General features: G+C 71.4%; 48 protein-coding genes (2 of these 48 cut by a window edge). 24 read left to right on the forward strand and 24 right to left on the reverse strand.

The annotated features are described in order from the left end of the window. On the forward strand, positions 1–280 hold the 3' portion of the coding sequence (locus tag F4554_RS02430; protein ID WP_179785861.1) for a YybH family protein. 176 nt of this gene lie to the left of the window's left edge; 280 of the gene's 456 nt are visible here — the last part of the coding sequence; its start codon lies off the left edge, out of view; the stop codon is at positions 278–280. On the opposite strand, the gene F4554_RS02435 is transcribed toward F4554_RS02430, so the two are convergent. Continuing rightward, entirely contained in the window at positions 269–736 is a 468-nt protein-coding gene (locus tag F4554_RS02435; protein WP_179785862.1) for a HEAT repeat domain-containing protein, read from the reverse strand. The genes F4554_RS02430 and F4554_RS02435 overlap by 12 nt on opposite strands. A gap of 131 nt (positions 737–867) precedes the next feature. On the opposite strand from F4554_RS02435, the gene F4554_RS02440 reads away from it, so the two are divergent. The 4 genes from F4554_RS02440 to F4554_RS02450 all read left to right on the forward strand — a co-directional run bounded on the left by F4554_RS02440 (position 868) and on the right by F4554_RS02450 (position 4696). Then, positions 868–1242 carry an alkaline phosphatase family protein gene (locus tag F4554_RS02440; protein WP_202889106.1) on the forward strand — a complete coding sequence of 125 codons (375 nt, stop codon included), beginning with the start codon at positions 868–870 and terminating at the stop codon, positions 1240–1242. Further along, complete coding sequence (locus tag F4554_RS33425; RefSeq protein WP_337795838.1) at positions 1166–1405, forward strand: phospholipase domain-containing protein; 240 nt, start codon at positions 1166–1168, stop codon at positions 1403–1405. The genes F4554_RS02440 and F4554_RS33425 overlap by 77 nt, the downstream gene beginning before the upstream one ends. Before the next feature lie 70 nt (positions 1406–1475). After that, positions 1476–4103: a hypothetical protein gene (locus F4554_RS02445; protein ID WP_179785863.1), complete on the forward strand. Its 2628-nt coding sequence runs from the start codon at positions 1476–1478 to the stop codon at positions 4101–4103. Continuing rightward, on the forward strand, positions 4100–4696 hold the full coding sequence (locus tag F4554_RS02450) for an NUDIX domain-containing protein (RefSeq protein ID WP_337795839.1): 597 nt from the start codon (positions 4100–4102) through the stop codon (positions 4694–4696). Before F4554_RS02445 ends, F4554_RS02450 begins: the two co-directional genes overlap by 4 nt. A gap of 17 nt (positions 4697–4713) precedes the next feature. Here F4554_RS02450 and F4554_RS02455 read toward each other — a convergent pair whose 3' ends face one another. Then, the gene (locus F4554_RS02455) at positions 4714–5955 is read right to left on the reverse strand and encodes a cytochrome P450 (protein WP_179785864.1); all 1242 of its coding nucleotides are present in this window, start codon (positions 5953–5955) and stop codon (positions 4714–4716) included. A 302-nt stretch (positions 5956–6257) separates the two neighbouring features. Between F4554_RS02455 and F4554_RS02460 the strand changes: the two genes are divergently transcribed. From F4554_RS02460 to F4554_RS02475, 4 genes are all read left to right on the forward strand, one after another. Next, positions 6258–7061 carry a phytanoyl-CoA dioxygenase family protein gene (locus F4554_RS02460; protein ID WP_179785865.1) on the forward strand — a complete coding sequence of 268 codons (804 nt, stop codon included), beginning with the start codon at positions 6258–6260 and terminating at the stop codon, positions 7059–7061. 156 nt (positions 7062–7217) lie between these two features. After that, complete coding sequence (locus tag F4554_RS02465) at positions 7218–8225, forward strand: Gfo/Idh/MocA family protein (RefSeq protein WP_337795840.1); 1008 nt, start codon at positions 7218–7220, stop codon at positions 8223–8225. 164 nt (positions 8226–8389) lie between these two features. Further along, a complete protein-coding gene (locus F4554_RS02470) occupies positions 8390–8647 on the forward strand; it encodes an acyl-CoA-binding protein (protein ID WP_179785866.1) in 258 nt (85 codons plus the stop codon). A gap of 18 nt (positions 8648–8665) precedes the next feature. Continuing rightward, a complete protein-coding gene (locus F4554_RS02475; protein ID WP_179785867.1) occupies positions 8666–9439 on the forward strand; it encodes an SDR family NAD(P)-dependent oxidoreductase in 774 nt (257 codons plus the stop codon). Here the strand turns inward: F4554_RS02475 and F4554_RS02480 are convergent. The 3 genes from F4554_RS02480 to F4554_RS02490 form a co-directional block, all read right to left on the reverse strand. Beyond that, on the reverse strand, positions 9436–9951 hold the full coding sequence (locus tag F4554_RS02480; RefSeq protein ID WP_179785868.1) for an NUDIX domain-containing protein: 516 nt from the start codon (positions 9949–9951) through the stop codon (positions 9436–9438). The genes F4554_RS02475 and F4554_RS02480 overlap by 4 nt on opposite strands. A 42-nt stretch (positions 9952–9993) precedes the next feature. Next, positions 9994–10836: a hypothetical protein gene (locus F4554_RS02485; RefSeq protein ID WP_179785869.1), complete on the reverse strand. Its 843-nt coding sequence runs from the start codon at positions 10834–10836 to the stop codon at positions 9994–9996. A 62-nt stretch (positions 10837–10898) separates the two neighbouring features. Further along, positions 10899–12284 carry an MFS transporter gene (locus F4554_RS02490; RefSeq protein ID WP_179785870.1) on the reverse strand — a complete coding sequence of 462 codons (1386 nt, stop codon included), beginning with the start codon at positions 12282–12284 and terminating at the stop codon, positions 10899–10901. Between the two features lie 118 nt (positions 12285–12402). Here F4554_RS02490 and F4554_RS02495 point away from each other — a divergent pair, with 118 nt between their 5' ends. Both F4554_RS02495 and F4554_RS02500 read left to right on the forward strand, forming a co-directional pair. Beyond that, positions 12403–13008 (forward strand): TetR family transcriptional regulator, encoded by a 606-nt coding sequence (locus F4554_RS02495; RefSeq protein WP_202889108.1) that lies wholly within the window; start codon positions 12403–12405, stop codon positions 13006–13008. Further along, positions 13001–13375, forward strand: coding sequence for a TraR/DksA family transcriptional regulator (locus F4554_RS02500; protein ID WP_179785872.1), 375 nt, complete (start codon positions 13001–13003; stop codon positions 13373–13375). Before F4554_RS02495 ends, F4554_RS02500 begins: the two co-directional genes overlap by 8 nt. Positions 13376–13588: 213 nt before the next feature. On the opposite strand, the gene F4554_RS02505 is transcribed toward F4554_RS02500, so the two are convergent. Together F4554_RS02505 and F4554_RS02510 are read right to left on the reverse strand one after the other, a co-directional pair. Continuing rightward, on the reverse strand, positions 13589–15151 hold the full coding sequence (locus F4554_RS02505; protein ID WP_179785873.1) for an aldehyde dehydrogenase family protein: 1563 nt from the start codon (positions 15149–15151) through the stop codon (positions 13589–13591). 207 nt (positions 15152–15358) lie between these two features. Then, on the reverse strand, positions 15359–16078 hold the full coding sequence (locus tag F4554_RS02510; RefSeq protein WP_202889109.1) for a DUF4352 domain-containing protein: 720 nt from the start codon (positions 16076–16078) through the stop codon (positions 15359–15361). A 460-nt stretch (positions 16079–16538) separates the two neighbouring features. On the opposite strand from F4554_RS02510, the gene F4554_RS02515 reads away from it, so the two are divergent. Together F4554_RS02515 and F4554_RS02520 are read left to right on the forward strand one after the other, a co-directional pair. Then, positions 16539–17240: a formylglycine-generating enzyme family protein gene (locus F4554_RS02515; protein ID WP_337795841.1), complete on the forward strand. Its 702-nt coding sequence runs from the start codon at positions 16539–16541 to the stop codon at positions 17238–17240. 150 nt (positions 17241–17390) lie between these two features. Continuing rightward, entirely contained in the window at positions 17391–19232 is a 1842-nt protein-coding gene (locus F4554_RS02520; RefSeq protein ID WP_179785874.1) for an HNH endonuclease signature motif containing protein, read from the forward strand. Positions 19233–19268: 36 nt separating this feature from the next. Here F4554_RS02520 and F4554_RS02525 read toward each other — a convergent pair whose 3' ends face one another. Together F4554_RS02525 and F4554_RS02530 are read right to left on the reverse strand one after the other, a co-directional pair. Next, on the reverse strand, positions 19269–21221 hold the full coding sequence (locus F4554_RS02525) for a DUF8034 domain-containing protein (RefSeq protein WP_179785875.1): 1953 nt from the start codon (positions 21219–21221) through the stop codon (positions 19269–19271). An 86-nt stretch (positions 21222–21307) separates the two neighbouring features. Further along, the gene (locus tag F4554_RS02530) at positions 21308–22570 is read right to left on the reverse strand and encodes an NAD(P)/FAD-dependent oxidoreductase (RefSeq protein ID WP_337795842.1); all 1263 of its coding nucleotides are present in this window, start codon (positions 22568–22570) and stop codon (positions 21308–21310) included. Between the two features lie 463 nt (positions 22571–23033). Here F4554_RS02530 and F4554_RS02535 point away from each other — a divergent pair, with 463 nt between their 5' ends. Further along, positions 23034–24428, forward strand: coding sequence for a hypothetical protein (locus F4554_RS02535; RefSeq protein WP_179785876.1), 1395 nt, complete (start codon positions 23034–23036; stop codon positions 24426–24428). A gap of 26 nt (positions 24429–24454) precedes the next feature. Here F4554_RS02535 and F4554_RS02540 read toward each other — a convergent pair whose 3' ends face one another. Beyond that, a complete protein-coding gene (locus F4554_RS02540; protein ID WP_202889110.1) occupies positions 24455–27274 on the reverse strand; it encodes a bifunctional acetate--CoA ligase family protein/GNAT family N-acetyltransferase in 2820 nt (939 codons plus the stop codon). A gap of 120 nt (positions 27275–27394) precedes the next feature. Here F4554_RS02540 and F4554_RS02545 point away from each other — a divergent pair, with 120 nt between their 5' ends. From F4554_RS02545 to fdhF, 3 genes are read left to right on the forward strand one after another with little or no spacing between them, the layout of a single operon-like run. Further along, a complete protein-coding gene (locus F4554_RS02545) occupies positions 27395–29989 on the forward strand; it encodes an HAD-IC family P-type ATPase (protein ID WP_202889111.1) in 2595 nt (864 codons plus the stop codon). A gap of 7 nt (positions 29990–29996) precedes the next feature. Continuing rightward, entirely contained in the window at positions 29997–31760 is a 1764-nt protein-coding gene (locus F4554_RS02550) for an NAD(P)H-dependent oxidoreductase subunit E (protein ID WP_202889112.1), read from the forward strand. Further along, positions 31757–34537, forward strand: a complete 2781-nt coding sequence (gene fdhF / locus F4554_RS02555) for a formate dehydrogenase subunit alpha (RefSeq protein WP_179785877.1) — start codon at positions 31757–31759, stop codon at positions 34535–34537. The genes F4554_RS02550 and fdhF overlap by 4 nt, the downstream gene beginning before the upstream one ends. Positions 34538–34562: 25 nt before the next feature. On the opposite strand, the gene F4554_RS02560 is transcribed toward fdhF, so the two are convergent. The 3 genes from F4554_RS02560 to F4554_RS02570 form a co-directional block, all read right to left on the reverse strand. Next, positions 34563–35447, reverse strand: a complete 885-nt coding sequence (locus tag F4554_RS02560; RefSeq protein ID WP_179785878.1) for an oxidoreductase — start codon at positions 35445–35447, stop codon at positions 34563–34565. After that, on the reverse strand, positions 35444–36115 hold the full coding sequence (locus F4554_RS02565) for a TetR/AcrR family transcriptional regulator (protein ID WP_179785879.1): 672 nt from the start codon (positions 36113–36115) through the stop codon (positions 35444–35446). Before F4554_RS02565 ends, F4554_RS02560 begins: the two co-directional genes overlap by 4 nt. Before the next feature lie 78 nt (positions 36116–36193). Then, on the reverse strand, positions 36194–37933 hold the full coding sequence (locus tag F4554_RS02570; protein WP_179785880.1) for an ATP-binding cassette domain-containing protein: 1740 nt from the start codon (positions 37931–37933) through the stop codon (positions 36194–36196). 242 nt (positions 37934–38175) lie between these two features. Here F4554_RS02570 and F4554_RS02575 point away from each other — a divergent pair, with 242 nt between their 5' ends. Both F4554_RS02575 and F4554_RS02580 read left to right on the forward strand, forming a co-directional pair. Beyond that, positions 38176–38967 (forward strand): LLM class F420-dependent oxidoreductase, encoded by a 792-nt coding sequence (locus tag F4554_RS02575; protein WP_202889113.1) that lies wholly within the window; start codon positions 38176–38178, stop codon positions 38965–38967. Positions 38968–39171: 204 nt separating this feature from the next. Beyond that, positions 39172–42399: a discoidin domain-containing protein gene (locus tag F4554_RS02580; protein ID WP_179785882.1), complete on the forward strand. Its 3228-nt coding sequence runs from the start codon at positions 39172–39174 to the stop codon at positions 42397–42399. Positions 42400–42414: 15 nt separating this feature from the next. Here the strand turns inward: F4554_RS02580 and F4554_RS02585 are convergent, their stop codons facing one another. After that, positions 42415–43422 carry a phosphotransferase enzyme family protein gene (locus tag F4554_RS02585; RefSeq protein WP_179785883.1) on the reverse strand — a complete coding sequence of 336 codons (1008 nt, stop codon included), beginning with the start codon at positions 43420–43422 and terminating at the stop codon, positions 42415–42417. A 64-nt stretch (positions 43423–43486) separates the two neighbouring features. Next, complete coding sequence (soxR, locus tag F4554_RS02590; protein WP_425546749.1) at positions 43487–43933, reverse strand: redox-sensitive transcriptional activator SoxR; 447 nt, start codon at positions 43931–43933, stop codon at positions 43487–43489. Between the two features lie 122 nt (positions 43934–44055). On the opposite strand from soxR, the gene F4554_RS02595 reads away from it, so the two are divergent. Next, positions 44056–44613 (forward strand): NAD(P)H-dependent oxidoreductase, encoded by a 558-nt coding sequence (locus F4554_RS02595; protein ID WP_179785885.1) that lies wholly within the window; start codon positions 44056–44058, stop codon positions 44611–44613. Positions 44614–44656: 43 nt separating this feature from the next. Here the strand turns inward: F4554_RS02595 and F4554_RS02600 are convergent, their stop codons facing one another. Continuing rightward, positions 44657–45865, reverse strand: a complete 1209-nt coding sequence (locus F4554_RS02600; RefSeq protein WP_179785886.1) for a GAF domain-containing protein — start codon at positions 45863–45865, stop codon at positions 44657–44659. Continuing rightward, positions 45862–46665 (reverse strand): response regulator, encoded by an 804-nt coding sequence (locus F4554_RS02605; RefSeq protein ID WP_179785887.1) that lies wholly within the window; start codon positions 46663–46665, stop codon positions 45862–45864. The genes F4554_RS02600 and F4554_RS02605 overlap by 4 nt, the downstream gene beginning before the upstream one ends. A 312-nt stretch (positions 46666–46977) precedes the next feature. Between F4554_RS02605 and F4554_RS02610 the strand changes: the two genes are divergently transcribed. Then, positions 46978–47946, forward strand: coding sequence for a phosphoribulokinase (locus F4554_RS02610; RefSeq protein ID WP_179785888.1), 969 nt, complete (start codon positions 46978–46980; stop codon positions 47944–47946). 54 nt (positions 47947–48000) lie between these two features. Here F4554_RS02610 and cbbX read toward each other — a convergent pair whose 3' ends face one another. Genes cbbX through F4554_RS02625 form a run of 3 tightly spaced genes read right to left on the reverse strand, consistent with a single transcriptional unit; the run spans position 48001 to position 50982 of the window. Then, positions 48001–49017 (reverse strand): CbbX protein, encoded by a 1017-nt coding sequence (gene cbbX, locus F4554_RS02615; protein WP_337795843.1) that lies wholly within the window; start codon positions 49015–49017, stop codon positions 48001–48003. Positions 49018–49053: 36 nt separating this feature from the next. Further along, positions 49054–49506: a ribulose bisphosphate carboxylase small subunit gene (locus F4554_RS02620; RefSeq protein ID WP_179785889.1), complete on the reverse strand. Its 453-nt coding sequence runs from the start codon at positions 49504–49506 to the stop codon at positions 49054–49056. 30 nt (positions 49507–49536) lie between these two features. Beyond that, on the reverse strand, positions 49537–50982 hold the full coding sequence (locus F4554_RS02625; protein WP_179785890.1) for a form I ribulose bisphosphate carboxylase large subunit: 1446 nt from the start codon (positions 50980–50982) through the stop codon (positions 49537–49539). Positions 50983–51191: 209 nt separating this feature from the next. Between F4554_RS02625 and F4554_RS02630 the strand changes: the two genes are divergently transcribed. From F4554_RS02630 to F4554_RS02640, 3 genes are all read left to right on the forward strand, one after another. Next, positions 51192–51905, forward strand: coding sequence for a thiamine pyrophosphate-dependent enzyme (locus tag F4554_RS02630; RefSeq protein ID WP_179785891.1), 714 nt, complete (start codon positions 51192–51194; stop codon positions 51903–51905). 10 nt (positions 51906–51915) lie between these two features. After that, complete coding sequence (locus tag F4554_RS02635) at positions 51916–52851, forward strand: transketolase family protein (RefSeq protein WP_202889114.1); 936 nt, start codon at positions 51916–51918, stop codon at positions 52849–52851. Positions 52852–53076: 225 nt separating this feature from the next. Further along, positions 53077–54654 (forward strand): S8 family peptidase, encoded by a 1578-nt coding sequence (locus F4554_RS02640; RefSeq protein WP_179785892.1) that lies wholly within the window; start codon positions 53077–53079, stop codon positions 54652–54654. Between the two features lie 240 nt (positions 54655–54894). On the opposite strand, the gene F4554_RS02645 is transcribed toward F4554_RS02640, so the two are convergent. From F4554_RS02645 to F4554_RS02660, 4 genes are all read right to left on the reverse strand, one after another. Beyond that, entirely contained in the window at positions 54895–55125 is a 231-nt protein-coding gene (locus tag F4554_RS02645) for an HIT domain-containing protein (RefSeq protein WP_202889115.1), read from the reverse strand. Positions 55126–55344: 219 nt separating this feature from the next. Further along, complete coding sequence (locus F4554_RS02650) at positions 55345–56904, reverse strand: sensor domain-containing diguanylate cyclase (protein ID WP_179785893.1); 1560 nt, start codon at positions 56902–56904, stop codon at positions 55345–55347. 209 nt (positions 56905–57113) lie between these two features. Then, positions 57114–57446 (reverse strand): hypothetical protein, encoded by a 333-nt coding sequence (locus F4554_RS02655; RefSeq protein ID WP_179785894.1) that lies wholly within the window; start codon positions 57444–57446, stop codon positions 57114–57116. 55 nt (positions 57447–57501) lie between these two features. After that, a protein-coding gene (locus F4554_RS02660; RefSeq protein ID WP_179785895.1) for a phytanoyl-CoA dioxygenase family protein crosses the window boundary here: on the reverse strand, positions 57502–57671 show its end. Its footprint extends 667 nt past the window's final position; 170 of the gene's 837 nt are visible here — the last part of the coding sequence; the start codon falls outside the window, past its right edge; its stop codon occupies positions 57502–57504.

Raw genomic sequence — 57671 nt, forward strand, 5'->3', positions numbered from 1 at the left:
GGCGGCTCGCAAGCAGGAGTGGCTCGCGGCGTACCGCACCGGCATCGGCCACCAGATCCGCGACCTGGAGATCTCCGCGGACGCCGACGTCGCCTTCTGCCACTTCCTGGTCCGAATCAGCGGCACCATGGTCGACGGCACCGAAGTCGGCATGTGGGTGCGCGCGACCACCTGTCTTCGCAGGCGCGACGACGGCTGGAAGATCGTCCACGAACACGCCTCGGTGCCCTTCGACGCCGAAACCGGCGAGTCGGTGGTGACCGGCGACCTACCGGGGTGAGAGCGCGGACGAGTACACCGAGGAGAAGTGGAGCGCCTTCTCGGCCTTGGAGCGGAGTATCGGGTCGGTCTCGTCCCGGAGCACCCGGCGGAACGCCCGGAGGATGCGTGGCTCCATCGGGTTCTTCCACATCATCAGTCCGGCGGCGGCTCGCCGGACCCGCAGGCTCCGGTCGCCGCGGAGCTTCCCCAGGACGACGCCCACGACGTCGATCGGGAAGCAGGCGGAGTCGTCCGGCTTGCAGGCCTCGCAGGCGAGGGTGTGCAGAGCCGCCTGGCGGACCTTCTTGTTCCGGTCCTCGACCGCGGCCAGCATGCGGTTGGCGATGGTGGTGTCGAGCTCGTGGTGGTCGAGTAGCCGGCAGGCCCAGTAGCGCACCGCCGGGTCGGGGTCGCTGACCGCCTCGAGGAGGGCGGCGCGATCCAGCTGGGCGAGCCGATCCCGGGGACTGTCCATGGCTTCCTCCGGAGGAGAGGGTCCGGGGCGAAAGAAAGGCCGCCCCGCCGAACTTCACACCAGGACCGAGGTCCTGAGTCGCTCCATCCGACGGGGTCGGCGCGGTCGACGCTACGACCGGGCCGGCCGGCATGGCAACGCATTTGTTCACACCGCGGCAGGGACTCGTCACCAACCGGCCACCGCTGGATCGGTCGCCGTTGGCGACAGGTGCACCGACCGCGCCGATGCGGCCCGGCGGACTGAAGGCCGTCGAGCACGTCGTCGTACTCATGCAGGAGAACCGGTCGTTCGACCACTACTTCGGTACGATGCGCGGAGTCCGCGGGTACGGCGACCGCACGCCGCTGGTGCTGCCGAGCGGGCGGCCGGTGTCGCATCAGCCGCGACCCGGCGGCGGGGAGGTGCTGCCGTTCTCGGTACGGGAGGGTGCCGAACGCGCGCACCGCGACCCGTCCGACATCCAGTACCTCGACCCTTCGGCTGCGGGCGCTGGACCACGGTGACACCGACCAGACGCTCAGGCTGGCCGCCAGGGACCGGCGGGTGGTCGACTGGCCGACCGACGACGGGTGGTACGACATCGAGGTGCAGGCGGTGGAGGACCCGACGTTCCGCCGCCGGCTCGTCGGCCGGATCGAGGACGGACGGGCGGGGCGAACCGCCTGACCGACGGGGCCTGACCTATGCAGGACGAGCCGGTTCACCGAGAGTGCACGCGTGACTAGGGTCGAGTTCCATGCGCGACGACGACGGCGCGGCCGGCAGGTTCCACACCGACGGCCCCACGCGCCGCCGGGTGCTCGCGGGTGTCACCGGGCTGGGACTGACCACGCTCGTCGGGGCCGCGCAGGACCCGGCGGTGGCCGCGACCGCGACCGCGAAGGTCGCATCCGGCGCCACTGCGAAACCGCCGCCACCCACGACCGAACTGCTCGCCGTGTCCGGGCCGGGGCAGCCGCGCTGGCTGTCGGTGCCGATGAGCCGGATCGTCGTCAATCCGTACGACTTCAACCAGACCAGCAGTGAGGTGGAGCAGAACAGCGGGCCGGAACTCCCGTTGTCGGTCGGCTACTACGCCCACAACCAGGCGATCCGGGTGCCGTCGCTGCTGAGCCTGTACGTTCGGCCCGCCGGGGAGCCGGACCCGAAGCCACCCGCGGTGGTCTTCGCCGACGACTTCGACGACCTCTCACCGCAGTGGAGTGCGGAGCCGGGTGTCGTGGCCACCACTGCCAACTCGCGGTTGACGATGACGCTTCCGGACTCCGCGCCCAATCCGTGGGGCGCGTTGTCGAGGACGCTGACCGTGGACGTCGACGCGTACCCGGTCGTGACCGTGGACGTCACCAGCGTCGCCGGAGCGTGGGCGCTGAAGGTGAACGAGGGTGACGCGCCGGTCGACACGGTGGTCCAGGGAGACACGACGGCGACCGGGACGTTCTCCTACGACCTTCGCAAGGTCACCGGGTGGTCGGGCACCAGGACGTTCAGCCTGCGGCTGTTCGTCGTACAGAAGAACGCACCGCTGGTCGTGGACCGGATCGCGGTGCAGGCGGAGCCGACCTCGTGGCTCGAACCCGCGAAGGACTTCACCACCACGTGGCGGCCGCAGGCACTGGAGTTCTCCGCGCACTACGCCTCCGGTGGCGGCGTGCGCGGGCGGGACCAGTTCCACGACGCGGCGAGCCTCACCCGGGTGCTGGCCGTGAGTGATGTCGCCGGCGGCGGCAGGAAGCTGACGCTGGCCGGGCGCTTCTCCGGGGAGATCGCGCTCGACGGGCGGGGAGTGCTGACGGTGCGCGGTGACGCGTTCGGCTACTCGCTCACGCTCGGACGCGAAACGCGGGTGCGCTACTACGCCGACGAGACCGACCTGCGCGCCGGCGGACCCGAACTCGACGCGCCGCCGCCGAGTGGGTACTGGGGCGTGGAGGTTCCGGCCCGGGACCTCACCGTCGGCATCGGTTTCGCCTACGCCGGTGAGGGTTCGGCACGCTCGGCGCAACGCGCACTTGACGCGGCCCGGCCGGACGCGGCGGACAGGGACCAGGCCCGCTGGACGGCGTACTGGAACGCCGAGCTCGAACGGGTCCCGCGCCCACGCGACTTCACCCTGCCCGGCGTACCGGCCGATGGCGTCGGGCCGGACGACGTGACCGCGACCTACTACCGAGCCTGGCACTTCCTCGCCGCGAACACCCTGCCCGAGGCGCCCGAGGTCGGCTACCACCACCCGCAGGTCGCCACCGGCAAACCGTCGATGTGGAACTACGGTGCCGAAGGAGCTCGCCCGTCGGCCAGCTGGGACAGCCTGCTCGGTATCCAGTACCTCGGCTACCTGCGGCCCGACGTCGCCTGGTCGTCGTTCGAGGGCCTGATGTCGCTGGTGGACGGCGACGGCAAGCTCGGCGGGGAGAGCCTGCCCAGCCGCAAGGCGCAGACGGCGTGGATGCTGTACTCGGTGACCGGGGACCGTGCTCGTCTGGCGGGGATCTACGCCGACCTGCGGCGGTATCTGCTGTGGGCACAGGAGAATCCGCGGTGGATCTTCGGTGACCACGACATCCCCGACGAGCGCGACGCGGAGTTCGTCGTCTCGCTGATCGTCGACTTCGGGTACGCCGAGCGGATCGCGGCGGTCGTCGGCGAGACCGGTGACGTCGCCTTCTGGCGTACCCGCAAGGAGCAGTTGACACGGGACTACGGGAGCTGGTTCTTCCCGGCGGACGGTCCCTCGCCCACGCTGCAGTACCACTACGTCGAGGGCAGCCACGCCGACAGCCCTGGCAACACGCTGTGGGTGTGCACCGGTCTGCATCTGCCGCAGTTGTCCGCCCGGCAGAGGGACCTGCTGGTCGCGCGGTTCCGCGCCTCGTTCTCGCCGGAGGCGACGTTGGCGGGCTTCGGCTTCCCCGACGTGAAGGCGCCCGACGTCACCTACACGACGTACGGCCTGCTGGAGAACGGCCTGACCGCCGAGGCGGACGCGTTCGTGCAGGCGAACATCCGCGACATCGTGCGAGCCGGTTCGTTCGCCGAGGTGTACGACGACCCGCCGGGCGGCCCGGTGGGCACCGGTGTCCGGCCGTCGATGTTCGGCGCGGTGAACCTGGTCGACTTCGTGTGGCTGCGCAACGGCTGCCGTGCCGACGACGGGGCGCCGGTGTTCGTTCGCCTGTCGGGCGAGGCGGACGGTGGGGTGTCCGGGCTGACCTACCAGGGGCGGAGGTTCGACGTGGAGGTCGACGGTGCCGCCGGGTTCATCCTGCTGTCCGGTGCAGCGATAGCCGGTTCGTCCCGGTGCCGGCGGCTGTCGGCGCCGGTCGGCGTCTCCGTTCCCCTTCCGGAGGACTGCGCCCGGTGAGTGAGATCGGCCGGCGGCCGGGGTTCGGCATCCGCCATCCGGAGCTGCTCGCTCTCCTCGAACGGCACTCCCCGGCGGCCACGGTGGACGAGGTGTGGGCCGACGGAACGCTTCCGTTGCGGGTGTCCGCCTACCTCGGGGTTGCTCCCGTTCCGGAGCTGGTGAGCTCGATCCGGTGTGTGGTGCGGGTGGACGGCCGGTTCGTGGTGTGCCGGATTCCCGGCGAGCTCCACGTACTTCCCGGTGGCCGGCCCGAGCCCGGTGAGACGCCGCCGCGGACCGCGGTCCGTGAGGTGTACGAGGAGACCGGCTGGCACCTGGACCCGGAGTCCCTTGTCCCGCTGGGCTTTCTGCATCTGCGACGGCTCGTGGACGCTCCGCCTGGCCATCCCTATCCGCATCCGGACTTCCTGCAGCTGGTCTACTCCGGTGTCGCGAGGACCCGGGCGGTGGACGCGGACGAGGACTGGGCCGACCTCGACGGGTGGGAGCTCGGGACCTTCCTCGCCGACGCCGAGGAGGTCGTCAAGCTGGGCTTGCCGCCGATCTCTCTCGCGTTCGTCGACGCCGCCCTGCAGGTCGAGCGAACCTGACCTTTCGAGCGCGGAAGTCACCGCCGGTCGAGCAGGAGCGGAAGCGCCCGTACGCCGGTGAGGTTCGGCGAGGGCAGGAACGTCGGCGGCTCGTCCGGGTCGGTCCGCAGGTGCGGGAACCGGTCCAGCAGGATGTTCAGCGCCACCCGGCCCTCCAGTCGGGCCAGCGGAGCCCCGATGCAGAAGTGGATGCCGCGCCCGAACGCCAGGTGCGGGTTGGGGTCGCGGCCGGGGTCGAAGACGTTCGGGTCGGTGAACTGCCGTGGGTCCCGGTTGGCCGCGGCCAGCACCACCATGATCATCTGCCCGGCCGGGATCCGGGCCCCACCCACCTCGACGTCGGTGTTCGTCACCCTCGCGAGGGCGGCGAACGGGCTGAGGAACCGCAGCGACTCCTCGATGGTCGCCGGGACCAGGGTCCGGTCGGCGCGTACTCGCCCGGCGACGTCCGGGTGGGCGTCCAGGCACAGCACCGTGTTGCCGAGCAGCATCGTGGTGGTGATGTGCCCGGCGATCAGCAGCACGTTGGCGAAGTTGACCACGGCCGCGTCGCTGAGCCGCTCGCCGTCCACCTCGGCCTCCACGAGCTTGGTGAGCAGGTCCTCACGTGGGCACCGGCGGCGCTCGGCGGCGTGCTCGCCGAGGTAGTCGGTGAGGTGGTGCAACTGCTCGAACGCCCGATCCATGGCGCGCTGCTGCTGCTCACTCGGCTCGACGAGGGAGAACTGCTCGGAGCTGCTGAACGCGCCGTCCACCCACTGCTTGAACAGGTGCCGGTCGCTGCTGGGAACGCCGAGGAGTTCGGCGATCACGATGACCGGGAGCGGATAGGCGAGGTCGGCGACCAGCTCCATCCGGTCGGCCTCCGCCCGGTCGGCTGTCCGGTCGGCCTCCGCCCGGTCGGCTGTCCGGTCTGCCTCCGCCCGGTCGAGGAGATCGTTGGTGAGATCGGCGATGCGGGGTTCGAGATCGGCCACGACCTTCGGCGTGAACGCCCGGCTGACCAGCTTGCGGAGCTTGTGGTGCTCCGGCGGGTCCATCGTCGGCAGGTTCCCCTCGACGAAATCCTTGCGGGGTACGAACCGGCTGGCGTCGGATGAGAACGTCCGCGGGTCGGCGAGGATACGTACCGCTTCCGGATACCCGTACACCTTCCAGTACCCGAGCCTGTCGGCGTACTCCACCAGCGCCGGCGGCGCCTGCCCCCGTAGCCAGAACTGGTCCGGATGGGTCGCCCAGGTCTGCGTGACTGTGGTCATCGTTCCCCCGGATGTGCTGCTCCCCGCTGGCCGTCACTCGCCCGTCGTCCGGACGGCCTCCCACCAGCGTCCGCCATCGACCCGCGGTGGTCAACGGCCGCCAGTCCCCGCCGGCCGGACCCAGCCCGAACCCCGCGGGAACCTGTCCGAATCCCAGTCCGAACCCTGAACGACGCTTGACAATCCCGGCGTCCCCGCGACACGTTGCGCATAAGGCGTAACCAGAACAGATACGGCGGCGTGCGGTGTGCGGGGCAGCACGCGGGTCGCGCCGGCGCGGACAGGGTCAGGAGATCCTCAGCATGCTGACGCAGGAGCAGGTGGCGCGCTTTCGCGCCGACGGGTTCGTGAAGGGTTCGCGGGCGCTCGACGACGCCGAGGTCGACGAGCTGCGTGCGGAGATGGAACGCGTCATCGACCAGCGCGACCGCACCGACGTGCCGAAGCCGGTCCAGCTCGCCAACCTCGGGACCGACGAGCGGCCCATCTGGCAGATCGTGAACATCTGGCAGGCCAGCCCGGCGTTCGACCGGCTGATCCACAACCCGAAGATCACCGAGGAGCTGGCCCAGCTCAGCGGAGCGGGGGAGCTGCGCGTCTGGCACGACCAGATCCAGTACAAGCCGGCCGAGCAGGGCGGGCTGCTGCACTGGCACCAGGACGCCCCGCTGTGGCCGGTCCTGACGCCGGACACGCAGGTCACGGCCTGGGTCGCGCTGGACGATGTGGACGAGTCCAACGGCTGCATGAGCATGGTGCGTGGCTCCCATCTGTGGGGTGACCAGATGGACTTCCTCCGGCGCACCGAGGACGACCCGGCTCTGCCCGAGACGTACGAAGGGAACCCGGTCGAGGTGGTCCTGCGCCCGGTCGCCAAGGGCGAGGTGCACTTCCACCACTCGCTGACCTGGCACGGTTCCCACGGCAACACCAGCAACCGCCCCCGTCGGGCGATCGCGATGCACGTGATGGGCGACGACACCCGCTACGTCGCCGGCGGCGAGCACGTCATGAAGAAGTTCGTCACCGTCGGCGACGGCGAGCTGATGACCGACGACGCGTTCCCGGTCGTATGGTCACGCGCGACGCGGTCGGCATCGCGGTAGGACGGCCGGCACGCCGGCAAATCTGCCCCTCCGTAGCCGCCTCCTGACGGGGCGCCGAGCCCTTGTCCGTTCCCGGATAAGGGTTCCGCCCCGTCCGGGGCGGTGTGGAAGGGTCGTCTGCGGAAACGACATTCCGTACCGCTGGGAGGCATGGACGTGAGCAGGCTGAAGGTCGCTGTGGTCGGCTGTGGAGGTGCGGCGACCGGGCACGCGCTGGCGCTGGCCAACCTGGCCGACTTCGAGATCGTGGCGCTGGTCGACCCGAGTGAGCGAAACCTCGCGAGCTTCCGCACCCGGGTGCCCGCCGTCGCCGACGTGCCGGCGTACGACGACGTGGAGGCGATGTACGACGCGGGGGTCGAGGTGGAGGCGCTCACCGTGGTGACCCCGCACACCCTGCACCACCCGATCGTGCTCGGGGCGATCAAGCGCAACCTGCACGTGCTGTGCGAGAAGCCGCTCACCTGCGACCCGGCGCACGCGCGGGAGATCGAGTCCGCCGCGGCGACCGCCGGGGTGACGGTGATGGTGCGCTACCAGCGGCGGTTCGACCCGGCGTACCGCTACATGCGTGAGGTCATCGCCTCCGGTGGGCTCGGCGAGCTGCGGTCGATCATGGTTTCCGTCGGCCAGCGCTGGCTGACGAACACCAAGGGAACCTGGCGGCAGGACCCGGCCCTGTCCGGCGGCGGCATGCTGATGGACAGCGGCTCCCACCTGGCCGACATGCTGTTGTGGCTGGTCGGCAAGCCGGTGGAGACCGTCTCGGCGCTCGTCGACAACGCCGGGTCGCCGGTGGACATCAACACCGCCGCGACGGTGTCGTTCGCCGGTGGCGTGCAGGGGCAGTTGCACGTGGTGGGCGACCTGGCCACCACCTGGATGGAGAACGTCGCCGTCTCCGGCACGAACGGCCTGCTGCGGTACGAGGCAGACCCGCAGCACCCGTGGCGTACCGGCCGGGTGGTGCACTACCGCGACGGTGAGCTCGTGCAGCCGGTGAACCTCCCGGAGCCCCCTGAGATCCACGAGGCCCTGCTGGCCACGATCCGCGGCGAGGCCGTCAACGAGGCACCGCCCGCCGCCGGGATCGCGGTGGCCGAGCTGAGCGAGGCGATCTACCGTTCAGCCGGCCAGGGCGGCGCCCGGGTCTCGGTCCGCTGACACCTGCCTGATCCGCGCACCGCGCGCGACGACGACCAGCCCACCCGGCCAGAACCTGGAGCCAGAACTCTGGCCGGAACACGCCGGTTGTCGTTGCGCGCGGCTGTGTCGGGGCATAGACCGGTGGAGCGGGGCGACCACCGTCCCGTATGGGGAGGTGCGGGATGAGCGACCTGGAAACAGACTTCACCGGTGCCGTGAAGGCGGTGTCCGCGCTCGGCGCGGACCCGGGCAACGACGTCAAGTTGCGGCTGTACGCGTTGTACAAGCAGGCGACGATCGGGAACGTGGACGGCAAGCGGCCCGGCTTCACCAACCCGGTCGGGCGGGCCAAGCACGACGCGTGGGCCTCGGTGAGCGGGATGAGCTCGGGCGAGGCCAAGCGGGCGTACGTCGACCTCGCCGCGGAGCTGACCCCCTGAGCCGACGAGGAGTACGCGATGACTGGCGCCGGGCGGGTCGCCCTGGTCACCGGGGGCGCTAGCGGTATCGGGCTGGCGACGGCCCGGCGGCTGGCCGGCGGCGGTGACCGCGTCGTCATCGTCGACCGCCGCGCGGAGGCCGGGGAACAGGCCCGGGACGCGTTGCGCGCGGAGGGTCTGGACGTCACCTTCGCAGCCGCCGACGTCACCGTCGAGGAGGACGTCGTAAGCGCGGTGCGCGCGGCCGAGGAGCAGGTCGGCCCGGTCGACGTCCTGGTCAACAACGCCGGGATCTTCGAGCCGGTGCGGTTCGTCGAGGCGCCGACGCCGGTCTGGCACCGTACATTCGACGTGCTGGTGAAGGGCGCCTACTTCTTCTCCCGGGAGGTCGCTGCCCGGATGGTCGCCCGCGGCACCGGCGGCGTCATCGTGAACGTCTCCTCGATCAACGGCAACCGGGGACTGGCGGAGTCCAGCCACTACAACGCCGGCAAGGGCGCGGTCGACCAGCTCACCCGGTGCCTCGCGCTCGAACTCGCCGACCACGGCATCCGGGTGAACGCGGTCGCGCCGGGCTTCGTGGACACCCCGATGTCGGTCGTGGACGGGGAGAACGAACTGGAGAGCGAGGAGTTCCAGTCTTTCTACGTCCGCGGCGGGCGCATCCCGATGCGCCGTGCCGGTACGGCCGCCGAGGTGGCCGAGGTGGTGGCGTTCCTCGCCTCGCCGGCCGCGGCGTACGTGTGCGGCGCGATCGTCCCGGTCGACGGCGGCCTCGCCGTGACCTTCTAGCGGACGGTAGGTCCCGAACCCTTGGCGGACGGCAGTGTCGGACCGGTGAAGCCGAAGCTGACCACGGGGTCGATGCCGCCGGTGCGGATGCGGTCCAGCACGAACAACTCGTGGGGAACGACCGGATCGGGCAGGTCGTCCAGCGGGAACCACCGCAGGTCGGCGGCCTTGTCCGGCTCGACCAGGTGCGGCTCGCCGGTCCAGGTGCGGCACTGGAGGAAGAAGTCGACCCGCTCGTCGATCGGGTCACCGGTGCGGCCGGTGCGATGCATGGCGGTGAGCGGGGTGAGGTCGGCCGGGTCGATCTTCACCGCCAGCTCCTCCTGGGCCTCCCGGCACGCCGCCTCGAACACCGACTCGCCGGCCTCGACGTGCCCGGCCGCGGCCATCGCCCAGTGATCGTCCATGTAACCGGTGCCCTGGCGTAGCTGAAGGAGCACCTGCTCGGCACCGTCCACGGTGCGGCGGAACATCACGTACGCGGCGGGAACCACCTGGAACCGATCGGTCACCTCGACACCGTACCGGCGGGCACCCCCACGCCCGGGGATCGGTCAGCCGCCCGGCCGCAACCAGGCCGTCCACCGCATGAGTGGCACGAAGCCCATCCTGTCGTAGATCGGCCGCCCGTCGTCGCTGGCGATCAGGACGGCCGGGTGGTCGGGTTCCTCGAGGGTGGCCGCCCACGTCACCGCCGCGCCGGCTCCCCGGCCCCGCGCGGCCGGTAGCGTCGCGACGTACTCCACGAGCGTCACGCCGGCATGGCGGTGGGACGCGGCCACGGCCGCGGGTGCGCCGTCGACGAACGCGACCCACATTCGGGTGGTTTCGGTCAGGATCCCGGGCGCGAGCAGGTCGCCCGGTGCGAGCGGCTCCAGGTCCGGCATCGGATAGCCCTCGACCAGGACGCGTTCGGCGACCGCGAGACCGGCGGCGTCGCGCACCTGCCGCACCTCCACCGAGGGCGAGGCGGACGTGCTGGACGAGGTGGACGTGATGGACGCGGCCGGAGTCCGCGGCCCGGGGAAGCGGACCATCAGCGGCGGGTAGCCGAGCAGCGCCAGGCCGTACTCGCGTAGATCGGGAGTGGGCCACGGGCTCACGAGGAAGTACGGCACGGAAGGCGGCAGCATCGCCCCGACCTCCGCGAGCACCTCCGCCGGCTCGGTGAGGGGTTGGCGGAGGATCACCGGGTTGGTGAGCGCGCCGCGGTCGCCGATCCGGCCGGCCGCCCACCGAGGCTCGGACCTCCAGGGTTTCCCGGCTGTGCGGGCGACCTCCACCGACCAGGAGGCGTGGACGAGCACGGCCTGGCGCAGCAGGGTGTCGTCCGCGGGGAGATCGGGTTCCCACCCGGTCGTGAGGTGTTCGTCGGCCGGCGGGACGATCGAGGCCATGCGTTCACGATGACACAAGCGGGACGAGGTTGGGCGCGGATCCGGCGGTACGTCCGGCGACCTCACCGGGCGGGCCGCCCGAACGCCCCGAGCAGCACCGCCGAGGCCAGCAGCCCGGCGGCGTACACGCGCAGCACGATCTCGATAGCGCCGCCCGGAGAGTGGCCCGCCTCGTGCAGGAGTTCCAGCGCCGTGGCCGCGACCGCGAGTGCGAGACCGGCGATCACGATGATCGCGGTCTGGCTGACGCCTGCGGCCTGGCCGGCTCGTTCGCGCCGGACGACTCGCTGGGTCCCGATGGAGGCGAACGACCAGCCGAGCCCGAAGCCGAGCCCGCAGCAGAAGAAGACCACGACGTAGGCGAACCAGGCGTGGGTGAACGACAACACCAGCACGGCGATCCCGCCGGCGGCGTTCGCGATCGTCATCACCACCCGCGCCGAGCGGCGCTCGCCCAGCCAGCCGGCCAGTGGTCCCGCGAAGCCCGACGCCGCCGAGAGCGCGAGGAACACCAGGCCGGCGGTGAACGGCGACAGGCCGCGGACGTTCTGCAGGTACAGCGTGGCCAGGAAGACCGTGCCGGCGTAGGCGATGTTGGCCATCGTCCCGGCGGCGGTGACGAGGACGAACGCGGCGTTGCGGAAGAGTTCGACGTCCATCAGCGGCTGGCGTACGCGGCTCTCCACCAGCGGGAGCGCCGCGACGAAGCCGAGCCCCACGACTGCGGCCATCAGGACGAGTGCGGACGTCCAGCCCGCCGTCGGCGCCCGGTCGACGGCGTACGTCACCAGCGCCAGGCCGCCGCTGAGCAGCACCGCACCGGTCACGTCGACCTCGCGCGACACCGTCTCGTCCCTCGACTCCGGTGTGCTGAGCAGCACCACGACCGCCGCGACGATCACGAACGGAACCAAGGTCCAGAAGATCCACCGCCACCCCGGGCCTGCGGTGAGCAGGCCGCCGACGAACGGACCGGCGGCGGTGCCGACGGCTGCCAGCCCGTACGTGCGACCGATCGCCTGGCCCCGGCGTTCGGGTGGAAACGTGCTGGTGAGGACGGCCACGGTCATCGGGAAGATGAGCGCCGCGCCGGCACCCTGCAGGATCCGGAACGCGATCAGCATGCCGGCCGACGACGCGACCGCACACAGCACGGCGGCCAGGCCGAAGATGCCGAGGCCGGTCACCAGGACCAGCCGGCGGCCGAGGATGTCACCGAGACGGCCGCCGAGGACCAGCAGTGACCCGAGGGCGAGCATGTAGCCGCTCAGCACCCACTGCAGGTCGGTGGGCGTGGACCGGAGGTCGTGTGCCATCCGGGGTACGGCGAGGGCGAGCGCGAAGAAGTCCAGCTGTACGCAGAACATCGCCAGCGACGCCGCGATCAGGACCCCGCGAAGCCGTGGGGCGTCGGCGCGCATGTGCGGCGTCGAGCCGGACCCGGTCATGCCTCGGTCCTACCCGGATCGTCGGCCGGTGGAGCGCCGTCGGCCGGGAGGGTACGTGTTAGCGTCCTGGGCGACCGACCAGTCACGGAGGCGACGTGCGAAACCCGGGAGCGCGCAGGTGACCGGCGGCCGCGGTAAGGCACCGTCCGGGCGAGGCCAGGCCACCCGGGCCAGACTGCTGGACGCCGCCGCCCAGCTCGTCGGCGAGGTCGGCTGGGGCGCGGTCTCCACCCGCCTGGTGGCCGAACGGGCCGGCGTCAACCCGGCGCTCGTGCACTACCACTTCTCCTCGGTGGCCGAGCTGTTGCGCGAGGCGGTGATGCGCACGGCCCGCGAAGCCGTCTTCCAACTCGTGGACGTCCTGAGCCAGGCGACCGACGTCCGCGCCGGAGTGGACACACTCTTCGGCTTCCTGCGCCCCTACACCGGCACCGACCCGGCGTCGTTGCTGATGGTGGAGGGCTTCCTCGCCGCCACGCGGGAGGAGACCCTGCGCGCGGAGTTCGCCGCCCTGATCGAGGAGATCCGGCAGCGGCTCGCGGACTGGCTGGCGGCGTGCGGGCACCCCGAGCCGGTCGCGTCCGCCGGTGTGTTCGCGGCAATGATCGACGGACTGCTGTTGCACCGCGCGGTGCAGCCAGGCATGGATTTCGAGGCGTACCAGCGAACCGTGACGAGGATGCTGTCGGCGGGCGTACCCGAAGAGCGCGGCCGGGATGAGTGACGCCGGGTTGCCGGCGAACGACCTGGCCGAGCTGCGCGCCCTGGTGGAGGCGGACCGGGAACGCACTGCCGAGCGGCTCGCGTTCCTCACCCGCGACCTGACCGGCATCCTCGATTCGGCCGCACTGGTGGCCACCGACGACGAGCACGACCCGGAGGGTTCGTCCACCGCGTTCGAACGCGCACACGTGCAGGCACTCCTCGACCAGGCACGCGAACACCTGCGTCAACTCGAGCTTGCGCTGGACCGGATGGCCGCCGGAACGTACGGCAGGTGCGAAAGCTGCGGACGACCCATCCCGGTCGAACGCCTGCGGATCCGCCCGGCCACCACGACCTGCGTCACCTGCGCCGCGCGCTCTCGCTGAGCCGCCGGCCGGTCAGCTCTGCCCGGGACGGACGAGCCCGCTCTCGTAGGCGATCACCACGAGCTGGGAACGGTCGCGGGCGTTCAGCTTCGTCAGCAAACCGGCTGACGTAGGTACGCGCGGTGTCCGGGCTCAGATGCAGGACGGTCCCGATCTCCGCGTTCGACCGCCCGGCGCCGACCGCCTACCCACACGACGGGCGCTGCGGGTGCGTCATCGTGTTCCGTCCCGGCTGCGGCTGCGGCCGTTGTCGCTGTTGCGGTCGTGGTCGGTGAACCAGCCCGTCACCTGGGGGTCGATGTTGTGGTAGATGTGCTTGGCTTCCTGGTACTCCGCCAGCCCGCTCGGGCCGAGCTCGCGCCCGATCCCCGACTGGCCGAAACCTCCCCACTCCGCCTGCGGCAGGTAGGGGTGGAAGTCGTTGATCCAGACGGTGCCGTGCCGCAGCCGGTTCGCGACCCGTTGCGCGCGGCCGGCGTCCTGGGTCCACACCGCCGCGGCCAGGCCGTAGCTTGTGTCGTTGCCGATCCGGACCGCCTCGTCCTCGGTGGTGAAGGTCTCCACGGTGACCACCGGCCCGAAACCCTCGTCGCGTACGACGGACATGCCCGACCGCACACCGGTGAGGACCGTCGGCGCGAAGTAGAAGCCGTTCGCCAGGTCACCCTCGCCCCAGGTGCCACCACACCGTAGGACCGCGCCCTCGGCGACGCCGCGGCGGACGTACTCGGTCACCTTGTCCCGGTGTGCGGCGGAGATCAGCGGGCCGGTCTCGGCGTTCTCGTCGAACGGCCCGCCCATCCGGATCATCCGCGCGCGGCGGACCAGTTCGTCGACGAACCGGTCGTGCAGCGACTCCTCCACGACCAGCCGGGCACCTGCCGAGCACACCTGGCCGGAGTGCAGGAACGCGGCGTTCAGCGCGTTGTCCAGCGCGGCGTCGAAGTCGGCGTCGGCGAAGACGACGTTGGGGTTCTTGCCGCCGAGTTCGAGCGCGACCTTCTTGACCGTCGCGGCGGCGGAGGCGGCGATCCGGCGCCCGGTCTCCAGCCCGCCGGTGAACGACACCAGGTCGACGTCCGCGTGCTCCGACAGCGGAGCGCCCGCCACCGGACCCGCACCGAGGACGAGGTTTGCCACCCCGGCCGGCAGGCCCACCTCGGTGAGTACGTCCATCAACAGGATCGCCGTGCTGGGGGTGAGCTCGCTCGGTTTGAGGACGAACGTGTTGCCGGCAGCCAGTGCGGGCGCGACCTTCCACGCCGCCTGCAGCAGTGGGTAGTTCCAGGGCGAGATGAGCCCGCACACGCCGACGGGTTCGTAGCTGATCCGGCTCACCACGCCCGGGTCGCCGGCATCGACGAGCCGGCCCGCATCCAGCCCGGCGAGCTTGCCGAAGTACGTGAAACAGGCGGCGATGTCGGCCAGGTCGAGCCGGCTCTCGACGATCCGCTTACCGGTGTCGAGGGACTCCGCCCGGGCGAACTCCTCGGTCCGGGTGCGAAGTCGCTCGGCCACCCGCAGCAGCAGGTCGCCGCGTTCGGCGGCTGGGGTGCGCGGCCACGGGCCGGTGTCGAACGCCTTGCGGGCGGCGGCAATCGCGCGTTCCACGTCGACCGTCCCGGCCTCACTGACGTGCTTCACGTACGAGCCGTCAGCCGGGCAGCGGATCTCCCTGGTGCCGCCGTCGGCGGCGGGCACCCAGGCGCCGTCGACGTACAGCGTTGCCGGTGGTGAGGACAGCGGCGCGGTCGTGGTCTCGTCGAGCTCGCTCATCGAATTCCCGTCTCGGCGGTCCACGCGCCTCGGCTCGGCGCGTCTGGGCGAGCAGGCTACCGGGCCGACCGGTGGCAGCACGAACGTCCGTGACCGAACCGGGATGGGCGTCCGCCGGCTGGGCGAGACTGATGGCGCAGGCGCTGGGCCTTGCCTGAAGGTGCCGGGGCCGCGCGTGTGGCGGCCCCGGCACCGATCCGTCAAGTGCTACTTGACGGCAACCTTGACACCGCCGGAGAACATCGAGTCGTGCAGCTCCAGGCTCGCCGGAGTGGCGTCCGTGGGAATGTCGAAGACCACGATGCCGGACAGCTTGTTGCCCGGGTTGATCTCCTCCAGCAGCGACTGCGAGTCGTCGAGGTACACGGCCGCCTCGCTGTCCGCGCTGGCCTTGCGGCCCTGGGTGTCGAAGAGGTACTGGTCGTCACCCAGGAAGGTGCCGGCCTCCTTGCCATGGTTCTCCACCGTCAGGTAGACGTAGACGAACTTGCCCTGTGGCTTGGTGTTGAGGTACTCGTTGCCGATCCTCGCCGGCCCCTTCGTCACCTTGGTCACGGTGAAGGTGAAGTCGCCGTCACGAACCGCGTCGCCGATACCCGCGGTGTCGTCCACCTTCTTGGCGGGTGCGGCCTTCTCCGACTTCGCCTTCTCGGTGTCGGCCTTCTCGGTGTCGGCCTTCTCGGTGTCGGCCTTCTCGGTGTCGGCCTTCTCGGTGTCGGCCTTCTCGGTGTCGGCCTTCTCGGTGTCGGCCTTCTTGGTGTCCGCCGCTGCGGGCTTGTCCGCGGACTCGTCCACGGTGGTGTCGGTCTGGTCGGTCGCCGCCGCGTCGTCGCCACCGCCGGAGAGCGCGGCGCCCACGCCGATGATGAGGACAAGTCCGAAGACCGCGCCCAGGATCGCAAGGCAGCCGATGCCCAACTTCTTCACAAGAACCCCCCGGTTCCTCGTATAGACGTCGACCCCGTCGACGTCTGCGGAGGTGTGGTCACACGTGCCCACACCGTTGCCCGGTGTCGGCGTACGCGGAGAAGTTCACGGACGGTCCGCCGGCTCAGGACGTGTTGAGGACACACCTCGGTACGACGTCTGCGCGGTCGGACACTCGTACGAACACAGGTTTCGGCGCGCGTGAACGACGCGACGCCAACCTGACCGCGTGAGTGTGTCGAGAACTTCTTGTCGTCGAGCTGATGTGCCCGCACGACCAGCAGGCGCGAGTGCGCCTGGACCTTCCCCCTTGGTTTATGCCCGGCCCCCGCCGGACAGCGCGGTAAAGATAGCTGGTGTGTCCCCAAATGTCCAAATCGATGTGCGTACTCTCATCGCCGGCCCCTATCGTGTGCTCGCGAAGCCGCCCGAGCAGCCGAGAAGCCGAGAGGAACTCCCCGTGCGCCTGTCCTCCGACGACCTGGCCGAACCGGTGATGGTCGAGGTGCCCGGAGGCTGTGCCGACCTACGGGACGACCGGATCGGCGCTCGGTGGCAGGTCGAACTCGAGCCCTTCTGGCTGGGACAGGTGCCGGTCACGGTGGACCTTCACCGCGCCACGATCGGGCTCGAGCCCGACCCTTCGGTGAGAGGTGCCTCGCCGGTGAGCGGTGCCTCGCCGGTGACGAACGTCAGCTGGCTCGACGCGGTGGACGTGTGCAACCGGCTCTCGGCGCGGCACGGACTCGGTCCGGCGTACTCCCGCGACGAACGCACCGGTGGCGTGACCTGGGACCGCACTGCGGACGGCTACCGGCTGCCGACCGAGGCCGAATGGCAGTACGCCTGCAAGGCAGGCACCACCGGATACCGCTACGGCGAGCTGGACGACATCGCCTGGTACGCGGACAACTCCGGAGGCCGGGCGCACGACGTCGGCGGCAAGGCGCCCAACCCGTGGGGGCTGCTCGACATGCTGGGCAACGTGTGGGAGTGGTGCTGGGACCTCTACGACGAGGAGGTCTACGGCTCCTACCGCATCTTCCGCGGCGGCGGGTGGGCCGAGGAGGCGCGTGGCTGCGGCGCCACCGTACGCCGCCGCAGCCATCCCTCGTTCGCGATCGACGACCTCGGCTTCCGGCTCGCCCGCACCCTGCCCTGACGCGGGCGTACGGCCGGGAACGGGAGGGTTCGGTGGTACGCAAGCCTGCTGGGGATTGTCATGCGGCAAGTTCAAGTTGACGTCGATTCTTCTTGTAGGTAAGGAGTTTCCTGCGAGCTTGTGGTGATCTTGTTCGGTAGAATCGAACGCATGAGCGACGACGGTGAATGCTTCGACGAGGACCTGGGTGAGGAGCCCGGGCCTCGTCGGGTGCTGCCTGCCGGGTTCGCTGATCTGCCGGGCGGGCCGGAGTTGGCTGTTGCGGTCGCTTCGGTCGACGTCCGTGAGTGCAACGGGTGGGAGCTGGAGGAGCTGATCAAGGGCCAGCGGCGGCTGGGCTGCTGGGTGGAGGCCACCTGCCTGAGCGCGGTGAACGAGCTGACCTACGCCACCGATGGCATGCCCGAGGATCCTGCCGAACGGAGTGTCACACCGGACCCGATGACCCCGGAAGTCCTCGAACCGCTGCTGGGGTGGACCGGCTACCGCGCACACCAGTACGTGTCTTTGGCCGCCACCCTGCCCCGCCTGCCCCGTGTGCGCGAGGCGCTCGCGACCGGAAAGTTGGAGCTCAACGAGGTCCGCACCATCGTCGACCGCATCACCGACGCCAAACCCGACCTGTGGGAGGCCATCGAGGACGCCATCTTCCCCAAGGTGCTCGACCTGCGCGGCGGGTTGTTGCGGGCGAAGGTCGAGGCAGAGGTCCTCAAAGCCGACCCCGCCGCCGCCGTCAAACGCCACCGGGCCGCGCGGACCGAGCGGAACGTGGCGATGTGGCCCGCCGTCGACGGCGTCGCCGACCTCGCCATCCGCGGCCTGTCAGCAGACCAGGCCGCCGAGGCGTACGGCTACATCGACGCCATCGCCCGCGCGGTCAAGTCCACCGGCGACCCCCGCACCCTCAGCCAACTCCGCGCTGACGTCGCCGCCGCCCTACTCACCGGCACCGCCCACATCACCGACTGCTCCACCCCACGGCAAGCCGACCAGACACCCGGCGAGACCGAGCAGGACGAGACCGAGCAGGACGAGACCGAGCAGGGCAACGCGGAGAACGATGTCCCGCAAGAGCGGGCCGACACCGAGTCAGCGCAGGGGCAATGTGCCATTCACCGCTTCCCTGACCACGACCTGCACTACGACTGGTGCAAGTGCCGTGACTGCTCCCCGGTTTCTGTGGCCAGGTGCACGGTGTGCGGCGCCGCCGCGAATGGCACCCCGGTCCACGACGCCGCAGCCCACGACGCCGCCGAGCGCACCACTGCCGCAGAGGACGCAGCCACCGGTCATCCCGCGGCGGGGCACATCCCGCAGCAGAACCGGCGACCCGACGAGTCGACCGACCCACCGCCAGGCGGGGCGGCAACACCATCAGAAGCCACGCCGCCCTGGTCTTCCTCGCAGCCGAGCTGGGGCGGGATACGAACGCGGGCGAAGATCCAGCTGAACATCCCGCTCACCACCCTGATAGGACTGTCCGCCCGGCCCGGCGAGCTCGGCGGGTTCGGACCCGTCATCACCGAAGTCGCCGCGAGGCTGGTCGCGAACAACCTCACCAACCCCGAAGCCCGATTCAGCGTCGGAGTCACTCACCCGGTCACCGGACGGCTATTACACCTGCATCCGATACCTGCGAGGTTCCTGCGCGGACTGCAGGCCGAGCTGGTGCATGCCCGCGACCAGCGCTGTGTGTGGACCACCTGCCGGCGGCCCGCAGCAACGTGTCACCTGGACCACAACACCGAACACGCCGACGGCGGTGCCACGTCGGTGGACAACATCGCACCGCTGTGCCCGCGGCACCACAAGGCCAAAACCGAACGAGACTGGAAACTCCAGCGGACCGGCCCCGGCGAGCACACCCTCACCGACCCCTACGGCCGGCAATACCGCAGCGGGGCCCCATCCCTCACCGACCCCGTACCACCCGAGCCGGCATCCGCCACCTCGAACACGAGGACGGCCGACGACGACCTACCGCCGTTCTGAGGCCCAACGCCTGGGTGCTCGGGTACGGATCGAAAGCTACTCGCCGAACTCCGAGAGATCGCGGGAGCGGATCAGCGCGGGTTGGTCGGCGCGGCTGACCCAGGGTGTGTCGTACGACGGGTCGTTGGCGAAGCGGCGCATGGAAAGCCGCAGCCGGATCTGCCCGCCGGGAGCGAGGCGCACCCGTAGCCAACGGCTGTCAACCGCGACTTGCCGACGACCGGCGTCGTCGCCGAGTACGGTGGCGTGCTCGATGTGGTGCTCGCCGAATCCGCCTGCCTGGACGACGACTTCGCGTTCCTCGTCGGCGCCGCAGTTGACCAGGTGCACCGTGGCCGAGGAGCCGTCGACGTGCTCCACCAGCGCGGCCACGTCCGGTGGCAGGCCGGGACGCCGGGCGGTGCGGTCGAAGTAGCGAACGGTCGCGAACTGCAGCCCGCCGTGGTAGACGTGCAGCGGCGCACCTAGCATCGTCTGCACGAGCCCCTCGGCGAAGACCGGGCTCATGTCCTGCCAGTGGTGGACGTCCCACTGCGCCGGGTCCCCGTCGTCGGAACGGATCCGCTCCAGGCGTTGGTGAAGCTGACGCTGGTTGGTGGCCAGGATCTGCGCCGGGTAGTCCGGGTTGGCACCGTGCACGTACGCGAACCAGTGCTCACTGTTGGCGGCACCGTTGGCCTTGGCGATCCGGTCCGTCGGCGTCCCCCAGTCCGCCGATCCCGGCAACCGGAGCACCCGGTCCAGGTCCTCCTCCGCGTGGCTCAGGCTCCAGCAGGTGACCGGTACGCGCGCGTCCGGCCGTCGGTAGTCCGTCCAGCCGGAGTTGACATGCCGGTGCGGTACCACCCAGCCGCCGGATGCACTGCCGTCGTCATGCCCAAGGTCCCACAATGCGTCCAGCTGCGAACGGATCAGGTCCAGGTGCGTGAGCTTCCCGTCGAGCAGAGCGCCGTTGGTGCAGGCGATCGCCACCGCCTCGAGGATCTGGTGGGCACCGTGCGGCCAGCGCCAGCCGTAGTAGCCGCCCCACCACGCGCCGTCCATGTACTGCCCTATCACGTCGTCGGGCCCCACGTTGTCCGGAAGCAAGCCACCGTTGCGCTCGGCGCGATCCCGCCAGGCAGCGCGATAGTCGAGCACCCAGTCCCGGTAGCGAACGTCGCCGGTGAACAGATAGACGTGCGTCAGCAGGCTGGTCGCGGTGAGGTTCAGCGGTACGTCGCCACGGGTCATCCGCGCGTTCATCCGGTCCAGGATGTGTGCGTACGTCGCGTCGTCGGTCCACGCGCACGTGGGCCCGGTGACACCCGGCAGGTCCTCGAACGGCGGCGGGTAGTTGTCCAGCACCTCGCGGTGGGTGCTCCAGTCCTCGGCGGTGACCGTGAACCGCGGGCCGCGCGAGCCGGTCAGCGGTGAGCGGATCAGCCGCCTGGCCGGGTCGTAGTTGGCCGCCTCGGGGTCCTCGCCGGTGTAGAAACCGGCGAACCGCACGGCCCGCTGTCGTTCCTTCGCACTCGTCGGGTCGGCGAGCGCCAGCAGGTACAGGAGGTTGTTGGCCTCGCCGTGGTGCATCCAGTCGTAGTAGGCGTCGAACTCGCGGTGGATCTGGCCGTACTCCGTCCACTGCCAGGTGACCGCATCCCACTGGCGGCGGGCGAGGGTGAGGAGTTCGGTACGCCCGCCGAGCAGGTACAGCATCGGCAGCCCCTGGAACCCCTCGTACGGGTCGTCCGAACCGTCCATCCCGGGCCAGGACTCCCGCCACGGCAGGGTGCCGTCGGGGCGTGCGTAACGGTCGACGAACTCCAGCGCCGCCTGCTCCGAAGCCGCCAGCAGCTCACGCTGCAACCGGGCCCACTCCGGTGGCGTCGACACCTCGGTCGACTCCACGACCGGGATGACGTCGGCCGGTTCGCCGGTCTGCACGGTCGGCACCTTCTGGTCACTCAGGACGCTCTGGTCACTCGGCACGCTCTGGTCACTCGGCACGTTCGGCACTGTAGGCACCGCGCGAACGCACCGGGGAAGGTGGCGCCGAGGTCGGCCTGAACCGGTCGGATGTCCCCGCCAGTACTTCAGCCGGCTTCGCCGAGGTGGCGCAGGACCGCACGAGCGGCGCGGGTGCCACTGGCCATCGCGCCCTGGGTGGACGGGGTGTCGCGGTGGTCGCCGGCCACGAACAGCCCCTCGCCCAGGTCGACCGGCTTGCGAAGATCGCCGAGCGGCGGCGGGGCGGCCGGCAGCGCCTCGCGGACCTCGGTGGTGTCGACGTGTTCCCAGGAGTCGGTGGGTACGCCGTACAGCGCGGACAGCCGCGTCCGGATCTCCGACTCGTCCGGCGGGGCGCCCCTGTCGCGACCGGTCGGTCCGAGGACGGAGGTGGAGATCAGTGCCCGGCCGTCGGTGGAGTAGGACGCGGCCGCCGCGGTGAGCACGACGGTGTTGACGATGGTCCGGTCGTCGGCCCCGTCGAGGAGCAGAGTGGGCTCGGTCAGCGGCGGTTCGGGCGCGGCGTGGTAGTAGGTGGTGAGCCCGCGAAGCGGCGGAATCCTCAATCCTGGCAGGAGTCTGCCGGCGGTGGCCGGGTCGGTGGCGACCACCACGGCGCGCGCACGCACCTCCTGCCCGTCGTACCGGACGAGTCCGGGCGTCACCCCCTCGACCTCGACACCGGTGCGGAGAACTCCGTCGGGTAGCCGGGCCGCCAGCTGGGCTGGGATCGCTCCCATACCGGCGGCAGGAACGATGACGGTGCCGCGGACGAAGCTGCGCCACACCAGGTCGACGAACCTGCTCGAGGTGGTGAGCTGGTCCTCGGCGAGTACGCCGGACAGGAACGGGCGCAGGAACCTGTCCACCGCGGGACCGGCGAGCCGGCGCCGGCGCAGTGACTCCGCAGCCGTGGTCTCCTCGGCCTGCAGCAGTCGGCGTACGGGCGTGAATCCCACGTCGGCGGAGTAGGCGGCCAGCGCGAGTTTCGCCTGCCACGGCAGCAGACTCGAGCCGATCGTGGCGGGCAGGTCTGCCGGGTGGCGGCGCGGGTCGCCCAGCCGGTGCAGTTTTCCGGCGTACCGCACCAGCGCTCCGGCGGTGAACGGACGCGGGTCGAGCGCCGGCAGGTCGAGCCGTCGCCGCACCTGCGGATAGGACGTGTTGAGCACCTGGAAGCCGCGGTCGAGCGTGAACCCGGACCGGTGGTCGGAGGCGACGCGGCCACCCGGGCGCGCCTCGCGCTCGAGCACCGTGACCGTACGGCCGGCCGCGACCAGATCGAGGGCGGCCACCAGACCGGCCATGCCGGCGCCGACCACCACCACGTCGTACTCGGACTCGACCACTTGACGCCTCCCCGCCCACCGGCTGTCCGGTGCCGCGTACTTCCCGTCGACTCCGTCGATCCCGTCGATCCCATCGATCCCGTCGATCCCATCGACCCTAGGACATCGACCGGTCACTCGCGTCGCACACGCACGGCCGGCCGTTGCCGGATTTTCCTCCCGTACGAAGCAATGGATCGGCCCGAGCCCGCGTCCGAGGAGCAGAACGTGTCCACACGGGGAGACACGCTTTCACACGGGGAGAAGAGAATGAACCGGAAGCGAACGCCGGTGGCGTTGCTGGCCGCGGCTGCACTGAGCGCGGGGGTGGCCGCCGCGACGAGCAGACCGGCAGCGTCGGTCGACCAGGTGCGAAACTTCGACGTCAGCGCCCGGGTGCTCGACCGGAACGGCCTCCCGGCGAAGGACGCCTCCGTCTCGGTCTACGGCCTGGACACTGATTTCGAGGACGACCAGGCGCTCGGTGCAGGGGCAGACCCTGCACCTGCCCGCCGTACGGTACGCGGTGACCGCGGACATCACCACCCCCGCAAAGGGCGGAGGCGAGCCCGACGAAGCCGTGTTGGCCCAGCCACTGCTGACGGTGGGCAGGGACACCAGGCTGGTGTTGGACGCCCGGGCCGCCCGCCCGGTGTCGGTGCGGGTTCCGGATTCCTCGGCCCGGATCGAGAACGTCAACGTGGCTGTGAGCGTCGGCGACCGCGGCGCCATCAGCGAGTTCCAGAGCCTCGCTCACCTCCACACCGCGCAGATCGGCCCGTCCGCGCCGGCGAACCTTTTCACCGCTGAGATCGAGGGCGTGTGGGCCCGGCCGGACGCCGACGGTGACTTCCGGTCCAGCCCATACGCCTACATGCTGTCGTGGTTCTCCGAGGGTGGCTTCTTCAACGGCCTGTCCAAGGCGCCGGCGCGCGGTGACCTGGCGCGGGTGCGGTCCACGCAGCAGACCCTGGACAGGTTCGGGTATGTGTACAAGGGCTATCTGGCGCACAGCCTCCACGGTGTGGAGGGTGTGCGACTGGAGCACGTCACCCGCGAAGGGGCCACGCTCACGGAGTACTACTCCACCGGCGTCGGCTGGGAAACGCTGTTCGGTGACATCTGGGGGGACGCGGGTGCGCTGGTGTCCCGGACCACTCCGCAGGTGCGCCACTTCCAGCCAGGTGGTGACTACCGTGACCGTTGGGGTGCCGCGGTCCTCGGGCCGGCGTTCCTTCGGCCGCAGCCGGGACAGGCACCGGGCGTTGCCCGCACGGCAGCCGGCATCGACGTCGACGTGCCGATGTACGTCGACGGCGACGGTCACCCGGGCGAGGCCGGCGCCATCACCGGCTCGACCACGCTGTATCGCAACGGCGCCAAGGTCGGCACGTCGGACGCGCGGGGCTCCGCCACCTTCAGCGTGCCCGCGCAGGACGCGACCTACCGGTTGGACACGACCGTGACGCACCCGCCGGCGTTCCTGGAGTTCTCCCCTCGCATCGACACCAGTTGGACATTCCGGTCGGCGGCCGTTTCGGATGGAACGCCCCGCGCGCTGCCGGTCTCCGCGATCCGGTTCCACCCGCGAGTGGACGCACGAAACCACCTGCTGCCGGGTGGCTCCGCGATGCACGTGACGGTGGAACGCCAGCCGGGTGCGGAACGCCCGGGCCGGCAGAAGCTGAGCGTCTCGGCGTCCTTCGACGACGGCCACACCTGGCGCCAGGTCGCCGTCGCACCGACCGCGCACGAGGGTGACTGGCTCGCCCGGGTCCCGCGGCCGTCGAAGCCGGGGTACGTCTCGCTGCGGGCGGTCGCCGCCGACGGACACGCCGGCTCTGTACGCCAGACGATCATCCGGGCGTACGCCGGCTGAACCGAAGAGCGCAGGCTGCGCGCCGGTCAGGTGGGCAGCCTGCGCAGGAAGGGGTCGCCGGGCTCGGCCGGTGCGAGCCGAACCCGCGCGTCCACCACCACGCACGAGCTGGTGGTCGCGACGACCGGGTTCAGGTCGAGTTCGGCGACCTCGGGCACGAGTTCGGCGAGCCGGCCCACGCGCAACAGCACGTTGACAATGCCGTCGGTGTCCAGCCGGGGGTCGGCGCGTTCCCCGAACAACGCCGGCCCCGCTCGCAGCGCGGTCAGCATCTCGCGGGCGTCGAGGTCGGTGAGCGGCGCCAACCGGTGCGTACGGTCGCCGATGAGGTCGGTGTCCACCCCGCCCAGCCCGAACGCCACCAGCGGGCCGAACATCGGGTCGCCGCTGACCCCCACCAGGAGTTCGCGCCCGGGCGCGGCCATCGGCTGAACGACGACGCCGGTCAGTGCCGACCCGAAACGCCTGTGCAGTACGCCGAAACCGTCGCGTACGCCCGCCTCGTCGGACAGGTTCAGCAGGACCCCGCCGGCCCGGCTCTTGTGCAGGACGTCCGCCGCGGCGGCCTTGAGCGCCACCGGCCGGCCCACCTCGTGGAACGCCATCACCGCCTCGTCGGCGTTCCGGGCGACCCGGACGCCGGCGACCGGCAGGCCCACGTGCCCGAGCAGCATGACCACGCCCTCCGGGTCCAGCCAGCCGCCGTCCGGATGCGCGGTGAGGAACTCCGCCACGAGGGCGCGGGCCGCGTCGACGTCGATGTTCGGAAGGTCCGGCACGGTCCCGGCCGGGCGGTTGCGCCAGCTGCCGTACCGGACCGCCTTGCCCAGCGCGACGGCGGCATTCGCGGGGTCGCTGAACACCGGCACCGGCCGCCCCGCGGTGGGGTCGGTGGGATGCAGCGCGTCGACCAGCGCCGTCTGCCCGACCCGGACCGCGACCACCGGAAGGCCCAGCTCCCAGGGCACCTCGTCCGCCAGCCTGGGCAGCGGATCGGTCACCGCGGTCGGCGCCGTCAGCACCAGCACCGAGTCCACGCCCGGATCGTCGAGCACGGCCCGTACGCACCGATGGAAGATCTCGTCGGGGACGTCCGCGGTGGTGTCGACCGGGTTGCGCAGGCTCGCGGTCGGCGGCAGCAGCGAGCGGAGTTCGGCGCGGGTGACCTCGTTGAGTTCGGGGAGGGTGAGGCCCTGGCGCGCGCAGGCGTCGGCGGCGAGTACGCCGATCCCGCCGACGTTGCCGATCACCGCGACCCGGTTGCCGGTGGGCAGCGGCTGCCAGCTCAGCACGCAGGCGGTGGCCACGACGTCGCCGAGGTTGTCCATCGCGAGTACACCGGCCTGGTCGAACAACGCGTCCCGGTTGACCGCCGGGGTCGCGGACGCGGCCGTGTGCGAGGCGGCGGCCCGCCGGGCGACCTCGCTGGTGCCGGTTCGTACCGCCAACACCGGCTTGCGCGCGGCCAGTGCCCGCGCCAGCAACCCGAACTTGCGCGGGTTCCCGAACGACTCCACGTAGACGACGGCCAGGTCCGTGGCGTCGTCGCGCTGCCACCACATCAACAGGTCGTTGCTGCTCACGTCGAACTTGTCGCCGGTCGACACCATGCTGGAGACGCCGAGCTCCACCGCGGCGAACTGCTCCAGCAACGCGATCCCCACCCCGCCGGACTGGGTGACGACGCCGACCCGCCCGGTGGGCGCCGGTCCGCGGGCGAACGTCGCGTTCAGCCGGACGTCCTCGGCGGTGTTGACCACGCCGAGACAGTTGGGGCCGACCATCCGCATGCCGTACTTGCGCACCGCCGCCCGCAACGCGTTCGCGCGTTCCGGATGGTCGGTCACGCCGGAGGTGACGACGACCAGCGCGTGGACGCCGCGTTCACCGCACTCCTCCGCGGCCTGCGCGACCGCCGCGGCCGGAACGCACAGGACGGCCAGGTCGACGCCCGCCGGGAGGTCGCGTGCGGAGGGGAAGCACCGCACGTCGGCCACCACGTCCGCGTGCGGGTTGACCGCGTGGGCGGTGCCGGTGTAGCCGCCGGCCAGCAGGTTGGCCAGGACGGCGTGCCCCACCGCGTCCGGCCGCCGGCTGGCGCCCACGACCGCGACGGACCTGGGCCGCAGCAGGGCGCTCAGGCTGGCGACGTCGGCGAGGCGTTCCCGCTCACCGACGGCGGCCGCGTAGCTCGCGTAGCCCGCGTCGCCCGCGCCGTCCTCGGTGAGCCGCAGAGTCACGAGGTACGACGAACCCGCCAGCCGCATCGTCATCGGCAGCCCCGCGTCACGGAAGACCCTGACCATGGCGGCGTTCTCGGTGAGCACCTCGGCCACGAACCGCCGTACCCCGCGCCGCCGGGCCGCGGAGGCCAGGTGCTCCAGCAGCAGCGTGCCCAGGCCGTGCGCCTGCTGCCGGTGGTCGACGACGATCGCGACCTCGGCTTCGGCCGGGTCCGACAGCACCTCGCAGTGGGCGGCGCCGATCAGGGTCTGTCCCGGAGTCGGTCCGGCGAACGCGCCGACGGTGACCCGGTGGGCGTCGCCGGGCCGGACCAGCGGACCGAGCAACTCGGGCAGACCGACCGGGTGGGTCGTGAAGAACCGCAGGTAGGTGTCGCGTTCGGGGAGGTCCTGGTGCAGCCGCAGCAGGTCGTCGAGGTCGTCCGGCCCGAGGGGACGCAGCTCGACGACCCGTCCGTCGGTGAGGACGGCGCGCACGGTCTGGGTGGTCGGGACGGTCTGCCCAGGCTGTCGGGGCTGCCCGGGCTGCCCGGGCTGCCCGGGCTGCCCGGGCTGCCCGGCTTCGTCCGGCATGACCGTGGTCGCCGACCGGTCTGGCTCCATGCGTACTCCGTCCACCGTCCCCGCCCCAGCCGGCCCCCACCGGTCACAGAGCAAACGGTAAGCCATGTCCGGTGCGCAGCGGGAGCGCTGATCCCAGGGTTCGTTGGGTACGCCACCACTGTGGACCAGACCGGGCTGACCGAGGCGGAGGCCGCGGCCCGGCTGGAGCGGTACGGCCCGAACGCCCCGCCCCGTCGCCCGCCGGTGCCGCTGCACCGCCGGCTCGCCGCCCAGCTGCGCGACCCGCTGATCGTCGTGCTGCTGGTCGCCGCGGTCCTCACCATCGCGACCCGGGACATCTCCGACGCCGCGGTCATCGTGCTGGTGATCGTGATGAACACGGCGGTCGGGGTCAGTCAGGAGGTACGCGCGGACCAGGCGATCTCCGAGCTGGCCGCGCTGGCCGCCCCGTCGGCGCGGGTCGTCCGTGACGGTGCCGAGCGGGAGGTACCGGCCGCGGAGGTGGTGCCCGGCGACCTGCTGGTGCTCGCGGAGGGCCAGGTCGTACCCGCGGACGCCCGGCTGGTGGAGGCGGTCGCGTTCGCCGCGGACGAGTCCATGCTCACCGGGGAGGCGGTCCCGGTGGACAAGGCCGCGGCCTCCACCGAGGAGTCCGGCGACGAGGTGTCGGCGGGCACCGTCGTGGTGCGTGGGCGGGGGCTCGCGGTGGTGACCGCCACGGGTACGGCCAGCGCGATGGGGCGGGTGGCCGCGCTGATGGCGGCCGAGCCGGTTCGTACGCCGTTGCAGCGCCGGCTGGCCGGAGTGGCCCGGGTGCTCGCGATCAGTGCGGCCGTCCTGTGCGTCGTGGTCCTGGTGCTCGGCCTGGTGCGGGGCCAGCCACTGGAGCTGATGGTGCTCACCGGCATCAGCCTGCTGGTCGCCGCGGTGCCGGAGTCGCTGCCCGCGGTGGTGACGCTGGCGCTGGCCCTGGGCGCGCGCCGGATGGCCCGCCGGAACGCGATCGTGCGCCGGCTGCCGGCGGTGGAGACGCTCGGCTCGGTGACGGTGATCGCCACCGACAAGACCGGCACCCTCACCGAGGGCGCGATGGTGGTCCAGCGGCTGTGGACGTACGCGGCCGAGGTGGAGGTGACCGGCACCGGGTACGCGCCGGAGGGCACGTTGCTCCGGGACGGCCGGCCGGTGGATCCGTCGGAGGTGCCCGACGTCGTGGCCCTGCTGCGGGCGGGCGTCCTGTGCACCGACGCGAGCCTGCTGCCTCCGCGTACCGGCTCCGACTCCTGGAGCGCGGCAGGCGATCCCACCGAGGCGGCGCTGCTCGCGGCCGGCGGCAAGCTGGGGTTGACACGGGCCGGGCTGGAGCGTGCGTGGCCGCGGGTGGGCGAGATCCCGTTCGACAACGCACGCAAGCGGATGACGACCGTGCACCGTCGCGGGCCAGGGTCGTACGTCGTCATCTGCAAGGGCGCGCCCGAGGTGCTCCTGCGCAATCCGCTGGTGGCCGACGGCGCCGGCGTGCTGGGCGGCGCCGCCGGGCGGACCGAGGAGTACGCCGCCGAGGGCTTCCGTGTGCTCGCCGTCGCCATCGCCGAACGCGACACGCTTCCGCCATCGGGCGGCCCGGTCGCCTGGGAGGCCGAACTCGAGGAGGGCCTGCGCCTGCTGGGCCTGGTCGCCATCGCCGACCCGCCGCGAGCCTCGGCGCCCGCGACCATCGCCGCGTGCCGGCAGGCGGGGATCGCGGCGGTGCTGATCACCGGCGACCACCCCGTGACCGCGCACGCGATCGCCCGCCAGGTCGGGATCGAGGGGCCCGGGATCGAGGGGCCCGGGATCGAGGGGATCGGTGGCGAGGGGGCCGGTGGCGAGGGGGTCGGCGTCGAGGGGGCCGGCGTCGAGGACGGGCGGGTGTTCGCCCGGACCAGTCCGGAGCAGAAGCTGGCCATCATCCACGCGTACCGCGACCGCTCGGAGGTGGTCGCGATGACCGGCGACGGCGTGAACGACGCGCCGGCCCTGCGCAGCGCCGACATCGGCGTGGCCATGGGCCGGCGGGGTACGGAGGTGGCCCGCGAGGCGGCGGACCTCGTGCTCGCCGACGACGAACTCGCCACCCTGGTCGCCGCGGTGGAGGAGGGCCGGCGGATCTACGCCAACGTCCGACGCTTCCTGGCGTACGGGCTGGCCGGCGGTGCCGCGGAGATACTGGTGATGCTGGCGGGTCCGTTCCTCGGCTTCCCCCTGCCGCTGCTGCCCGCGCAGATCCTGTGGGTCAACCTGCTCACCCACGGCCTGCCCGGCGTGGCACTCGGCGCCGAGCCGGCCGAGGGGGACCTGATGCGCTCGCCGCCGCGCCCACCGGCCGAACGCATCCTCGGCGCCGGGCTGTGGCAGCGGGTGGTGCGGCTGGCCGTCGTGGTCGCCGCGGTGACGCTCGGGGTGGCGGTGTGGGCGCACCCGACCGGGCGGCCCTGGCAGAGCATGGCGTTCCTGACCCTGGGCGCGACGCAGCTGTGGATCGGCCTGGGCTCGCGGGCCCGGCCCGGCACCCTCACCAACCCGTTTCTGCTGCTGGCCGTCGTGGTCGCGTTCGGGTTGCAGGCGGCCGGGGTGTACGTCCCGCTGCTGCGCGACCTGCTCGGCACCGAACCCGTGGCCCTGCCCGACCTGGCGGTGGTGTGCGTGGTGTCGTTCGCCGGGTACGTCGCGATTCGGCTGGATCGGTTCCTCACCGGTCGCCGCCGGGCATGAGGGCTGCGTGCGTGATGGCGAGGGTCGCAGGGACGAGGTGCACGAGGGTGCCGCGCGGGCGGTCGAGGGCGGAGCGGACCACGGGCCGACCGCGCCGACCGGGGCGTCGCTGGACGGGCTGGAACGCCGCACCGGCGGACCGGCGTACGACGGACTGACCCGGCTGCGCGCGGCGCGCACCTCGCACGGTGTGGTCACCCCCGACGACGAACGCGCCGTCGCCGACGAGGTGCGCCTTCCGGTGGCCGCCGTGCACGGCGCCGCGCGCTACTACGCCGACCTCCGCGGCCGTCAGGGCGCCCGGCACGTGCGGGTGTGCGCGGGCACCGCCTGCTTCGTGGCCAGTGGCGGTGGCCGGCACGTCGCCGAGGTGTCCCGCGTGCTCGGCGTACCCCCGGGGGAGTGCACCGCGGACGGGCGGGTGTCGCTGCAGGAGGTGCACTGCCTGGGGTACTGCTACACGGGTCCGGCCGCGCTGGACGGCGACCAGCCTCGCGCGGGCGCCGACCTCGCAGCGCAGCTCGCCGGGGAGGCGCCGCCCCGGGCACCCGAACCCGTCGTCCGTGCCGCCGCTCCACCCGTCGTCCTGCGCGGTGTCGTCGGCGAGGAGCCGTCCTGGCAGGTGTGGCCGCGGATCCTGGCGGCCGTCCGGTCCGACGGCGGGCCGGCCACGGTCGCCAGCCGGATCCGTGCCGAGGTGGCGACCGCCGGACTCCGCGGCCGGGGCGGTGCGGGCTTTCCGACCGCACACAAGTGGCGGGCGGTGGCGGGCTCGGACACCCCGCCCGCGCAGCGCTACGTCGTCGCCAACGGCGACGAGGGCGACCCGGGGTCCTTCTCCGACCGGGTGCTGATGGAGGAGGACCCCGGGCGGCTGCTGGAGGGGCTCGCTCTCGCCGCTCTGGCCTGCGGTGCGGAGCGGGGGTTCGTGTACGTACGGTCGGAGTACCCGCGCGCCTTCGACCGGCTCGGCGAGGCGGTCGCCCAGGCGTACGCCGACGGGCACCTGGGCGACAACCCGCACGGCTCCGGCGTTCGGCTGGACCTCACGGTCGTCTCCGGTGCCGGGTCCTATCTGGCGGGGGAGGAGACCTCCCTGCTGCGGTCGCTGGCGGGGGTGCGGGCCACGGTGCGCCCACGTCCGCCGTACCCCACGGACTACGGTCTGCTCGGCCGGCCCACCGCGCTGAACAACGTGGAGACGCTGGCGGCGGTCCCGGCCATCGTCGCCGAGGGCGGGCGGGCACACGCCGCGCGCGGTGTGCCGCCGGAGACCGGCACCTTGCTGGTCTGCCTGAACGAGCGGTTTCTGCGGCCCGGTTTGTACGAGGTGGAGCTGGGCACGCCGCTGCGCGACATCGTGCTCGGCCTCGGTGGCGGACTGGCTCGGGGTGCCCGGTTGCGTGCGCTCCAGGTGGGCGGACCGCTCGGCGGCTTCCTCGGCCCGGACCAGCTCGACCTGCCGTTGCTGGGCGCCGCCCTCGCCGAGGCCGGCGCGCCGCCCGGGCACGGCAGCCTGGTCGCCGTCGACGACCAGGTGGACCCGCGCGACCTGCTGCGGGCGTTGTGGGAGTTCGGCGCGCGGGAGAGCTGCGGCACGTGCACGCCCTGCCGCGAGGGGACCCGGATCGGTGAACGCAGGCCCGAGGCGGCCGCCCGCGACGACGCCCTGCTGGACACGATGGAGAGCGCGAGCCTGTGCCCGTTCGGCTCCCGCCTTCCGGCTGTCGTGCGCGGCCTGCGCCGGGTGTACGCGGAGGAGTTGTCGTGACCGGCGGCGCGGGGACCGAAGGGCGAGGGCGGGACGTCGTACGGCTGCGGGTCGACGGGGCGCCGGTAGAGGTGGCCGAAGGCGCGACGGTGCTGGACGCCGTGCGCGCGGTCGGCGCGGACGTGCCCACGCTCTGCTTCGACGACCGGATGGCACCGTCGGGTGCCTGCCGGGTGTGCCTGGTGCGCACCGGCCGAGGCGTGGCCGCCGCGTGCACGACCCCGGCCGAGGAGAACGTCGACGTATGGACCGACGACCGCGAGGTCGCCGCCATGGTTCGCCGGGTGCTGGAGCTGATGGTCGAGCGGATCCCCGAACGAGCGCTGGAACTGCCCACCGAACTCACGGATGTGTGCGCGCGGCTCGGCGTGGAGCCGGCGGCGTTCGACCTGGCCGGCCGAGGTCTGGGCCGGGACGACTCCCACCCGTACGTCCGGCTGGACGCCGACCTGTGCATCGCCTGCGGCCGGTGTGTACGGATGTGCGACGAGGTGCAGGGGACCTTCGCCCTGACCATGGCCGGCCGGGGCGCGGACACCGTCGTGGCGGCCGGCGCCGGCGGGCCGTGGGTGGAGTCGGCCTGCGTGTCCTGCGGTGGCTGTGTCGACTCCTGCCCGAGCGGCGCGCTGAGCGGGCCGGTCTCCGTGCTCACGTCGTACGCCACCGCGGGGACCGCGCCCACCACCCGCACTCCCGCCGCCCGCACCCCTCTCACCCGGACCGCCGGTGACCGCGCCTCTGACCTGGTCACCCGGACCACCTGCGGCTACTGCGGGGTGGGCTGCACCCTGGACGTGCACACCCGCGACACCGGCATCCTGGCCGTCACTCCGGCCCCGGACGGCCCGGTCAACCGCGGCCATGCCTGCGTCAAGGGCCGCTTCGCGTACGGGTTCGTGCGTTCCCCGGACCGGCTCACCACCCCGTTGGTGCGGCGGAGCGACCGGCTCGAACCCGCCACCTGGGACGAGGCGCTGGATGTGGTGGGCCGCGAACTGGCCCGGATCCGCGACCGGCACGGGCCGGACGCTATCGCCGCGATCTCCTCGGCCAGGTCCACCAACGAGGAGAACTACCTGCTGCAGAAGCTGATGCGGACGGCCATCGGCACCAACAACGTGGACAACTGCTCCCGCATCTGCCACGCGCCCTCGGCCGCCGGACTGATCGCGAGCTTCGGGCTGGCCGGCGGGACCAACCCCGCCGAGGATCTCGACGTCGCCGACTGCCTCCTCGTCGCCGGCGCCAACGTCACCCAGGCTCACCCGGTGATCGGCGCGCGGATCGTGCAGGCGGCCCTGCGCGGTGCCCGGCTGGTGGTCGTCGACCCGAGGCGGACCGAACTGGCCCGGCTGGCCGACGTCCACCTGCGCGGTCGGCCCGGGTCGAACGTGGCGGTGTTCAACGGACTTGCCCGGCTGCTTCTCGACCGCGGCTTCGTGGACGAGGAGTTTCTCGCGGCCCGCGCGGACGGGGTCGAGGAACTGCGGGAACTGCTGGCCGACTACCCGCCCGACCGCGTGGCCGACCTGAGCGGCGTCCCGCCGGACGCGCTGGCCGCGGCCGCCGAGGCGTACGGCACCGCGCGGCGGCCGGCGATCGTCTACGGGCTCGGCATCACCGAACACGTGCACGGCACCGACGGAGTACGCACCCTCGCCAACCTCGCGATCCTGCGCGGCGCGGTCGGGACCCCGCACGGAATGGGCGTCAGCCCGCTGCGGGGCCAGAACAACGTGCAGGGCGCCTCCGACATGGGCGCGCTGCCCGACGTGCTACCGGGCTACCAGCGGGTCGACGACCCGCTGGTACGTGAGAGGTTCGCGGCGGCGTGGGGGACGCCGGTACCCGAACGGCCGGGCTTGCGGATTCCGGAGATGTTCGACGCCGCTCTGGCCGGGCGGGTGCGGGCGATGTATGTGTTCGGCGAGGACATCCTGGCGACCGACCCCAACTCCGGGCACGTCCGCGCGGCACTCGACGCGTGCGACTTCGTGGTGAGCCAGGAGATCTTCCCGTCCGCCACCGCGCAGGTCGCCGACGTGGTGCTGCCGGGCAGCTCGTTTCTGGAGAAGGACGGCACGTTCGTCAACTTCGACCGGCGGTTTCAGCGGGTCCGGCCGGCGCTCGACCCGCCCGGCCAGGCGTACACCGACTTCGACGTGCTGCGGGCCGTCGGCGACGCGCTCGGCGTCGATCTCGGCTGCTCCGATCCGGCCGCCGCGCTGGCCGAGTGTGCCGAGCTCACCCCGGTGTTCGCCGGCATCTCCCACGAACGCCTCGACCGGGAGGGTGCGCTGCACTGGCCGTGCCGGAGACTCGACGACCCGGGCGAGGCGAGGTTGTACGGAACGGCGTTCGCCACTCCGGACGGGCGCGCGCACCTCGCGGCCCGCCCGTGGCTGCCACCCGGCGAGCCGCCCGACGCCGACTTCCCCTACGCCCTGATCACCGGCCGGCGGCTGGTGCACTACAACAGCGGAACGATGACGCGGCGTACGCCGAACCTGGCGCTGGTGCCCGGCGAACACCTCGACCTCCACCCCGACGACGCGAGGCGGCTGGGCGTCGGCGAGGGCGACCCGGTGGAGATCACCAGCCGGCGGGGCATGGTGACCGCTCCGGCCCGGGTGACCGACGAGGTGGCGGTGGGCGAGGTGTTCCTGACGTTCGCCTTCCCGGACGTGCCGGCGAACCTCCTCACCTCCTCCGAGGTGGACGAGGTGACGTCCTGCCCGGAGTACAAGCTCACCGCCGTCCGCCTGCGTCGCGCCTGACGCCTGGGCCGCCACCGGAGCAGCCTCAGGCCGTGCGGAACTGCGTGCGGAGGATGGCGTCGAACGCCCGCCCGCCGAGCAGTCGCCGGGTGTGCACGAGCAGCTTGGCCGCGGGGGTGACGACGTAACGGGTGCGCGGCCGGGAGTTGGTGACCGCGTGGTCGATCACCCGGGCCACCGCCTCGGGCCGCGCCGACAGCAGAGGAGAGCGGTAGCCCTGCGCCATCTGGTGTTCGGCGGACTGGTTGAGCGCGGAGTAAGGCCCGGACGGCGCGGCCTGCCCGGCGAGATTTCCCGACGCGGTGGCGGCGAAGCCGGTGCGGATCAGGCCCGGCTCGACCAGGCTCACCCGGACCCCGAACGGCGCGGCCTCGAACCGCAGCGCGTCGGTCAGCGCCTCCACGGCGTACTTGCTGGCGTGGTAGTAGCCTCCGACCGGGAAGACCAGCCGGCCGCCCATCGAGCCGACGTTGACGATCCGGCCGCGACCCGCGCGCCGCATGCCCGGCAGGACGAGCTGGGCCATCCGGGCCAGCCCGAAGACGTTGGTCTCGAACTGCCGTCGCACGGCGTCCAGGTCGGTCTCCTCGACGGTGCCGTAGGCGCCGTAGCCGGCGTTGTTGACCAGCGCGCCGACGAACCCGTGTGCGGCCTCGACCTCCTCGACGGCGGCCCGCATCGAGGCCTCGTCGGTCACGTCGAGGGCGAGCACGTGGGCGCCGGCGGCGGCGAGGTCGGCGATGGAGTCGGTGCGCCGGGCGGTGGCGTAGACGGTCAGATCGGGGCGGCGGGCCAGCCGGAGCGCGGCGGCCCGGCCGATGCCGGAGGAAGTTCCGGTGATCAGTACCGCCGTGGTTTTCGCGTCGGCGGCCCGGCCGGAGCCGGCGGTGTGCTCGGACGGGGTTGTCATACGGACTCCAGAGGGTTGGTGCGGGCGTGGTCCAGTCCCGCGACGAACAACTGCACCCCGTGACGTAGTCGCCGGACCGGGGTGGCGTGGTCGGAAAGGTCGGCCTCCAGGCCCCGGGTGAACGCGAGCAGCAGGTCCGCGAACTCCTCGGCGTCGGCCCTGGGCGGCACGACACGACCGGCCGCGCCGGCGAGCAGGTCACGCATCGCCTGCTCGTACTCGCTGATCAGATCGGCCGACGTGCGGGCGTCCACGCTCAGCAGCTCGGCGGCATGTGCCGGGCTGTCCTGCCACAACCGCAGCGTCAGCCGGAGCTTCGCCTCCAGGGCGGACGTCAGCTGGTCGGCGAGCTCGTCCTTGGACTCCAGCCCGGCGCGGGCGTCGGCCAGGGTCTGCGCGAGCAGCCGGCGGGTGAGCCGGCGAAACACGTCCTCCTTGTTGCGGACGTACTGGTAGACCGCCGGGCGGGACATCCCGGCCTCCCGGGCGATGTCGTCCATCGTCGTGCGGCGCACACCGTGCCGGGTGAAGCAGGTGTAGGCCGCGGTCAGGATCGGGTCGAGCCGCGCGTCCTCGGAGTCGTCGCCGGCACTCCGGTCACCCGCCGGCCCGGTCTCCGGGCCCCGCTCCGTCTCGGACGTCTTCCTGCTCGGCGCTCGCTTCGACATGCTGACATTGTGTGCATGGAATGTCAGCTCGTCAAGCCGACCCGATCGGCGGCAGCGGTAGGCGACCCGCACGGACGGTCAGGCGACCTGCTCCGCGAAGATCTGCGAAAAGCGACGCTGCTGGGTGATCAGCTGCTCGTAGGTTCCGTGTTCGACGATCCGACCTTCGTCCAGGACGTAGATGTGGTCCATGCCTTTGAGGGTCCACGCACGGTGCGAAACGACGATCGTGATCCGGTCGGATCTGGTCCGCTGTAGCTCGGCAAAGATCTGCTGCTCCGCCTCCGCGTCGATGGCTGACGTGGGTTCGTCGAGAATCCAGATCGGAGCGTCGCGCAGGTAGATGCGCGCGAGGGCGAGTCGTTGCCACTGACCGCCCGAGAGGCCGACCCCTCCGAACTGCGAGCCGAGTTGGGTGTCGAGTCCGTCGCCCAACCTTCGGACGAAATCTCCGGCGTGAGCGGAGTCGAGGGCCTGCCAGATCTCGTCGTCGGTCGCCTTACCGTCCGGTCGGCCGATTCTGATGGTGTCCCGGACAGTGAATTCGTAGCGGCCGAACTCCTGCGTGAGCAGTCCGAAGTAGCCGAGACGTGCCGCCAGCGGCAGGGCTGTGGCGTCCACGCCGTCGACCGCGACCACTCCGGCATCGGGTTCGAGGAGTCCGAGAACCGTGTTGATCGCGGTCGTCTTACCCGCACCGTTCACTCCGACGAGCGCAATGATCTGGCCCTTCTCCGCAGAGAACGAGAGTTCCCTGATCGCCGGCTCGGTCGAGCCCGGATAGGTGACGGTCAGACGGCGCGCGTCGACGCTCTGGGCGTCGGATCGGATCTGGGTGTCCACCGAGTGTGAAACAGACTCCACGAACTGACGGTATGCGCGGACCTTCGGGGCGAACGAGATCAGGTCGCCGAAGGAAAACCCCGCGGACCTGGTGGCCGCCACTCCGGACAGAACGCCGACGATTCCCGCGGCGATTCCCGCGCCTCCGGATCCTCCCACGACCACGCCGGCCAGCGCTCCGCCCAGCAATATCGCGGTGCCGCCACCGGAAATGGTCCCGGTACGCGTGAGCAGAACAAGGATGCGGTCGAGAATCGCATTGGCCGTCCTGCGGCGAGTGTCGGCCACCTCCGCCACGACGGCACCTGAGCCGAGGGTCGCCAGTTCGGTGGCCGTGCGTTGCCCGACCAGTTGCTCGACGGCGTACTCCGAACGCCTCTCCCACTCCCCGTACGGAACGAACGCCGCGTCCTGCATCTTGGCGTCCCAGGCGAACACCAGCAGGTTGGGAAGGAGCGCGGCGACCACCAGGACGCCCGCGACGGGGCTGATCCTCCAGACCGACACGCACAGCGCGGCGGCGGTGACGAGTGCGCCCGCCGACGCCACCACCGAGCTCGCCAACCTGCCCAGGTCGGGCAGTGAACTACGGCAGCCCTGAATGGTCGCATTGGTCTGCGCCTGGCCGACGCGTTGCGGCGGAAGCGCTGCAACCGCCCGCATGAGCTCGTCCTGATAGCGGGCACGTAGACGGTTCGCCGTCCGCTGACCGATCAGGTTCGTGTTCTGCTCCATCGCCTGCCCGAGACCGAGCAGGACGGTCAGCACCACGAGCGGGGGGACGAACTCGCGCGGCGTACCCCCTGATGTCTCGACGAGCCAGGAAACCACGAGCACCTGGGCGGCGGGGGTGACTGCCAGTACCAGGTAACCGACGATCACCCTCAGCAGCCAGGTCGGAGCGTAACCCCAGGCGCGTCGAACCGAGTACACCGAAGCGTCCACAGCAGCGCGGAACGCGTCAACCCTGGTCATCGGCAGATCTCCTGTGGCCTTCTCGACTCGTGCCCGCCCGATCGCCGCGGACCCCGACGATCTTCGCAGGCGTGTCCACCCGGTTTCCGTGTCGCTTCCTGCGTCGGATCCACGGTCGACGCCCGCGTCCGGGAGTGATCGGGGCCGGGAAACACCGGCGTGTCCGCACACATGCGACCGGCCCCACGGGGTATCGAGATCAGGTGGACTTCGGAGTGGGTTACTTCCCGACACATGACGCCATGCGACCCGGCCCCCTGGCGCGGATGCTCGAGGAGCGCGGCCAGAGCGCCGTCTACTTCGCCGAGCACACGCACATCCCGGCCAGCCGCGAGTCGCCGTATCCGGCAGGTGAGCCGCTGCCGACGAAGTACTGGCACTGCTACGACCTGTTCGTCGCGCTGACCGCGGCTGCCGAGGCGACGTCGAGCCTGCGCATCGGCAGCGGCGTGTGCCTGGTCATCGAGCGCGACCCGATCGTGACCGCGAAGGAGGTCGCCAGCATCGACCACCTGTCCGGTGGCCGTTTCGAGTTCGGCGTGGGCGCGGGTTGGAACCGCGAGGAGATGCGCCACCACGGCACCGACCCGAAGCAGCGGATGGCCGTCCTGCGCGAGCGCGTCGAGGCGATGCAGGCGATCTGGACCGAAGAGGAGGCGTCGTACGCCGGACGATTCGTGACGTTCGACCGCATCTGGTCCTACCCCAAGCCGGCGCAGCGTCCATACCCGCCGGTGCTCGTCGGCGGCGACGGCCCGACCGTCCTGGACCGGGTGCTGACCTTCGGCGACGAGTGGTTCCCCAACTACTCCGGCGACGCGATCTTCGGTCGGGTCGCCGAGCTGCGCAACCGCGCCGAGCGCCCGGTCGCGGTGCAGATGCTCTCCGCGCCGGCCGACCCGGCAGTGCTCGAACGCATGCAGGAGGCCGGCATCAAGCGGGCCAACCACTGGCTGCCGTCGGGTTCGCGCAGCACCGTCGAACGCGCGCTGGAGCAGTGGGAGGCGGCCATCGCCGACTTCAACGGCGAGTGATTCCCGGCCGCGGGTCGATGCGCAACCGGTGAGGTCGGGCCGGTCGGGTCGGCCCGCGGCCAGATTTGTCCATTCGGGCAAGAAGTACGACTTATTTTGGTACGCCACTGGTTACGATCGCGTCTGCTCGGCAAGCGCTCTCCCAATCCTGAGCGCCCGGCGCGTACGTCCTGGTGGTACGCCCGGGTGGCGGAAGGGATCCGCATGAGTCGTCTCGCCCGTCTCGCGGTCGCCGTCGTCGCGTTGGCCCTCGTGGTACCGCTCGGTGCCGCCACCCGCGTGCGGCCGGCCTCCGGCGCCACCACCTCGACCGGCTCCATCACCTCGTCCGCCGCGTCCGCCGCGACCGCCGCGACCGCCGCGACCGCCTCGACCTTGCCGAGCGGGTCCGAGGACGACCTCGCTCGTACGTACTACCACCTGCTGCTGCGCAACACCCGCTTCCAGGAGAGCACCTGGAACGCCGAGCAGGGCACGTACGGCATCGAGAACTGGGACGTCGTGGGCGTCCTCGGCAACGCCGTCCTGCTGAGGTTCGGGACGTACGACGCGTCCGTGGCCGGGGTCTCCCACGAGGTGCTGCGCGATCACACGATCCGCGGTCTCGAGGCCGCCGTCGCCGCGAACAGGTTCGTCGACCCCGCGCACGGGACGTGGGGCGCGCGGATCTACTGGGACGCGACCATGGAGGCGTACCTCGTCGCCGCCGCGCACCTGATGTGGGCCGACCTCGACGACCGTACCCGCGCCGGTGTCGACACCATCCTGCGTGGGGAGGCGGGTTACCTCGTGGACGTGGGCGCCGAACCCGGCGACCCCGACCGGGAGGGCGGCACCACCAACGGCCTGCGAGGCGGGTACGTCGGCGACACCAAGTTGGAGGAGATGGGCGCCCGCACGATGATGCTGGCCGCCGCCGACGCGTTCCTTCCAGGCGACGCCGACCAGGCGCACTGGCGGGAGTGGCTGAACCGCTGGACCCTGAACATGGACGGCCTCCCGGTCGCCGACCGGGTGAACCCGACGGTGGTCGAGGGCAAACCCGTGTCGGAGTGGACGGGGGCACAGAACATCTTCGACACCTTCACCAGTGAGAACCACGGTGGCTGGAACGGCATGTACCAGCAGTCGGCCGCCACCTACCCCGGCCGTAACGTCGTGCAGTACCTCATCGCCGGGCAGCCGGTCCCGGTCAGTCAGCAGACGCTGCCCAGCAACGACGAGATCCTGGGTGTGCTGAACCAGTTGGGCACCGACGCCGGGGTGCCGGCCGAGCTGATGGTCGGCGACCGCGTGCACTTCTACGGACGCAGCCTGATCCCGTTGACCTACCGCGCCATGGTCACCGGCGACCGGATGGCGGCCCGGGCCGAGCGCATGCTCGCCGCCCGGCTCGGTCCGTACGTGGAGTACCCGCCGGCGGGGATGCTGGTGAAGTTCCGGCGGGGGACGGGGTACGAGACGGAGGCGCGGGCCGAGGTCGCCATGTCGTACCTCCTGCACTACTGGCGCGCGCACCTGGCCGGCGACGTGGCGCCGGTGAGTGAGCAGGAGTACTTCGCGCGGGCGTCGAAGGTCACCGACTTCGGCGACGTGCCCGGCCTGGTCAACCAGCAGTCACCGGCGGCGCTGATGTCGGCGGTGACCAAGCCGGGGTACGTGAAGTTCGCGTACCTCCCGCAGCACGACGACTGGCTGTTCGACGTGAGCGCCAAGGCGCCGTCGTTCCTGCCGTCGGTGACCGCGGTGGACGAACACACCTCGCGTTCGTACACACGGCTGCGCGACGGCGTGGACGCGACCGCGACCGTCGTGCGGCGGGGTGATTCCTACGCGGGCTACACCACGCTCCCGAACGGCTCGGTCGTCTACGCCACCACCGGGACCGGCGACGACGAGGGGTCGCTGCGGTTGCGCAACCTCGACATGCCCGGGGTGCCCGGGCTGGACGGCGCCCGGACGTTCACCACATCGACCGGGAGCACGACGCTGGCGCCGGACGGGCTCGGTGGCGGCGGGACCGAGCAACTTGCCTTCGTCCCGACGCAGGCGCGCTACGTGCGGATGACGGGGGTGCAGGCCGCTTCGCAGTGGGGATACTCGATGTACGAGTTCGAGGTGCGCGGGCCCTCCTCGGAGGCAAACCTGGCGCTGAACCAGCCGGCCACCGCGTCCTCCAGCTACGGCGAGGCGTCGGTGCCGGCGAAGGCGGTCGACGGCGACCCGGCCACCCGATGGGCGAACTCCGCTGCCGAACGCCCGACGATGAAGGGCTGGTTCGCGGTCGACCTGGGCGCCTCGCGAACGGTGTCCCGCGTGACGATCCAGTGGCAGGAGGACGCCTGGCCGATCAGCTACCGGATCGAGGTCTCCGACGACGGGCAGAACTGGGGTACGGTGACGAGCGTTCCGAGGTGGCAGGACGTGGGCAGGTCGTGGCTGAACGTCGACGGGCGCGCCGGCTTCGTCGTCCGGGGCAGCACGAACCCGATCGCGGTCTCGCCGACCGGTGTCGCGTTGTCCCACGGTCCGGCGAGCGGCGCCGCGGGCATGGTCGTACAGGGTTTCCCGGCGCAGCCGGCGGAACAGACCGCCCGGCTGGCCGCAGCACCGCAGCCCTCCGGTGGCCCAGCTGCTGTGCGTTCGGCGTCGAGCGACGGCTACCTGAGTCTGTTCAACCTGGGTTCGGTTCCCGTCGACAAGGTGGCCTTGACGGTGCCGCAGGGTGGCAACGCCCGCACGCTCTACCTCGGCCGGCAGGTGACGACCACGACCGGTCTGACGTACGACGTCGGCCTGGCCGCGGGTACGGCAGCCGTGCAGGCGCCGCGCTTCCGCCTCTCGGCGCCCCAGTCGGGTGAGCAGGTGCCTGCCGGTCTGGTCGCGGAAGTGGTCGACTCCCACCTTGTCCGGTTGACGAATCCGGCGGGCAGCCCCGCTGTCAAGATGATGTTGACGTCGGTGTCGACCGGTGAGCGTTCGGCCGTCAGCGTGCCGAGTGGCCGGTCCCGGGAGGTGCGCTTCCGGACCGGAGTCCTGACGCCGACGACAGACCTGGCCCGGGACCGGATCACCTATCCCTCCTCGCCGTTGCCGCCCGGGATGAGCGACCCCGACCGCGCGGTGGACGCCGACGCGCGTACGGCGTGGGTTCCCGGTGCCGGCGACCGGCGGCTGGTCGTCAACCTCGGCGCGGACGAGGACGTGCGGGGTGCGACGGTGCGGTGGACCTCCGCGACCGTCCCTTCGTACGCGATCGAGGTGTCCACCGACGGGACCACCTGGACGCGGGTGGCCGACACCTCGGACGGGCAGCACGCCAGGTCCTTCGCGTTCTCCGCGTCCGCGCACTACGTGTCGGTGCTCGTCGGGGACTGGCACCGTGGTCAGGCTGGACTCGCCGACCTGTCGGTCGCCGGCTCCCACCCCTGACCGGCGATCGAGAGCTCACCCGCGGGTGGCTTCGGGGTTGTCCAGCAGCCACGAGGCGATCCGCAGGAAGCCGGTCTCCTCGCGCAGCTTGGCGATCGGGTCGGTGTCGTACCCCGCCATCGCGGCGTGGTACATCGGCACCGTCGCGACGTACGGCCCCAGCGCCTGGCGTTCGAGCGGCGTGAGCCGGGTCCGCGCGCCCTCCTCGTACTCGCCCAGCAACCTGGGCAGCATCGACCAGTCGAAGGTCTCCCCGGATCCCGACGAGTCCGGCCGCAGGATGACCCACGCCAGCGAGTACGCGAGGTCGTGCACCCGCGGGCGGTTCGCGGCGAATCCGAAGTCCAGGTAGACCGACTCACCGCTCGGCGCCAACCCGACGTTGCCCAGGCGTACGTCGCCGTGCACCACCTGGTTGGGCAGTGCTGTCGCCGGCACCCACTGCGTACGCAGCTTCGCCAGCATCCGGCGCAGCGACGCGGTGACGTCACTCGCTCCCGGATCGTGCCGCACCGCGGCCTCGGTGACGGCGAGCCACCGGCGCAGCGAGCTCGGCGGGGCGTACGTCGCCACCATCGGCCTGGGCAAGGTCGCGTTGACATCCCGGAGCGCGCGGTGCAGTTCGCCCATCGCGCGGTACATCCAGCGGTACGACTCCCACGTCGCCTCGGGTTTCGCGTGTGGGACGAAGGTTTCCAGCTCGGCCCAGCGGCCACGGCAGGTGAGCAGCTCCCGGTCGCGCCAGCGCACCGGCTCGGCGGCGAGCAGTCCGTGTGCGACCAGCCTCCGGCGTATCTCACGCATCGCGAGCACCCGGTCGCGCGACACGAACGGTTGCTGCACCCGGAGCACCTGTCCGAGGTCGTGCAGATGCAGGTTGAGACTGAAGCAGCCGCCGAGGTCGGTCGCCGCCGACCCGGGTGCGACGGTGCGCAGCAACCGGCGTACGTCCGGATCGTCGGCGCTGGTGACGTCCGGGTTGGCCGGGTCTTCGGTCCACCATCGCCGCATCAGGGTGTCCATGAGCGCCAAGCCTGCAAGGCGCGCACGGCGAGCGCCACGGAATTTCCGCGGGGATCAGGCCTGGTCAGGACTCGAGAACGCGGCGTGGCCCGGGGCCGTGATCGGACAGCCGGTCGTACGGGTTGGCCAGGACGCACCGGTCCAGCGACAGGCACCCACAGCCCACGCAGTCGGCGAACTCGTCCCGCAGTTGCGTCAGCCGGTGGATGCGTTCGTCGAGTTCGGCCCGCCAGCGCCGCGCCAGCCGGGCCCAGTCCTCGCGGTTCGGCGTACGCCCGTCGGGTAGCTCGGCCAGCGCGGCGCGGATGTCGGCGAGCGGGATGCCGACCCGCTGGGCCACCCGGATCAGCGCGATCCTGCGCAGGGTGTCGCGGCGGTAGCGGCGCTGGTTTCCGCTGGTGCGCCTGCTGGTGATCAGCTGCTGGCGTTCGTAGAAGTGCAGCGCGGACACGGCCACCCCGCTGCGCTCGGCGAGCTGTCCGACCGAGAGTTCCTTCTGGTCCCAGGGCACTCCGTCCAAGTTGGCCACCTCCACGGACCGCTCGACGTTGATCTGAACATTACTTCAGGTCTTAGGTTGGTTGTCGGGCGCCCTCCGGACCGGGTGCCCGAGCCGATCCGAAGGGAATCCCTGTGCCAGAAGGCCAGTTCCAGCTCGCGGTGATCGTCGGCAGCGTACGGGAGGGCAGGTTCGCGCCGGTGGTCGCGAACTGGTTCCTCGGTCAGGTCGAACGCCGCGGCGACGTCGTGGTGGACGTCCTCGACCTCGCCGACTTCACCGACCACGGCATGCCGCGGGACGGCAGCGGGTTCACCGAGCGCATCGGCGCCGCGGACGCGTACGTCGTGATCGTGCCGGAGTACAACCACGGCTACCCGGGCCCGCTGAAGACCGCGATCGACACCGTCCGGGTCGAGTGGCGGGCCAAGCCGGTCGGCTTCGTGACGTACGGCGGTGTGTCCGGCGGCCTGCGCGCGGCCGAGCAGCTTCGCCAGGTCTTCGCCGAACTCCACGCCGTGACCGTGCGGGAGACGGTGAGCTTCCACCAGGCACGGACGAGGTTCGACAGCGAGGGCGAGCCGATCGAACCGGGCGCGGTCGAACTCGCCGCGAAGGTGCTGCTGGACCAGCTCGCCTGGTGGGCCTTCACCCTGCGGGCCGGCCGCGACGCCCGGCCCTACGGCGACTGACCGTCCCGCCCGGCCGCGGCCGGGCCCCCGGACCCCCGGACCCCTACTGCGGCTGGACGGCTGCCCGGGCGAGGACGGTGGTGCCCCGGCCGGGCACGGACCGGACGTCGAGCCGTCCGCCGATGAGTTCGGCGCGCTCGGCCATGCTGCCCAGGCCGTAGCCGCCGCCGTCGGGTCCGACTGTGGCCGCGGGCGGGTCGTCGGCGAGCAGCTCGAAGCCCCGCCCGTCGTCGCTGACCTCCAGCGACACCTCCGGTCCCGAACGCCGCAGGCTCAGCCGGACGTTGCTCGCCCCGGCGTGTTTCACGACGTTCTGGAACGCCTCCTGCGCGATCCGGTACAACGCGATCTCGACGTGCTCGGGCAGCGCGCACCGGTCCACCTCGACGAGCACGTCGACTCCGGCGACGGCGCGGGCAAGGCTGGCCAGGCTGTCGGCCAGGCCGAGGTCGTCCAGCACCGGCGGGCGTAGTCCGTTGATGGCCGCCCTGGCATCGTCGATCGCCAGGTGGGTGAGCCGCCGGGACAGGACGAGTTGTTCGGTCGCGAACGCCGGCTCCTCCGTCAGCGCCTCCGCCGCCGCGTCCAGGTGGAACCGCAGACTGCACAGCCGCTGGGTGATGCCGTCGTGGATGTCGGCGGCCAGCCGGCGGCGTTCGGCCTCCTGGGCGGCGACCGCCTGTTCGGCGAACCGCTCGTGCGCGCGTTCGCGGGCGGCCAGCCGGCGGTGCAGCCGGGCCTGGTGCACCGCGCCCGCGATGAGGCTGCCGATCGAGGTCAGCAGTCGTACGTCGGCCTCGGTGAACTCCCGTCGCTGCCGGGTGTGCACGTTGAGTACGCCGACCAGCCCGCCGGGCGAGCTCGCCATCGGCACCGACACCATCGACGTGTACTCCTCACCGCGCAGCTCCGGAAAGTAGCGGTAGCGCGGGTCGTTCGCCTTGCCCTCCACGATGACGACGGGCTCGCGCCGGCTGGCGGCCCAGCCGGTGACACCTTCGCCGAGCCGCAGCCGGACCCGCCCCACCTCCTGGTCGAACGGCGGGGTCGCACCCGTCAGCGTCAGCGACTGTTCGGTGTCGTCGAGGACGTGCACGAAGCACTCGTCGGTGGCCGTCGCGGCGACGATCAGGGGAGCGACCCGGGCGGCCAGCAGCTCGAGTTCGGGGCCGGCCGAGATGGCCTCGATGATGCCGACCAGCAGGGCGTTCTCCGACGCCGCGTCGGGCAGGCCGAGTGCGCGGCCGGTCACCGGAAGATCCCCTCGCGCAGGGCGACCGCGACCGCGCCGGCCCGGTCGTTCACCGACAGCTTGCGGAAGATGGAACGGACGTGCGTCTTCACCGTCTCCTCGCCCAGGACGAGCTTGCCGGCGATGGCCCGGTTGGACAGCCCGGCGACGAGGAATCCGAGCACCTCGCTCTCGCGCTGGCTGAGCCCCAGGTGCGCGCCCGGCCAGAACTCCCCGGCCTGCAGCCGTGCCGCGGACGCGACCGCCCGGCCGGCCATGCTCGGGTCGACCACGGTCTCCCCGCGCGCGGCCCGCTCCAGCATCCGGACGAGTTCCTCCCGGTCGATGGACTTCAGCAGGTAACCGGCCGCGCCGGCGCGCAGCGCCTGGAAGAGGTACTGCTCGTCGTCGTACGCGCTGAGCAGCACCACCCGGCGACCGGGCGTGGTCTCGACCAGGCGCCGGCACAGGTCCAGCCCGCTCACCGATCCCCGCAGGCGTACGTCGGAGACCACGAGGTCCGGGTCGAGTGCCGCGACCATCGGCTCGGCCGCGTCCGCGCTCACCGACTGCGCCACGATCCGCACCCGGCCGCGAAACCGGGCGAGCAGTGCCTTCAGCCCTTCCAGGACCATCTCGTGGTCGTCGACCAGGATGATCCGCAGCGGCCGGCCGTTCGCCGCCTGCCTGTTCTGGGCTGCCTGCCTGGATTCCGGCTTGGATTCCGCCTTCGACTCCTGTGTGGACTGCGGTTTGGTACGCCCGGGCGGATTCGCCCGCCCGCGTACGGTTCGACTGCCGCCCCCGGCTCGGCTGTCCATGCACCGAGGGTAGGAGTGACCTCGGCTCCGCAGCCGGTGGTCCGGGGTCACCGGGACTGCCGGCACCGGGCACCAGGGACCTTTCGCGTTCACTCGGCGGCACCCGCCCGCGGCGCCCACGGTCCTCACCCCGGCCGCCCCTCGGCGGGGGGATGCCGCCCGCGCCCGGCCCGCCCTACGGTTTCGGGCAGGCGGACGAAGGGACCCCGTGTCGCTATGCGGACATGGTGCGGGTCCCCGGGTCGAACGCACTGACTGGCGGCATGTCCCGGCGGTGGCGACACGTCCGTTCGCTGAGGGGAGGGAAAGGACATGCCGCACAAGCTGATCCGGATGCACCGAGTCCGCGACGACCAGGCGCCGGTGCGACAGCCGATCATGATCGGGATCGCCGGTGACAGCGCGGCCGGGAAGACCACGCTCACCAAGGGGCTCGCCGACGCGCTCGGCCCGGACCGGGTGACCACGATCTGCGTCGACGACTATCACCGTTACGACCGGGTGGAACGCCGATCCAAGCCGTTCACCGCGCTGCATCCGGACTGCAACTACGTCGAGATCATCGAGCAGCACCTGCAGTTGCTGGCCACCGGGCAGCCGATCCTCAAGCCGGTCTACGACCACTCCACCGGCGAGCTCACCCGGCCGATGCTCGTGCGGCCGAAGGAGTTCGTCATCGTGGAGGGCCTGCTGCCGTTGCACACCCGGCTGATGCGGGCCTGCTTCGACATCACCGCCTACCTCGACCCGCCCGAGGAGATCCGCCGGCAGTGGAAGGTACGCCGGGACACCAGCAGGCGCGGCTACACCGCCGACCAGGTGCTGGCCGAACTCGTCGACCGGGAGCCGGAGTCGGCGGCCTACATCCGCCCGCAACGCGCGTTCGCCGACATCGTGGTGCGGTTCGCTCCGGTCGCCGGGCGGGACGACCCGCCGGGTACGCCGTTGTCGGCCGAGCTCATGTTGCGTCCCACGATCCGTCACCCGGACCTGAGCGGCTCGCTGGCCGAACGCGACCAGCGGGCGATCCACCTTCGGCTGTGCCGCGACGAAGGTCGGCCTGTCGACGTACTCCACATCCACGGCTACGTCCCGCGCGAGGAGAGCCGGATCGTGGAGAAGGTGCTGTGGGCGCAACTCGGCGTCGACGCGGGCGTCCCGCCGGAGACGCTGGGCGACATCGGCAACGGCGAACGCAGCGAGCCGCTGGCCATCACGCAGTTGCTGTTGCTCTACCACCTGCTGGCAGCGCGCGGGATCCGCGACGCCGCCGGTCAGTGACGCTGTGCGCTGCGGGCCGTACGAAGGGCAAGGTGACGTTGACGCGTACGCCGGTCACTGCGTGAACACCCGGCTGGCGAGGATGTCCTCCGGCTCGAACCGCATCAGGTCCTCCCGGTGCCAGGTGCGCCCGGTGGCGTCGAGCAGCCGGTTGGCCTGCCGCAGCCGGGCACGTTCGAGCGCGTTGCGAACGCTGCGTGCGTTGGCGAACCGCGGCTGCCGCATGCGGCGCTGCAGGTAGTCGCGGAACGTCCGCTCGGCGTCCGGGGTGAACTCGTAGTGCTCCTGGGCCAGCATCAGCCGGGCGATCGCCGCCAGCTCGTCCAGGTCGTAGTCGGGGAATTCGAGGTGGTGGGCGATCCGCGAACTCATCCCCGGGTTGGAGGCGAAGAAGGAGTCCATCCGGTCCTTGTAGCCGGCGAGGATCACCACCAGCCGGTCGCGCTGGCTCTCCATCACCTGCAGGAGGATCTCGATCGCCTCCTGGCCGTAGTCGCGTTCGTTCTCGGCCCGGTAGAGGTAGTACGCCTCGTCGATGAACAACACGCCGCCCATGGCGCGCTTGATCACCTCCTTGGTCTTCGGCGCGGTGTGCCCGACGTACTGGCCCACCAGGTCGTCCCGGGTGACCGCGACCAGGTGACCGCGGTCGATGCAGCCCAACCGGTGCAGGAGTTCGGCCATCCGCAGGGCCACCGTCGTCTTGCCGGTGCCGGGACTTCCGGTGAACGACATGTGGAGGCTCGGCCGGGACGAGGTCAGCGCGAACCGCTGGCGTACCCGGTCCACCAGCAGCAGTGCGGCGAGCTCGCGGACGCGGGTCTTCACCTGGCGCAGCCCGACCAGCTCGGCGTCCAGAGCGTCCAGGACGGCGTCGATGCCTGCCGCCCGGCGTTCGGCGGTGAGGTCGACCGACGCGTCCGCGGGCAGAGCGTTCGGGGGCGGAACGTCCACAGGTGGCCGCTCGATGGTCGCCTCGGCGGAGGCCTCGTCGTGCGCCGGGGACCCACCGTCGCCTCGGCCGGGCGTCGGCATCCCGAACCCGCGCCGCCGCTCGTCCGCCCCGCTCACGTCGCCCCGCTCACGCCGGCCCGCTCACGTCACGGTTCACGTGGCGCTGTCGCCGTCGGGGTGGTCGCCGTTGGGGTAGCGGTCGCCCGCCGGCCGGTCCGCGGCGTACGCCTCGACCGTGTAGCGCAGCCGCCGGTCCGGACCCGCCTCGCGCACCACCCGGAAGCCGGGCTCGACGGCCGGCCGGTTGACGATGAACGACAACGCGGTGGTCTGGCGTTCGTGCGTGGCGTCGTAGGCGTTCACCCGGATGTAGCGCGCCGGGTACGCCCGCCGGCACTCGTTCACCTCGTACAGCACGCCGCCCGCGTCGCGCAGGTCGAACATCGGCAGCCCCCACATGTCCCAGTAGTGGTTGCGCGGATGCGGGTCGTCGGTGAACTCGACCGCGAGCGACCAGCCCTGGTCGAGGGCGTACTGGATCTGCCTCTCGATCTCGGGGTCGGTGAGGTCGGGAAGATAGGAGAAGGTGCCCTGGGTGATCCGCATGCGGTCCGTCCTAGATCGGCCTGGCGGTTCCTAGATCGACGTCGGCGTCTCGAGGACGTCCGGGGTGTCGGTCGACTCGTAGTTGAAGGTGACGTCGCCCCACGTGGACAGCGCGACGTCGAGCTCGCGGCTCTGTCGCGCGGCGGCCCGCAGGATGTCCTCGCCCTCGCGGAGGTAGTCGCGGCCCTCGTTGCGGGCCTTGATCATCGCCTCCAGCGCGACCCGGTTGGCGGTGGCGCCGGCCGCGATCCCCATCGGGTGGCCGATCGTGCCGCCGCCGAACTGGAGTACGACGTCCTCGCCGAGGAAGTGCAGCAGCTGGTGCATCTGCCCGGCGTGGATTCCACCGGAGGCGACCGGCATCACCCCGGGCAGCGACAGCCAGTCCTGTTCGAAGTACAGGCCCTTCGTCGGATCGGGTTCCAGCGTGTTGGCCCGCAACGTGTCGTAGAAACCGGCGACGGTGTTGGGATCGCCCTCCAGCTTGCCGACCACGGTGCCGGCGTGGATGTGGTCGACGCCGGCCAGCCGCATCCACTTGGCGATCACCCGGAAGCTCACCCCGTGGGACTTCTGCCGGGTGTAGGTCGAGTGCCCGGCCCGGTGCAGGTGCAGCAACATGCCGTTGCGCCGCGCCCAGTTGGCCATCGACTGGATCGCGGTGTAGCCGATGGTGAGGTCGATCATCACGATGACGCTGCCGAGGTCGCGGGCGAACTCCGCCCGCTCGTACATGTCCTCCATCGTCGCCGCGGTGACGTTGAGGTAGTGCCCCTTGATCTCGCCGGTCTCGGCCTCCGCGCGGGTGACGCCCTCCATGCAGAACAGATAGCGGTCCCGCCAGCGCATGAACGGCTGGGAGTTGATGTTCTCGTCGTCCTTGGTGAAGTCCAGTCCGCCGCGCAGTGCCTCGTACACCACCCGGCCGTAGTTGCGGGCGGAGAGGCCGAGCTTCGGCTTCACGGTGGCACCGAGCAGCGGGCGGCCGTACTTGTTGAGGTACTCGCGTTCCATCACGATGCCGTGTGCAGGTCCCTGGAACGTCTTCGTGTAGTGCGGCGGGATCCGCATGTCCTCCAGCCGCAACGCACGCAGGGCCTTGAAGCCGAACACGTTCCCGATGATCGAGGAGGTGAGGTTGGCGATCGACCCCTCCTCGAACAGGTCGATGTCGTAGGCGACGTAGGCGATGTACTCCCCGCTCTTGCCGGGCACCGGGTCGACGCGGAAACACTTGCCCTGGTAGCGCTCGTACGCGGTGAGCCGGTCGGTCCACACCACCGTCCACGTGGCGGTGGACGATTCACCGGCGACGGCTGCCCCGGCCTCCTCGGCGGGCACGCCCTGCTGCGGGGTGATCCGGAAGGCCGCCAGAATGTCCGACGGTTTCACGACGTAATCGGGTTGCCAGTAACCCATTTCCGCGTACGGGATGACGCCGGCTCCCCAGCGGTCCATGGCTTCTCCGGTCGTCATCGGCACTCCCCGCGACACGGTGGGACTCACAGCAGGCTTCGCGTTCGAAGACGTACCCGATCGGGTCGGCGGCTACTCACCGAGCCCGCACCCGTGGCGGTTGTGTCCGACCTTCCGCGTGGATTCGGACGGCCTAGGTCCAAGGTCGTAGGCGGGGCTGGATCGCCGGCCCGATGGCGAACGCCGCCGGATGTGGAAGTGTCGTGCCCATGAACACCACCACCGGCATACGTGGGTACGACGACCTGCCCCGGCTGCTGACCAAGCTGACCGGGGACGAGAAGCACAGCCTGAGCGCGCACTCGACGCTGGACGTCCTGTGGGTGCTGTACGACCGCGTACTCCACGTGTCCCCGGCGACCGTGGACGATCCCGCGCGGGACCGGTTCCTGCTGTCCAAGGGGCACGGGCCGGCGGCCTTCTACGCCGTCCTCGCCGCGAAGGGGTTCTTCCCGGAGAAGTGGCTGGAGGAATGGGCGTCGTTCGGCTCGCCGCTCGGCCACCACCCCGACCGGGTACTGGTACCCGGCGCGGAGATCTCCAGCGGCTCCCTCGGACACGGCCTTCCTCTCGGGGTCGGCGTAGCCCTCGGCCTGCGCGCACAGGACCTCACCGACACCAGGGTCGTGGTCCTGGTCGGTGACGCCGAACTCGACGAGGGCACCAACCACGAGGCGATCGCATACGCCGGGGCGACCGGCCTGGACAACCTCACCGTGGTCGTGGTGGACAACCAGTCGGCCACGCACGGCTGGCCGGGCGGGATCGCCGAACGGTTCTCTGTCAACGGGTGGTTTACACAGGTCGTGGACGGTCGCGACCACGCCGTTCTCGAAACGGCGCTGACGAAACGTACGCCAGGAAGTCCCGACGTCGTGGTCGCCGTCGTGGAACCCAGTTCGCCGCACAGAGGCAAGAAGTGAGGACAGGACGATGATCACCCCGACCGACATGCGGACCGAGTTCGCCCGGACCGCGGCGTTCCTGCTCGACGAGGATCCACGGACGGCGGTCGTCCTGGCCGACATCTCCTCGGACCTGTTCGCCGAGTCGGCCCGCCGCCACCCCGACCGTGCCCTCAACGTGGGAATCCGCGAGCCGTTGATGCTGAGCGTCGCCGGTGGGCTCTCCCTGGCCGGCCTGCGCCCGATCGCACACTCCTACACGCCGTTCCTGGTCGAGCGGTCCTTCGAGCAGATCAAGCTGGACATCGGCCACCAGGACGCCCGCGTGGTGCTGGTGAGCGTCGGCGCGTCGTACGACGAGACGCAGGCCGGCCGCACCCACCAGGCGCCAGGCGACGTGGCGTTGCTGGACACCCTGCCCGGCTTCGCGGTGCACGTGCCCGGCCACCCCGACGAGGTGCCCGCGTTGCTGCGGTACGCGGTCGCCGGCGACCGGTCGGCGTACATCCGGCTGTCCAACCGCACCAACGCCGCCGCCCGACCTGCCGCGGTCACCGCGGACGGGAGGATCGACGTCGTACGCCGGGGAAGCCGGGCACTGGTCCTCGCGGTCGGCCCGATGCTGGACCCGGTGCTGGCGGCGACTGCAGGCCTCGACGTCACGGTCGGCTACGCCGCGACGGTGCGCCCGCTCGACCTGGCCGCGGTCCGCGAACTGGCCGGGACCGGTGCTCCCGGGAACGCGGCGGACGTCGTCCTCGTCGAGCCGTACCTCGCGGGTACGTCGGTGCGGCTCGTCGACGAGGCGCTGGCCGACCGTCCGCACCGCACGCTGGCGCTGGGGGTCGGGCGCACCGAGGTCCGCCGGTACGGCACGCCTGAGGAGCACGACGTCGTGCACGGACTCGACCCGGCGGGGCTACGCCGTTCGATCGACGGTTTCCTCAGCCAGAACACGGCCTGAGCCGTCCCGGCCGTCCCGGCCTGCGGCCGTCGCGTGAACGGGATGTTGCGGTGACCTTCCGGACTCCGCAAACTTCGGCGTCGGTCTCCAGGACAGCTATGGACAAAGCCTCCGAGATCCCGTACACATGCGGTCAGTCCGACGCAGTGCAGCGTGGAGGCGACGGAGAGTGTCCATCGGCGGCGCCCCCCGCCTCCGCCGGGCTCGTACCCATGAGGAGGCTCCATGTTGTGGAGGTCATCGACGACGAGCCCGGGCCGGCCCTGGCGCCGTTCGCTCGCCGTCCTCGCCGCCGCGCTCCTGGCCACGCTCGGCACCTCCGGCGCGGTCGGCGCCGCGAGTGTGGCGAACGCGGCCGGTCCGCGACCGAGTCCGGCACCGTTGCTGGCGGCACAGGGTGCGACCGCCGTCAAGGGCAGCTACATCGTCGTGCTGAAGGGCACCGCATCGGCGGCGAAGGTGCGATCGGTGCGCGGTCAGGCACGCGCGGCCGGCGCACGGGTGCACCACAGCTACGCCACGGCGCTGAAGGGCTTCGCGGCCACCATGTCCGGGCCAGCGCTGGCGAAGGTCCGCGCCAACCCGGACGTGAAGTACGTCGAGGCCGACCAGCGGGTGAGCATCGACACCACCCAGTCGCCGGCGACCTGGGGCCTGGACCGGATCGACCAGCGCAACCGGCCGCTGAACAACAGCTACGTCTACACCGCGACCGGCTCCGGCGTCACCGCGTACATCATCGACACCGGCATCCGGTTCAGCCACCAGCAGTTCGGCGGCCGCGCGGTGAGCGGTTACGACGCGGTGGACGGCGGCAGCGCCGACGACTGCAACGGCCACGGCACACACGTGTCGGGCACCGTTGGCAGTACGACGTACGGCGTGGCCAAGGCGGTCCGGCTGGTCGGTGTGCGGGTGCTCGACTGCAACGGCAGCGGCACCACCTCCGGCGTGATCGCCGGCATCAACTGGGTCACCTCCAACCACGCCGCCGGTGCTCCGGCGGTGGCGAACATGAGCCTCGGCGGCGGCGCCTCCACCTCGCTGGACAACGCGGTCGCCAACTCCATCGCCGATGGTGTGACCTACTCCGTGGCCGGCGGCAACGAGAGCGCCAACGCCTGCAACAGCTCACCGGCCAGGGTCGCCGCGGCGATCACCGTGGGTGCCATCACCTCCAGTGACGCCCGGGCGTCGTACTCCAACTACGGCACCTGCCTGGACCTGTTCGCACCCGGTTCGTCGATCACCTCGACGTGGAACACCAGCGACACCGCGACCAACACCATCAGCGGTACGTCCATGGCCACGCCGCACGTGACCGGCGCCGCGGCGCTCTACCTGCAAAGTCACCCGACCGCCTCACCGGCGACCGTACGCAACGCGCTGGTCGGCGCGGCCACCCAGGGCGTGGTCGGCAACCCGGGTTCGGGCTCGCCGAACCTGCTGCTCTACACCGGCACCGCCGGGCAGACGCCACCGCCGGCGTCCGGTTGTGCGGCGCTGCCCGAGCAGTACTCCGGGTCGCTGTCGGGTTCGGGTGCGGCGCAGATCCAGCCCAACGGGTCGTCGTTCGCCTCAGGTGCGGGGACGTTCCACGGCTGCCTGGACGGACCGAACGGCGTCGACTTCGACCTGTACCTGCAGAAGGCGTCCGGCAGCAGCTGGACCAACGTCGCGAGCGGCATCACCACGTCGCCCGACGAGAACGTGACGTACACCGGTACGGCCGGCACCTACCGCTGGCGGGTCGTGTCGTACTCGGGGAGTGGCAGCTACACCTTCGGGATGCAGCGTCCCTGACTTCGACGAAGCTGCGGGCCTGACGCTGCTGACGAGGCCGCGCTGAGAAGCCGCGCAGGGAGAACGGGGTCGCGGGAGCGCCCGGGACGGTCACCTGGCCGATCTGTCCCGGGCGCTTTTCGTCCGCGTACGACCGAGCTCTGAGTGCCTTCGAGAGGCCCGAACGTCGAAGGTGGGAAGACCTACGGGTGTCACAGCCCCCACAGGTCTTCCCACCTCGCCGAAAGGGCGGGCGGCCGGTCAGGCGGACGGGGATGCCAGGGCGTCGGCCAGGCGTTCGTGTACTGGCCCGGCGACCTTGTGCGCGGACCTGTCCGCCGGCCAGAACGTCGCCTCGTCGTCGGACCAGCAGGGTACGACGTGGAAGTGCAGGTGCGGGACGCTCTGCCCGGACTCCGGCCCGCTGGCGTTCAGGACGACGACCCCGCCGGCGCCGAGTGCGCTCTCCATCGCCCGGCCCACCCGCTTCACCCAGGGTCTTTCCTGTGGATCATGGCCGGTTCGCGTGCCCCCGCATCCCGCCCGGCTGCGTTGTCGTCGTCGCGCGTAGAACACCGCTACGCGACTCCTCCTCCGCCTTGCCGACCGGGCGCGGATGACCCGCTCACTTATCGACCCTGATCCACAGGAAAGACCCTGCTATCGCCGCGGACAGGTCGGCGGGCGGTGCGTCGAGTACGCCGAGGCAGGTCATGACGAAGAAGCTGTCAGGCGCCCGGGGTCAGCGGGCCGCTCGGGTTCGGGGGGCAGGCCAGGCAGCGCGTGCCTTCCCGGTCGGAGGTGCCGCCCCGGCGAGTACGGGTTCGCTCGTGAATCGGGTTGCCCCGGCACACCCGCACTCGTCGGGAAACCCGCGCCCGCCGGGAAGCCGTCCACCGAGTCGGCCGGCGGCGGCACCGAATCAGCCAGCGGGAGCACCGGGTCGGCCACCAGGACGTCCGGCGGCAGTCCTCGGGAGACGCGATCCCGTCCGGCGGTCTTGGCCGCGTACAGCCCCCTGTCGGCGAACTCCAGCAACTGGTCGAGGGTCGTCCCGTCCACCGGATACACCGCGACCCCCACCGAGACGGTGAGCTGGACCCAGTCGGCGCCGGTCGGCGTCGCGAAGCCAGGGACCGCGTTCGCGCCGGCATCGGACGCGGGGTCGCCGAGGTCACCGCGCGCCCGTACCGGCAGCCGGGCGTCGGAGATCGACGACCGCAGCCGGTGGGCCGCACCGACAGCGTGGCGTACGTCCACGTCGGGCATGCCGATGACGAACTCCTCGCCCCCGAACCGGCCGGCGACGTCGTCCGACCGGATCACGGCGCGGATCCGGTCGGCGACCTCGCGGAGCACCTGGTCGCCCGCGAGGTGGCCATGGCGGTCGTTGATCAGCTTGAAGTGGTCGATGTCGGCGAGCAGGATCGCGAACCGACCGTCCCGGCGGCGGGCCCGGTCGAGGAGTTCCTCGACCTCCTGCCGCCAGCGGGGGAAGTTCGTCAACTCGGTCTTGCCGTCGGTGTGCGCCTCCGACTCCAGCTGGCCGAGCAGCAACGCGCGCTGGCCGGCGAGCGTGATGGGTACGCCGAGGATGCCGGCCCAAGGCGTCACCATCGAGGCCGCCGCGACCAGACATCCCAGCCCGGCAGCCACCGCGTCCACGGTGAGTTCGGCCCGCTCGCCGAACATCTCGGCGGGAGTACTGGCCGGGTCGAGCAGGCGGATGGCCACCGCGCACAGAACGGCGTCGACAGCGACGAACACCACCGCGGCCGTGACCATCGCGAGGATCGGCACCTGTCGCGGCGACCAGCCGGCGGTGGCCAGGGCGCCGTCGACCATGACGTACGTCGAATGCGCGAACGCCGCGGCCAGCATCGCCACGGCGGTGGAGAACACCCAGCGGTGCGGGATGCACCTGCTCGCGCGCACCCGCCACCACAGGCGCAGAGCGACGACGCACACCAGCGCGGTGGCCGGCGGCAACGCGATCGCGGCGGCGATCATCCACACCGGCTGCAGGTCCTTGTGCAGTGCACCGCCCCGGCGGCGCCGGCGTTCGACCCGGCGGGCGCCCTCGACACTGACCACGCCGCAGGCGCACAGAACCACCGCGGTCGTGGCACCGCCGAAGGAGGTGCGGTTACTCAGCAGACCGGCGGCACAGGCCAGCGCGGTGAGGTCGACCAGCAGAAAGAACGCCAGAGCCGGAGCGGGAAGCGCCCACAGCCCCCAGCTCCGCACGTGGTGAGCGGTTCGATCTGCCATTGCGTAACCGTAGGATCTCTCTGGGTCCTTTGCCAGACGGAGATACGGCGGAAATACGTCGATGTCAACCCCGCTGGACGCGATGTCAGAAAGCGGTCTCCCGGGCGTCAGGCCGCGCCCGCCCGGGAGACCGCCGACCAGTGGGTTTCGTACGCCGGAGAGGAAACGCCGCGTACGAACGCCGGCCGGTGAAGCTCGGCCGGTGAAGCTCAGCCGGCGACGTTCACCAGCCGCTCGAACAGGAACTCGTGCTTCAGGAACGACACGTCGTACTCGTGGCCCGGGTAGGGCGGGATGAGCTGGGACGCCTGGATCAGCCGCCAGCCGTCCCGCAGCGCCTCGACGCCGGTCTCGTACGGCGGCTCGTCGCTGTCGCCGGTCGTCGGCGAGGTCTGCCCGGTCCCGTCGTAGTTGGCCCAGCCGACGACGTTGCTGTCCAGCGCCGACGTGGCGAGGTACAGGACGAGAACCCGCTGGCGCAGGACCTGCTCACCCGCGCCGTCCGGTCCGGCGGAGAAGAGTTGTTCGGTCGTGGTGCTCATGGATCTGTGACTCCTGGATGAAGAGTGGACGCGATGTGGACGGGTGCGAACGCCGTCAGCGCCCGGCCGTTGCGACGACCCGCTGCGGGCGGTTGCTCACCCTGGTCGCCCAGTAGTCGAGGTCGAAGGTGTCGTCGCCGGTGAGCGCCCGCCACATCTGGACCCGGTTCCACAGCTCCAGCCGGCCGGTCGCGAACTCGTACCACGGGAAGCGGGTGCGCAGCT

It is taken from the genome of Actinopolymorpha rutila (genome assembly GCF_013407855.1).
GTDB lineage: Bacteria > Actinomycetota > Actinomycetes > Propionibacteriales > Actinopolymorphaceae > Actinopolymorpha > Actinopolymorpha rutila.

Excerpts from the sequence above, each read along its gene's own strand:
- F4554_RS02435 (WP_179785862.1), bottom strand. The coding sequence starts at position 736 with ATGGACAGTCCCCGGGATCGGCTCGCCCAGCTGGATCGCGCCGCCCTC.
- F4554_RS02440 (WP_202889106.1), top strand. The coding sequence starts at position 868 with ATGGCAACGCATTTGTTCACACCGCGGCAGGGACTCGTCACCAACCGG.
- F4554_RS02445 (WP_179785863.1), top strand. The coding sequence starts at position 1,476 with ATGCGCGACGACGACGGCGCGGCCGGCAGGTTCCACACCGACGGCCCC.
- F4554_RS02455 (WP_179785864.1), bottom strand. The coding sequence starts at position 5,955 with ATGACCACAGTCACGCAGACCTGGGCGACCCATCCGGACCAGTTCTGG.
- F4554_RS02460 (WP_179785865.1), top strand. The coding sequence starts at position 6,258 with ATGCTGACGCAGGAGCAGGTGGCGCGCTTTCGCGCCGACGGGTTCGTG.
- F4554_RS02470 (WP_179785866.1), top strand. The coding sequence starts at position 8,390 with ATGAGCGACCTGGAAACAGACTTCACCGGTGCCGTGAAGGCGGTGTCC.
- F4554_RS02475 (WP_179785867.1), top strand. The coding sequence starts at position 8,666 with ATGACTGGCGCCGGGCGGGTCGCCCTGGTCACCGGGGGCGCTAGCGGT.
- F4554_RS02485 (WP_179785869.1), bottom strand. The coding sequence starts at position 10,836 with ATGGCCTCGATCGTCCCGCCGGCCGACGAACACCTCACGACCGGGTGG.
- F4554_RS02490 (WP_179785870.1), bottom strand. The coding sequence starts at position 12,284 with ATGACCGGGTCCGGCTCGACGCCGCACATGCGCGCCGACGCCCCACGG.
- F4554_RS02500 (WP_179785872.1), top strand. The coding sequence starts at position 13,001 with ATGAGTGACGCCGGGTTGCCGGCGAACGACCTGGCCGAGCTGCGCGCC.
- F4554_RS02505 (WP_179785873.1), bottom strand. The coding sequence starts at position 15,151 with ATGAGCGAGCTCGACGAGACCACGACCGCGCCGCTGTCCTCACCACCG.
- F4554_RS02520 (WP_179785874.1), top strand. The coding sequence starts at position 17,391 with ATGAGCGACGACGGTGAATGCTTCGACGAGGACCTGGGTGAGGAGCCC.
- F4554_RS02540 (WP_202889110.1), bottom strand. The coding sequence starts at position 27,274 with ATGGAGCCAGACCGGTCGGCGACCACGGTCATGCCGGACGAAGCCGGG.
- F4554_RS02560 (WP_179785878.1), bottom strand. The coding sequence starts at position 35,447 with ATGACAACCCCGTCCGAGCACACCGCCGGCTCCGGCCGGGCCGCCGAC.
- F4554_RS02565 (WP_179785879.1), bottom strand. The coding sequence starts at position 36,115 with ATGTCGAAGCGAGCGCCGAGCAGGAAGACGTCCGAGACGGAGCGGGGC.
- F4554_RS02570 (WP_179785880.1), bottom strand. The coding sequence starts at position 37,933 with ATGACCAGGGTTGACGCGTTCCGCGCTGCTGTGGACGCTTCGGTGTAC.
- F4554_RS02575 (WP_202889113.1), top strand. The coding sequence starts at position 38,176 with ATGCGACCCGGCCCCCTGGCGCGGATGCTCGAGGAGCGCGGCCAGAGC.
- F4554_RS02580 (WP_179785882.1), top strand. The coding sequence starts at position 39,172 with ATGAGTCGTCTCGCCCGTCTCGCGGTCGCCGTCGTCGCGTTGGCCCTC.
- F4554_RS02585 (WP_179785883.1), bottom strand. The coding sequence starts at position 43,422 with ATGGACACCCTGATGCGGCGATGGTGGACCGAAGACCCGGCCAACCCG.
- F4554_RS02605 (WP_179785887.1), bottom strand. The coding sequence starts at position 46,665 with ATGGACAGCCGAGCCGGGGGCGGCAGTCGAACCGTACGCGGGCGGGCG.
- F4554_RS02610 (WP_179785888.1), top strand. The coding sequence starts at position 46,978 with ATGCCGCACAAGCTGATCCGGATGCACCGAGTCCGCGACGACCAGGCG.
- F4554_RS02620 (WP_179785889.1), bottom strand. The coding sequence starts at position 49,506 with ATGCGGATCACCCAGGGCACCTTCTCCTATCTTCCCGACCTCACCGAC.
- F4554_RS02625 (WP_179785890.1), bottom strand. The coding sequence starts at position 50,982 with ATGACGACCGGAGAAGCCATGGACCGCTGGGGAGCCGGCGTCATCCCG.
- F4554_RS02630 (WP_179785891.1), top strand. The coding sequence starts at position 51,192 with ATGAACACCACCACCGGCATACGTGGGTACGACGACCTGCCCCGGCTG.
- F4554_RS02635 (WP_202889114.1), top strand. The coding sequence starts at position 51,916 with ATGATCACCCCGACCGACATGCGGACCGAGTTCGCCCGGACCGCGGCG.
- F4554_RS02640 (WP_179785892.1), top strand. The coding sequence starts at position 53,077 with ATGTTGTGGAGGTCATCGACGACGAGCCCGGGCCGGCCCTGGCGCCGT.
- F4554_RS02650 (WP_179785893.1), bottom strand. The coding sequence starts at position 56,904 with ATGGCAGATCGAACCGCTCACCACGTGCGGAGCTGGGGGCTGTGGGCG.
- F4554_RS02655 (WP_179785894.1), bottom strand. The coding sequence starts at position 57,446 with ATGAGCACCACGACCGAACAACTCTTCTCCGCCGGACCGGACGGCGCG.